42 protein-coding genes and 2 tRNA genes (2 of these 44 only partly in view) are annotated in these 57,671 nt (G+C 59.2%); 21 read left to right on the forward strand and 23 right to left on the reverse strand.

What is annotated here, in order from left to right:
* Nucleotides 1–1,024: the 3' portion of a hypothetical protein gene (locus J8C06_RS08870; protein WP_211428348.1), read on the forward strand. The gene continues 899 nt to the left of window position 1, outside the view; only the last 1,024 of its 1,923 coding nucleotides appear in the window; its start codon lies beyond the left edge, outside the window; the stop codon is at nucleotides 1,022–1,024.
* Here the strand turns inward: J8C06_RS08870 and J8C06_RS08875 are convergent.
* The 5 genes from J8C06_RS08875 to J8C06_RS08895 form a co-directional block, all read right to left on the reverse strand.
* A complete protein-coding gene (locus J8C06_RS08875) occupies nucleotides 998–1,723 on the reverse strand; it encodes an RNA polymerase sigma factor (RefSeq protein ID WP_211428349.1) in 726 nt (241 codons plus the stop codon). The genes J8C06_RS08870 and J8C06_RS08875 overlap by 27 nt on opposite strands.
* 211 nt (nucleotides 1,724–1,934) lie before the next feature.
* Nucleotides 1,935–4,817, reverse strand: a complete 2,883-nt coding sequence (locus J8C06_RS08880) for a M14 family zinc carboxypeptidase (protein WP_211428350.1) — start codon at nucleotides 4,815–4,817, stop codon at nucleotides 1,935–1,937.
* A gap of 80 nt (nucleotides 4,818–4,897) precedes the next feature.
* The gene (locus J8C06_RS08885; RefSeq protein WP_211428351.1) at nucleotides 4,898–6,040 is read right to left on the reverse strand and encodes an outer membrane protein assembly factor BamD; all 1,143 of its coding nucleotides are present in this window, start codon (nucleotides 6,038–6,040) and stop codon (nucleotides 4,898–4,900) included.
* Between the two features lie 130 nt (nucleotides 6,041–6,170).
* The gene (gene rpe / locus J8C06_RS08890; protein ID WP_211428352.1) at nucleotides 6,171–6,935 is read right to left on the reverse strand and encodes a ribulose-phosphate 3-epimerase; all 765 of its coding nucleotides are present in this window, start codon (nucleotides 6,933–6,935) and stop codon (nucleotides 6,171–6,173) included.
* A complete protein-coding gene (locus J8C06_RS08895; protein WP_211428353.1) occupies nucleotides 6,916–7,263 on the reverse strand; it encodes a PASTA domain-containing protein in 348 nt (115 codons plus the stop codon). Before J8C06_RS08895 ends, rpe begins: the two co-directional genes overlap by 20 nt.
* A gap of 92 nt (nucleotides 7,264–7,355) precedes the next feature.
* On the opposite strand from J8C06_RS08895, the gene J8C06_RS08900 reads away from it, so the two are divergent.
* Nucleotides 7,356–9,143, forward strand: a complete 1,788-nt coding sequence (locus tag J8C06_RS08900) for an ABC transporter ATP-binding protein (protein WP_211428354.1) — start codon at nucleotides 7,356–7,358, stop codon at nucleotides 9,141–9,143.
* A gap of 43 nt (nucleotides 9,144–9,186) precedes the next feature.
* Here J8C06_RS08900 and proS read toward each other — a convergent pair whose 3' ends face one another.
* Nucleotides 9,187–10,626 carry a proline--tRNA ligase gene (gene proS / locus J8C06_RS08905; protein WP_211428355.1) on the reverse strand — a complete coding sequence of 480 codons (1,440 nt, stop codon included), beginning with the start codon at nucleotides 10,624–10,626 and terminating at the stop codon, nucleotides 9,187–9,189.
* Nucleotides 10,627–10,861: 235 nt separating this feature from the next.
* Here proS and J8C06_RS08910 point away from each other — a divergent pair, with 235 nt between their 5' ends.
* The 3 genes from J8C06_RS08910 to guaB all read left to right on the forward strand — a co-directional run bounded on the left by J8C06_RS08910 (nucleotide 10,862) and on the right by guaB (nucleotide 15,190).
* Nucleotides 10,862–12,238 carry a hydroxysqualene dehydroxylase gene (locus tag J8C06_RS08910; RefSeq protein ID WP_211428356.1) on the forward strand — a complete coding sequence of 459 codons (1,377 nt, stop codon included), beginning with the start codon at nucleotides 10,862–10,864 and terminating at the stop codon, nucleotides 12,236–12,238.
* Nucleotides 12,216–13,418 carry an NAD(P)/FAD-dependent oxidoreductase gene (locus tag J8C06_RS08915; RefSeq protein WP_281423818.1) on the forward strand — a complete coding sequence of 401 codons (1,203 nt, stop codon included), beginning with the start codon at nucleotides 12,216–12,218 and terminating at the stop codon, nucleotides 13,416–13,418. The genes J8C06_RS08910 and J8C06_RS08915 overlap by 23 nt, the downstream gene beginning before the upstream one ends.
* A 293-nt stretch (nucleotides 13,419–13,711) precedes the next feature.
* Nucleotides 13,712–15,190 (forward strand): IMP dehydrogenase, encoded by a 1,479-nt coding sequence (guaB, locus tag J8C06_RS08920; protein ID WP_211428358.1) that lies wholly within the window; start codon nucleotides 13,712–13,714, stop codon nucleotides 15,188–15,190.
* Between the two features lie 101 nt (nucleotides 15,191–15,291).
* On the opposite strand, the gene ndk is transcribed toward guaB, so the two are convergent.
* From ndk to J8C06_RS08935, 3 genes are all read right to left on the reverse strand, one after another.
* Entirely contained in the window at nucleotides 15,292–15,711 is a 420-nt protein-coding gene (gene ndk, locus J8C06_RS08925; RefSeq protein WP_211428359.1) for a nucleoside-diphosphate kinase, read from the reverse strand.
* A gap of 127 nt (nucleotides 15,712–15,838) precedes the next feature.
* The gene (sucD, locus tag J8C06_RS08930; protein ID WP_211429875.1) at nucleotides 15,839–16,717 is read right to left on the reverse strand and encodes a succinate--CoA ligase subunit alpha; all 879 of its coding nucleotides are present in this window, start codon (nucleotides 16,715–16,717) and stop codon (nucleotides 15,839–15,841) included.
* Between the two features lie 61 nt (nucleotides 16,718–16,778).
* Nucleotides 16,779–17,915: an MlaD family protein gene (locus J8C06_RS08935; RefSeq protein WP_211428360.1), complete on the reverse strand. Its 1,137-nt coding sequence runs from the start codon at nucleotides 17,913–17,915 to the stop codon at nucleotides 16,779–16,781.
* A gap of 205 nt (nucleotides 17,916–18,120) precedes the next feature.
* Here J8C06_RS08935 and J8C06_RS08940 point away from each other — a divergent pair, with 205 nt between their 5' ends.
* On the forward strand, nucleotides 18,121–21,432 hold the full coding sequence (locus tag J8C06_RS08940) for a S41 family peptidase (protein WP_211428361.1): 3,312 nt from the start codon (nucleotides 18,121–18,123) through the stop codon (nucleotides 21,430–21,432).
* An 89-nt stretch (nucleotides 21,433–21,521) separates the two neighbouring features.
* Here J8C06_RS08940 and J8C06_RS08945 read toward each other — a convergent pair whose 3' ends face one another.
* A complete protein-coding gene (locus tag J8C06_RS08945; RefSeq protein ID WP_211428362.1) occupies nucleotides 21,522–21,734 on the reverse strand; it encodes a hypothetical protein in 213 nt (70 codons plus the stop codon).
* A 77-nt stretch (nucleotides 21,735–21,811) separates the two neighbouring features.
* Here J8C06_RS08945 and J8C06_RS08950 point away from each other — a divergent pair, with 77 nt between their 5' ends.
* The 4 genes from J8C06_RS08950 (at nucleotide 21,812) to J8C06_RS08965 (ending at nucleotide 27,390) form a co-directional block, all read left to right on the forward strand.
* On the forward strand, nucleotides 21,812–22,513 hold the full coding sequence (locus J8C06_RS08950; protein ID WP_211428363.1) for an SDR family NAD(P)-dependent oxidoreductase: 702 nt from the start codon (nucleotides 21,812–21,814) through the stop codon (nucleotides 22,511–22,513).
* A gap of 75 nt (nucleotides 22,514–22,588) precedes the next feature.
* Nucleotides 22,589–24,754 carry a WD40/YVTN/BNR-like repeat-containing protein gene (locus J8C06_RS08955; RefSeq protein WP_211428364.1) on the forward strand — a complete coding sequence of 722 codons (2,166 nt, stop codon included), beginning with the start codon at nucleotides 22,589–22,591 and terminating at the stop codon, nucleotides 24,752–24,754.
* A gap of 15 nt (nucleotides 24,755–24,769) precedes the next feature.
* Nucleotides 24,770–25,633 carry a bifunctional DNA-formamidopyrimidine glycosylase/DNA-(apurinic or apyrimidinic site) lyase gene (gene mutM, locus J8C06_RS08960; RefSeq protein WP_211428365.1) on the forward strand — a complete coding sequence of 288 codons (864 nt, stop codon included), beginning with the start codon at nucleotides 24,770–24,772 and terminating at the stop codon, nucleotides 25,631–25,633.
* An 89-nt stretch (nucleotides 25,634–25,722) separates the two neighbouring features.
* Nucleotides 25,723–27,390, forward strand: coding sequence for an HD domain-containing phosphohydrolase (locus tag J8C06_RS08965; RefSeq protein WP_211428366.1), 1,668 nt, complete (start codon nucleotides 25,723–25,725; stop codon nucleotides 27,388–27,390).
* Nucleotides 27,391–27,410: 20 nt separating this feature from the next.
* On the opposite strand, the gene J8C06_RS08970 is transcribed toward J8C06_RS08965, so the two are convergent.
* Nucleotides 27,411–28,460 (reverse strand): tetratricopeptide repeat protein, encoded by a 1,050-nt coding sequence (locus J8C06_RS08970; RefSeq protein WP_211428367.1) that lies wholly within the window; start codon nucleotides 28,458–28,460, stop codon nucleotides 27,411–27,413.
* Entirely contained in the window at nucleotides 28,432–29,226 is a 795-nt protein-coding gene (locus J8C06_RS08975) for an ABC transporter permease (protein ID WP_211428368.1), read from the reverse strand. The genes J8C06_RS08970 and J8C06_RS08975 overlap by 29 nt, the downstream gene beginning before the upstream one ends.
* Before the next feature lie 92 nt (nucleotides 29,227–29,318).
* Here J8C06_RS08975 and folP point away from each other — a divergent pair, with 92 nt between their 5' ends.
* On the forward strand, nucleotides 29,319–30,266 hold the full coding sequence (gene folP, locus J8C06_RS08980) for a dihydropteroate synthase (protein ID WP_211428369.1): 948 nt from the start codon (nucleotides 29,319–29,321) through the stop codon (nucleotides 30,264–30,266).
* Nucleotides 30,267–30,356: 90 nt separating this feature from the next.
* On the forward strand, nucleotides 30,357–31,268 hold the full coding sequence (locus J8C06_RS08985) for a Uma2 family endonuclease (protein ID WP_211428370.1): 912 nt from the start codon (nucleotides 30,357–30,359) through the stop codon (nucleotides 31,266–31,268).
* A gap of 81 nt (nucleotides 31,269–31,349) precedes the next feature.
* Here J8C06_RS08985 and rsfS read toward each other — a convergent pair whose 3' ends face one another.
* Genes rsfS through J8C06_RS09000 form a run of 3 tightly spaced genes read right to left on the reverse strand, consistent with a single transcriptional unit; the run spans nucleotide 31,350 to nucleotide 33,449 of the window.
* Entirely contained in the window at nucleotides 31,350–31,784 is a 435-nt protein-coding gene (rsfS, locus tag J8C06_RS08990; RefSeq protein ID WP_211428371.1) for a ribosome silencing factor, read from the reverse strand.
* Complete coding sequence (nadD, locus tag J8C06_RS08995) at nucleotides 31,781–32,539, reverse strand: nicotinate-nucleotide adenylyltransferase (RefSeq protein ID WP_211428372.1); 759 nt, start codon at nucleotides 32,537–32,539, stop codon at nucleotides 31,781–31,783. The genes rsfS and nadD overlap by 4 nt, the downstream gene beginning before the upstream one ends.
* Nucleotides 32,514–33,449 carry a tyrosine recombinase XerC gene (locus J8C06_RS09000; protein ID WP_211428373.1) on the reverse strand — a complete coding sequence of 312 codons (936 nt, stop codon included), beginning with the start codon at nucleotides 33,447–33,449 and terminating at the stop codon, nucleotides 32,514–32,516. Before J8C06_RS09000 ends, nadD begins: the two co-directional genes overlap by 26 nt.
* A gap of 118 nt (nucleotides 33,450–33,567) precedes the next feature.
* On the opposite strand from J8C06_RS09000, the gene bioF reads away from it, so the two are divergent.
* Nucleotides 33,568–34,746: an 8-amino-7-oxononanoate synthase gene (gene bioF / locus J8C06_RS09005; RefSeq protein WP_211428374.1), complete on the forward strand. Its 1,179-nt coding sequence runs from the start codon at nucleotides 33,568–33,570 to the stop codon at nucleotides 34,744–34,746.
* 82 nt (nucleotides 34,747–34,828) lie between these two features.
* On the opposite strand, the gene J8C06_RS09010 is transcribed toward bioF, so the two are convergent.
* Complete coding sequence (locus tag J8C06_RS09010) at nucleotides 34,829–36,082, reverse strand: ABC transporter permease (protein ID WP_211428375.1); 1,254 nt, start codon at nucleotides 36,080–36,082, stop codon at nucleotides 34,829–34,831.
* A 52-nt stretch (nucleotides 36,083–36,134) separates the two neighbouring features.
* Nucleotides 36,135–37,376, reverse strand: a complete 1,242-nt coding sequence (locus J8C06_RS09015) for an ABC transporter permease (protein WP_211428376.1) — start codon at nucleotides 37,374–37,376, stop codon at nucleotides 36,135–36,137.
* A 196-nt stretch (nucleotides 37,377–37,572) separates the two neighbouring features.
* On the opposite strand from J8C06_RS09015, the gene J8C06_RS09020 reads away from it, so the two are divergent.
* The gene (locus J8C06_RS09020) at nucleotides 37,573–38,190 is read left to right on the forward strand and encodes a hypothetical protein (protein ID WP_211428377.1); all 618 of its coding nucleotides are present in this window, start codon (nucleotides 37,573–37,575) and stop codon (nucleotides 38,188–38,190) included.
* A gap of 49 nt (nucleotides 38,191–38,239) precedes the next feature.
* Here J8C06_RS09020 and J8C06_RS09025 read toward each other — a convergent pair.
* Nucleotides 38,240–38,312 (reverse strand) — tRNA-Lys (locus J8C06_RS09025).
* A gap of 98 nt (nucleotides 38,313–38,410) precedes the next feature.
* On the opposite strand from J8C06_RS09025, the gene ileS reads away from it, so the two are divergent.
* Nucleotides 38,411–41,314: an isoleucine--tRNA ligase gene (ileS, locus tag J8C06_RS09030; protein ID WP_343216850.1), complete on the forward strand. Its 2,904-nt coding sequence runs from the start codon at nucleotides 38,411–38,413 to the stop codon at nucleotides 41,312–41,314.
* 138 nt (nucleotides 41,315–41,452) lie between these two features.
* Here ileS and J8C06_RS09035 read toward each other — a convergent pair whose 3' ends face one another.
* Both J8C06_RS09035 and J8C06_RS09040 read right to left on the reverse strand, forming a co-directional pair.
* A complete protein-coding gene (locus J8C06_RS09035) occupies nucleotides 41,453–42,841 on the reverse strand; it encodes a class II fumarate hydratase (protein WP_211428378.1) in 1,389 nt (462 codons plus the stop codon).
* Nucleotides 42,842–43,339: 498 nt separating this feature from the next.
* Nucleotides 43,340–43,416, reverse strand: a tRNA-Met gene (locus J8C06_RS09040).
* A 264-nt stretch (nucleotides 43,417–43,680) separates the two neighbouring features.
* Between J8C06_RS09040 and J8C06_RS09045 the strand changes: the two genes are divergently transcribed.
* The 3 genes from J8C06_RS09045 to zapE all read left to right on the forward strand — a co-directional run bounded on the left by J8C06_RS09045 (nucleotide 43,681) and on the right by zapE (nucleotide 47,094).
* Nucleotides 43,681–45,225: an ATP-binding response regulator gene (locus tag J8C06_RS09045; RefSeq protein WP_211428379.1), complete on the forward strand. Its 1,545-nt coding sequence runs from the start codon at nucleotides 43,681–43,683 to the stop codon at nucleotides 45,223–45,225.
* Between the two features lie 51 nt (nucleotides 45,226–45,276).
* Nucleotides 45,277–46,170 carry an NAD(+)/NADH kinase gene (locus J8C06_RS09050; RefSeq protein ID WP_211428380.1) on the forward strand — a complete coding sequence of 298 codons (894 nt, stop codon included), beginning with the start codon at nucleotides 45,277–45,279 and terminating at the stop codon, nucleotides 46,168–46,170.
* A 141-nt stretch (nucleotides 46,171–46,311) separates the two neighbouring features.
* Nucleotides 46,312–47,094, forward strand: a complete 783-nt coding sequence (zapE, locus tag J8C06_RS09055) for an AFG1/ZapE family ATPase (protein WP_211428381.1) — start codon at nucleotides 46,312–46,314, stop codon at nucleotides 47,092–47,094.
* Between the two features lie 33 nt (nucleotides 47,095–47,127).
* Here the strand turns inward: zapE and J8C06_RS09060 are convergent, their stop codons facing one another.
* Nucleotides 47,128–49,206 (reverse strand): ATP-dependent DNA helicase, encoded by a 2,079-nt coding sequence (locus tag J8C06_RS09060; RefSeq protein WP_246602020.1) that lies wholly within the window; start codon nucleotides 49,204–49,206, stop codon nucleotides 47,128–47,130.
* A gap of 150 nt (nucleotides 49,207–49,356) precedes the next feature.
* Between J8C06_RS09060 and recG the strand changes: the two genes are divergently transcribed.
* The 3 genes from recG to J8C06_RS09075 all read left to right on the forward strand — a co-directional run bounded on the left by recG (nucleotide 49,357) and on the right by J8C06_RS09075 (nucleotide 53,750).
* Complete coding sequence (gene recG / locus J8C06_RS09065; RefSeq protein WP_211428382.1) at nucleotides 49,357–51,549, forward strand: ATP-dependent DNA helicase RecG; 2,193 nt, start codon at nucleotides 49,357–49,359, stop codon at nucleotides 51,547–51,549.
* A gap of 14 nt (nucleotides 51,550–51,563) precedes the next feature.
* A complete protein-coding gene (dapF, locus tag J8C06_RS09070; RefSeq protein ID WP_211428383.1) occupies nucleotides 51,564–52,442 on the forward strand; it encodes a diaminopimelate epimerase in 879 nt (292 codons plus the stop codon).
* Nucleotides 52,443–52,556: 114 nt separating this feature from the next.
* Nucleotides 52,557–53,750 (forward strand): NAD(P)/FAD-dependent oxidoreductase, encoded by a 1,194-nt coding sequence (locus tag J8C06_RS09075; RefSeq protein WP_211428384.1) that lies wholly within the window; start codon nucleotides 52,557–52,559, stop codon nucleotides 53,748–53,750.
* Between the two features lie 148 nt (nucleotides 53,751–53,898).
* Here J8C06_RS09075 and J8C06_RS09080 read toward each other — a convergent pair whose 3' ends face one another.
* Both J8C06_RS09080 and J8C06_RS09085 read right to left on the reverse strand, forming a co-directional pair.
* Entirely contained in the window at nucleotides 53,899–57,108 is a 3,210-nt protein-coding gene (locus tag J8C06_RS09080; protein ID WP_211428385.1) for a TonB-dependent receptor, read from the reverse strand.
* 552 nt (nucleotides 57,109–57,660) lie between these two features.
* On the reverse strand, nucleotides 57,661–57,671 hold the 3' end of the coding sequence (locus J8C06_RS09085) for a TM1812 family CRISPR-associated protein (RefSeq protein ID WP_211428386.1). It continues 1,177 nt past the right edge of the window; 11 of the gene's 1,188 nt are visible here — the last part of the coding sequence; the start codon falls outside the window, past its right edge — the gene reads right to left on this strand; its stop codon occupies nucleotides 57,661–57,663.

Here is a 57,671-nt window from a genome sequence, read left to right on the forward strand (position 1 = left end):
GCTCCGCGTTCTGACGCTGTTTTTTGGCTTGCTGCTGGTGGCGGCCGCGCCGTGGTACGTCCGCAACCTCTGGCTGGTTCACAACCCGGTTTTTCCGATGCTCTACACGCTGTTTCCAACCCAAAGCACCGGGTGGGACGCCGACCGCGCCCGCCTGCATCTCGTATTTCTCCAGGGCTATGGCAGCGTGACGAAAGACTGGCTGGATTACGCCACGCTTCCCTGGCGCGTGTGTTGGTTGGCGCGCGCCGACGACATCCGGCGCTATGACGGTGAAATCGGCATCGTGTACTTGGTCGTCGTTCTGGCCCTTCCCTTTTGGCGACGCATGAACTTGCCGGTGCGCAGCCTGACGGGGTTCACGGTGTTCTTTTTTTGCCTGTGGGCGCTGTCGTCGCAACAGGTCCGCTTTTTGCTGCCGGTTCTCGCGCCAGCCGCGACGGTGAGCGCCTGGTTCGCGGTGGACTGGCTGGGTCCGGACGGACGGCTGCGCCAGACCGGGATACTGTGCCTTGGGCTGTTGATCGGGCTGAATACGCTGCGGACGGCGGAACTCGCCGTTCAGGGTCAGTCGGTCGCCACGGGGCTAGGGCGGCTGTCGGCAGAACATTATCTTCGGTGGTATCTGCCGGAATACGCCAGCTTTCGCTTTCTGGCGGAGCACACCCCACCCCAGGCGCGGGTCTGGCTGGTCAACACCGGCGCACGAACGTACTACCTCGAACGTCCGTTCGTCACCGACTATGCTTTTGAGGATTACACGTTGGCGCGGATGGTTCGCGCCGCCCGCGCGCCGGATGAACTCGCGCGCCAGGTTGCGCAACTCGATGTGGATTGGCTACTCATCGCGCCGGACATCGTGTTCGACCCGCGCACAACCCCCTTTGAAAACGACACCGAACGAGCGCGCTTTGCCGATTACCTTCGGCAGCATGCCACGCTCGTTCGGCAGGATGGGCGCTTGGCTCTGTTTCAGTTGCGCCATTCGGTGGCTTGGTCAGGCCGCCCGCGCTCCGGTGAGTAGTTCTTGCATCCGGGCGCGTGCCTTGTGCAGTTGCGACTTGGACGTTCCGGCGCTGATACCGAGCAAGCCACCGATTTCCTCATGCTCATAACCCTTGAGGTCGTGCAGGATAAAGACCGTTCGGTAACCGCGTGGCAACTTTTTCACGGCGGAGAGCAGCGCCAGCTTATCCACCAGTGGCGTCTGCGACTGGCGAATCATGACCGGTGTCACATCTTCGGGCATCTCGCCTTCTTCGGTGACACTCTCAACGCGATTCGATTTTTTGCGGAAGTGCATGAGCACCTGATTGACGGCAATGCGGTGAAGCCAAGTCGTGAATGCAGCCTCGCCCCGGAAGCTGTCGAGTTTGCGGAGAACTTGCATGAACACCTCATGCGCAAGGTCTTCGGCGTCATTTGGGTTGCCGGTCATCCGCAGACAGATGGCGTACACGCGCCGATAGTGCTGGCGGTAGAGCGCCTCAAAGGTTTCGGACGAAGCCACAACCGCCGGTTCGGCTTCCGTAGCCGGTGGCAACGTCTCCGGCAGAGCATCTTCAGAATCGAACCCTTCATCCAATCCGGGAATGCCCGGTTCGAGACCGAACTCGTGGGTTAGATGTGGAATTTCATCCAGGCTTGATGAAGTCAGAACGGTAGCGGGTGAAGGGGTAAAAGCGACTGAGAATAAAGTGTCTTCAGTAGTCAACTGGCACATGGTGGAACGCCTCCTATCGTGGAAGTGGCAATCACTGACTGCATATAAAGACAAGCTGCGTGCCAAAGTTCCCAGAAGACGGGCTAAAAAATGCCAACCCGCTTTTTTTCAGTGATTTAGGTCAACAAAAACGCGCTGCCGCGCCGCTGGCCAGGGCACCTGGCCAGCGGCGCGGCGGCGGTGATCACACGATTTCGTGTACAGGGTTGGTTCAGCGCAGCCCCGTGCTAAACGTAATCGTTGGGCCAAAGATCAGCCCGTTGAGAAAAATACGGCGCTGCGCCTGCCAAATGGCGCGGTAGTGCGGATCGTCCGCAAACAAGATGACATGGCCGGCGCCGAGCTGTTCCTCGATGACCGGTGCGGTGTTGCGCACAAAACGCTCCGTATTGCCTTTCCAAATAAAACCGGCGAGCGGGATGGGATTTTCAATGGTCAGTACGTTTGTGCCAGTCTTGGAAGGACGGAAGAACCGCTGACTGAGCAAGACTGGCATCTCCGCTTGCTCATGACTAAAGGTGAGGAAGTGTTCCCGGTTGACGACCGCTCGGAAAATAGCCCCTGGCAACGGCAGTGGCGCAGCCGACAGGGCTGTATCGGTTGGCGCTTGCTCCGCGCCTGAACCGACCTCGGCAGACTTTTTCTCATCTTTTGGGCTGGACTTTTTGCGACTCGGTTCGCCGTAGCGTGCCGCTGCACCGGTAGGTTCGTCCGTCGAGCCGGTATCTGACGTTTTTTTATCTGGCGTTTTTTCGCCGGCCGACGCGGTTTGTCCGTCTTTTCCGGCCTCGTCATCCGCGTCAATCAGGCGCGCGCTGGTCAGATCGGTCTCCTTGTGGGACGCGAAGGCGGCCGCGCCGCCCAAGCAAATCAGTGTCCCTCCTTCCTGACACCAGAGTTTGAGCCGCTCAAGCCCCTCTTTGCCAAAGGCTCGGCGGTAGGCTCCTGGCGAACCATCCGGCAGAATGAGGACGTTGAACTCGCCCAAACGGAGGTCCAGGAAGGTGTCCACCGTGATGGGTGTGAACTCCATGCCGATGTCATTGGCCAGCATGAACCACAGCGCCCCGTATGAGGTTTGGCTTACGCCTTCCTGGGCAATGACAGCCACACGGGGTGGACGCAGGGTGTAAATGCCCTCCGAACCAACGCCAGTGATACCGGTGTCGGTGTAGGCTGAATTGACGGCTTGCACTTCGACGCCACAGGCTGCCGCCAACGCGGCCAGCCGCGTGTGCAGCGTTTCAGGGTTTCGCTCAACGCGCAAAACAAAGCTGCCCCGCGGATACGTGCGCTCGCCGGCCCGCAGGGGACGAACGGCCGTTGCCAGCCGATACCCTTCCTGCAAAAGCTGAAGCGCCAGCTTGGCGGCGGCATCGGAGTCATAAGCAAACACATAGGCGGTTTTGGCCGGCGCCGGCGACTGGGGTGGTGAGACCACAACCGATGCCACCGGGGTGGCGCTCACGGCTGGACGGCTGCCGGACCAGTAGGCCGGAACATCCAGCGCCAACGGGAGCGACCAGGCCGTAATGTCGTAAAACTCGGTTTCTTCCTTGGGCGCGTTTGCGCCACGGTTCGCATTGCGGCGGACTTTTTCCAGTTGACGCTCGATAAACGCTCGATCTTGCTTCGTGTCGGGTTCAAGCAGTGACTTCGCCAGTCGTCCGCGTGGCTGGTCGAGCGACACGATGAGCGTTCCAGGCGGAAAGTCCCGCGTTGGCTGTACGCGCCCGGCGTAGTCATGAACGGCTTTCAGCGTGAAAGCCGCCGTGGCCGTTTGTACTTCCACGCCGTGGTATAGCAGGGTTTGGACCAGCCGCTTGCGGCGCGTCGGGTCGCCCTCCGGCGGGAATACCACGCACTGCAATGGGCCTTGCTTCCCCTCGGCGATGGATTGGACGAAAAACGCCCGGTAGTCGCGCAACCGCGCCACGCGATTGGCGGCCGCCGTCTGTAGCGTGGCAAACGATGCCGTCACATGCCGGGCAATCCCATCCCGCAACGTCAGGATGGTTTCGTCGTCCCGCCGCCAGTTGAGTCCCTTCCAGCCGCCGCCATCGGTTTCATAGGTCATGCCGGTTGCGCCGTTGAGCGACGACCAGCTATCCCAGTAGCCGGGATAAAACAGGTCAAACACGTCCCGGACGTAGTATTGCCACCCATAGCGGTCAAATGCCGCCGCATTGCCGCGGCCGAAAATATCCAGCCACTTGTCGGATTGCCCCCGGTCGAGGTTCGGGTTGATGGGCAATGCCGCCGGTGGGAAGAAGTAGTTGACCGTCTGCCCATGGTGGTCGGCGCACACCTGCGGATGCCACTCCAGAAAAGCCTGCATTGCCGACTGTGATTCGACCTGCGACGCCACGAGCAAGTCCCGATTGAGGTCGAACAAATAGTGATTCAACCGACCATAGATGCTCCACGGCTCGCGGTGCTCGATGGCAAACGGTTCTGGGCGACCGATGCCCACGGCATTGTACCAAGTGACAAACCGCTCATGCCCATCCGGGTTTTGGCAGGGATTGATGACCACCACGACTTGGTCGAGCAGGTCACGAATCATCGGGTTCTGGCTGGCAACCAAGTCATAGAGCACCTGGATCATGGCTTCAAACCCGGCCGATTCATTCCCGTGAATGCTGTAGGCGAGCCAGACGATAATCGGTAGGTCCTGAGTGAGCGACTCAGCCGCGGCGTCCGAGAGCTGGCGCGGGTCGGCGAGCTTGGCGGCGTTGGCTTTGATGGCATCCAGGCGCGCAATGTTTTTTGGCGCGCTGACAACCAGGGTGTAAAGCGTCCGGTGCTCGGACGTGCGCCCCCGTTCAAAGACCCGAAGACGGTCAGACTTGGCGGCGTAATCGCGCACGACCCGCTCGAAGTTCGCATAGTTCGTGTGAAAGTCCCCGATGTCATAACCAAAGGTCGTCCAGGGCGAAACAAAGTCCGGCGAATGGGGGCCAAACTGCCGGAAATCAAAATCCACGGCGGATGTCACCGGCGCGGGAGGCAACTGGGCAAAGGAAGGCGGCAGCGGCATGAGCAAAAAAATTAGGCAGAACAGAGCAACCAAGGGGGTTTTCAGAGGTTTCATGGTAAATCGGCGGGCACGCAGGCGTGCCATTGCGTAGATTTCCCTACGCAATGGCAACCAGAACATGGGTTGAACATTGGTTAGCGAGGCGGTTGAGCTTTTGATTTTTTGTTTTTCTTGGGGTCTGACACCTTTGGTGTCGGCTCAGAAACAGTTTTCGGTGCCGGGGTTGGTTGGGCTGCCGGCGGGGGCGTTGACGGTGACTGACCATCTGCGCGCTGACCATAGGTTTGAATTTGCTTGCCCTGGCTTGTCACTGTGGATTCCGGCGTTACGACATCGGTCCGCACGCCCAGGCTCACCAAAAGCTCCTCGACCTCTGGATCAATCGTGTCGTCTTTCTTGAGGATGATGCCCTCTTTCGTCACGCTGGCCGTCGGTCCGAAAATCTCTTCAAACTTGCGCTTGATAAAGCCTTTGCGGACAACCTGCTTGACTTCCGCGCCCTCAGCCGGGGCCGGCACTTCGACGCCAAACCGTTCCAAGTATTCCGCTGCCTTGTCGCGCCATTCGCTATTGGGGTATTCCCGGACAATACGGGCAAAGGACTTCGCCGCTTCTGGCGTGTCTTCCAGTTGCGTCAGCGAAATGCCGTGCAGGAAGAGGGTTTCATCCATATAGGTAAAATCCGGGTAACTCCGAATGATGCCTTCACAGCGTCCCTTCACGGCGACATATTTTTGCTGCTTGAAGTACAGACGGGCCACCCCCAGGCTGTGCATGCCAAGCTGCTCGCGGGTGAACTTGAGATACTCCTGCACCTGTGGCTGGAGCTTTGATTGCGGATACTCGCGGGTCAAGCGTAACAACTCACGCTCGGCGCGGCGGGCCTCCGAGTTATCGAGGTTGGCCGGCCCAATCTGGCGAACGTGAATCTGTGCAATCTTGAGCAAGACGTCATCGGCGAGCGGATGCTGCGGAAAAAATTGTAACCACTCACGGTACTCAACATCCGCTTGCGCGAGGCTGGACGATCCACCCTCACGGTAAAAAGAATCGGCAATCAGCAGTTTGGCCAACGGAAGCAGTGGACTACTGTCGTAGCTGCCGATCAAGGTGCTCAACAGCAGGCGGCCTTCTTCGTAGCGCCGTTTGCGCATCGCCCGCAGCCCCTCGGCGTAAAGCTCACGGTCACGCCCCTCACGGATTTCCTCTGTTGTCACCTTCTTCTTTGGGCTTCCACAGGCAAGCGAAGCAACGACGAATGTCGCTAGCGCCAGCATGACCCAACCACGCCTCAATGTTTGCTCAAGGAACCCTTGTTTAAGCAAGTTCAACGTCCTCCGCGAGTAAAACGCCTGAGATGGCTGTTGTGCCACAGCCATCTCGCCGCTAAGAATCCTTCACAAGAAACTAAACGGCAGCGTAGGGGGTGGCGTATCCAGCGCCCGTTGCCGCCGCCCGCAACTGCTGCACGGCTAGTCCCGGATCGGGCGCGCCAAAAATTGAAGAACCGGCGACGATCCACGTTGCTCCCTGCTCGACCAGTGCGCGGATGTTATGCCGTCCAATGCCGCCATCCACCTCGATGGCAACCTGCAACCCACGCGCATCAATCATTTGGCGTAAACGCGCGACCTTCGGTAGGCAAGCTTCGATAAAACGTTGCCCGCCAAAACCCGGATTGACTGTCATGAGCAAGACAAAATCAGTGAACGGCAGAATTTCATCGAGAAGCGCCAGGGACGTTCCCGGATTGAGAACGACACCAGGCCGCGCACCCAACGCCCGGATAGCATCGAGGGTTCGGTGCAAATGGTGAACAACTTCCACATGAACGGATATGGAATCGGCACCGGCCTCCCGGAAGTCCTTCAGAAAAGCATCTGGATTCGTCATCATCAAATGCACATCGAGCGGAAGGTGCGTTACCTTACGCAAGGCCGCAACGACCGGTGGCCCGATGGTCAAGTTGGGCACGTAGTGACCATCCATGACATCTACGTGAATCATGTCGGCGCCAGCCGCTTCGACCCGCCCAACTTCATCACCAAGCCGGGCAAAGTCGGCGGACAAAATGGAAGGCGCAATTTTGACTTCGGTTATGGGGTGCCCCGGCGCAAGCGGCTCGTTTGCGCCAGACAGAACATCAACAGGCTCATTGCGCGCGACTGACATTGATTTTCACCGGAAAAGGCTTGCGGACGATGCTGCCCGCCTTGGGGTTTTGACGGGTGACCGTCCCAATCGGTTCAGGGGCGTCAGGGACTTCGATGACAACCACCCGCAACCCACTTTTTTCCAACAACTCACGCGCCTCGCGCTCAGTCTTCCCAACCACATTCGGGACGGCAACCCGCTCTCCGCGTGTAAAGTAACAGGTAGCAATGTTACCCGCCACGAAGGCCAGGACAAGCAAAATCGCCACCGTCAATCGCCACAAGGCGCGCTTTAGCCATGAACCTATCGTGCGGTGCGGCTGCTGACCACTCACTACACTTGCCATGGGATGCGACTCTAGCACCCGCTTAGGAAAAGCAGCAACCAGTTCGTTAATTCATTTCTTCAGCCGTCATACTCGTTTTAGAGTCACGGGTTATGAAGGATTTGCTGCGACTTCTCAGCTATACGCGCCCCCACGCCGGGCGGATTGCCCTGGCGATCCTCGCGGCGGCTGGCGTTGGTCTTTTTGAAGCGGCCCGGACGGCACTCATCCAGCCTATTTTTGACGGCCTGGGCGGCGGCGCACTCCCCGGCGTGGTTGGCGGGGTTGCGCTTCCGCGCCTGAGCGCCTGGCTTCCCTCTGGCAGCGCGTACTGGATGGTCGTTCTCGGCCTGCTCATCGGTTTCAGCTTGCTGCGTGGCGCATTGGAGTTCATGGCTAATTTTCTACTGACCTCGGTTGGTCAACTGGTCATCGTCACACTGCGGACGGAGCTTTTCTCACATGCGCTCGACCAGTCGGCGGCCTTTTTCGACCGTCACCGCACAGCGGAACTCACCACCTGTCTCATAACGGATGTCGAAAAAGTTCAGTCTGGCGTGGCGCAGTATTTGGCCGATGCCCTACGCGAAAGCTTCACGCTGGTTGGCCTCCTGATCCTGGCGCTGATGCTTTCCTGGAAGCTCACGCTGCTGACGCTTGGGGTCGTGCCGCTCATTGCAGTCCTGACGGCCAAGCTTGGCGGGCGCTTACGCCAGTCGAGTCGGGCCACCCAACAGGCGCTTGAAGAGGTCCTGGCGCTGGCGCAGGAGGTGCTGGCCGGGTATCGCGTCGTCCAGGCGTACGGAGCGCAAACCCACGAGCGCAAACGCTTTCAGACGGCCGCCCAACGTCTCCGCCGCTTCAACCTCCGCACGGCACGCGCCCTCTTTCTGCCATCACCGTTACTTGACATTCTGGGCGTCATGGTGGGAGCAGGCGTCATTTTTTACACCCACCGACTGATTGCGACCGGCGAGCTAACGGCCGGAGCCTTCACGGCCACGCTCCTGGCCCTGGTACGTCTCTACGACCCCATTCGCAAACTCACCCAAACCTACCATGCTTATCAGCAGGTAACCGCTTCGGCGAATCGGTTGTTTGCCTTGCTCGATGAACCACCGACCGTGACCGACGCGCCCGACGCGCGCGGGACGGCAGCCTTTCACGAAACCTTGGCGTTTCAGCACGTTTCTTTCACCTATCCCCAGACGGCGACACCAGCGCTGGAAAGCGTGACCTTTACGGTGCGGCGGGGTGAAACGGTCGCCCTGGTGGGTACCAGCGGCGGCGGCAAAAGCACGGTGATGGCGCTTCTGCTGCGGTTCTATGACCCAACCCACGGCACGATTACCCTGGACGGTCTGGACATTCGCCAATTTCAACGTCACGCGCTCCGCCACCTGATGGCGTATGTGCCACAGGAAGCCATCCTGTTTGACGGCAGCTTTGCCGAAAACATTGCCTATGGTCGGCTGGATGCGACGCCCGCCGACATCGAACGGGCCGCCCGCGCCGCGCATGCGCATGATTTCATTGTCGAACGTGGCGGTTACGCAGCCCGCATTGGGGAAGCCGGCCGCGAGCTTTCGGGCGGGCAGCGCCAGCGTATCGCCATTGCGCGCGCCCTGTTACGCGATGCTCCAATACTACTGCTCGATGAAGCGACTTCGGCGCTCGATGCCGAATCAGAACACGCCGTACAAGCCGCGCTCGCCACGCTGATGCAGGGGCGCACCACGTTGGTCATTGCCCACCGGCTTGCCACGGTTCAACGGGCCGACCGCATTCTGGTCTTTGAGCGCGGACGCATTGTCCAGGTTGGCGACCATGCCACCCTGACGGCGGCCCAGGGCACGTATCGGCGGCTTTACGAACTGCAACTGCTGGCTCAAACCAGTTGAGAGCGCAGCGGCCGAGCGCCCCGGTCCATTTTCCGGCACATGCTCAGTATGCCCGCGCAAAAATAGCCTGGGCCTTGGCCGGACGCCCAGTCATGAAACAAGTTCCAGATTCGCCAGGTTGCTCCAGCGGGATGCAGCGCAATGTAGCCTTGGTTTCTTCCTTGATTTGGCGTTCGAGGTCAGCATCGCCATCCCACCAAACCCGCGCAAAACCGGTTTCGATGGCCTGCTTGAACGCCTCGTAGGTCGGCGCATCGTGGATGTTGGCGTCTCGGAAGGCTGTCGCTTTGGCGAGCAGCGCCGCCTGGATGTCGTCCAGCGTGGCCGCCACGGTAGTTGCAAGCCCCTCGCGCGCGACAAACGCCTTGCCTTCCTTGCCGGGGCGGTCGCGGCGCGCCAGCACCACCGTACCCTTGGCTACGTCCTTGGGGCCGACTTCGACCCGGAGCGGAACGCCGCGCATCTCCCAGTCGTTGAACTTGAACCCTGGAGTGAGGCCATCCCGCGTGTCGAGTTTGACCCGCAGACCAGCGGCGGCCAGTTCGCGACGCAAACCGTCCGCGGCTTCCAGGACGGCTGCCCGCTCGTCGTCGTTTTTGTGAATGGGAACGATGACGACCTGAAACGGCGCCAGCCGGGGTGGCAGCACCAGCCCCTGGTCGTCGCCATGCACCATGATGATCGCCCCGACAATCCGGGTGGACATGCCCCAGGAGGTCGTCCAGCAGAACTTGCGTTCCCCATCGCGGTCGAGAAACTGAATATCAAACGCCTTGGCAAAGTTTTGACCAAGGTTGTGTGACGTGCCGGCTTGCAAGGCTTTGCCGTCGCCCATCATGGCCTCGATGGAGTAGGTTCGATCCGCGCCGGCAAACCGCTCCGATTCGGACTTGATGCCCGGAATGACCGGCAGCGCGGCCTCGTTGACGGCAAAATCCGTATAGACATCAAGCATTTGGCGCGTTTCGGCCTCGGCTTCCTCAAAGGTGGCATGCGCGGTATGGCCTTCCTGCCAGAAAAATTCCAGCGTCCGCAAAAAGAGCTTCGTGCGCAGCTCCCACCGGACGACGCTACACCACTGATTGATCAGCACCGGCAGGTCGCGGTAGGACTGAATCCACTTGGCATAGGCATGCCCGATGACCGTTTCGGAGGTCGGACGCACGACGAGCGGCTCTTCGAGTTCCTTGTTGCCGCCAATCGTGACCACGGCAAGTTCCGGTGAAAAGCCTTCGACGTGCGATGCCTCACGTTCGAGAAAACTCTTCGGAATGAGCATTGGAAACGCGGCGTTGAGGTGTCCGGTGGCTTTGAAGCGGCGATCCAGCGCCGCCTGAATGTTTTCCCAGAGGGCCCAGCCGTAGGGCCGGACAATCATGCAGCCCCGGACGGGCGCGTAATCCGCAAGCTCCGCCCGAAGCACCAGTTGGTTGTACCACTCGTTGAAGTCTTCGGCGCGCGTTGGCAGCTTTTGTTCAGACATGGAGTAACCAGAAAGAAAAGAGTCATCGAGCCAAACTGGCCCGGCCAGCCCGTGTTTACCTTGCCGCTGCCGATAGGTCAACGGCACCAGGACCGTTCGTAAGTTTGCATTCAGGACTAGGGAAAACAGCTAGCGTAGTTGGCCATATTCCGCATATCGTCTATCTCACGCTTGGCGTTGTGGGGTGAAGGTCCTGCGCGTTCAACCGGATTGCACGAGCTTTGGTTGTTGCCTTATGAAAGTCATCGTTATTGGCGCTGGTTTGGCCGGACTGGCCTGCGCCGTCGAACTGGCCGACAACGGCTATGAGGTCGAGGTTCTGGAAAAACGCCCGGTGCTAGGTGGACGAGTGTCCTCGTGGCTTGACAAGGACGGCGACTGGGTCGAAACCGCCCCGCACGTCATTCGCGGTAGCTACAAGTCACTGATTGCCTTGATGGAACGAGTCGGGATTGCTGACCGCATCAAGTGGAAGAAACAACAATTGGTTTATGCGAGCAAGGGTGGAAAAATTTCCAACATCTCGTTCTCACCGTCGGCCGGCCCGGTTGAGATTCTGCGCTCGATGATTGGCAGCGATTTGCTCGGTTTCGGCGACAAGCTCAAGCTGCTTACCGGATTGCTACCGGCGTTTACTGGTGACAAGAACTTCATCGAAAATCAAGACATCAAGAACTTCAGCGACTGGGCCACCAACCTAGGCGTCAACCGGGAAGCCATCGGGCGCTTTTTTGATCCCTTGTCGCGGACCGTCAGCTTTCTCCGCCCGGATGAAGTTTCGGCCCGGGTCATCATTTTCCAGATGGCTTCCATTGCCCAAGGGTTGAACGCCACCCGCATTGGCTTTCTGGATGGCGATCCGTGCCAGCGCTTGTTCCAACCAATTCAGGCGTATCTCGAAAAGCGTGGCGCACGAATTCGCACCAATGCTCGATTGGCACGGATTGACTTCGCCAATGATGAGCCACGTGCCCTCGGCCTTGAGTTGACCAATGGCGACTACCTGACCGGCGACGTTTACGTTTCGGCCATGGAACTCCACGCGCTGCGCGAAGTTTTGCCCGGACAGGCCTGGAGTTTCCCCTTCTTCTCACGGCTCTGGCAGGTCGAAGAAATTCCGGTCATCACCGTGCAACTTCGTTTCGACCGCCAAGTGGTGACCATGGACAACGCGGTGTTTGCCATTGGCACGGTGATGTCGCTGGTCGTCAACCTTTCAGTGACGAGTCCGGGCTATGCCGATGACGTGTGCTTGATCGAAATGATTGTCGCTCCGGCCAAAGACATCTTCCACCTCGATGATGGCGAGATTGTCCGCCTGTGTCTCGATGACCTGACGGAGTTGTTTCCCGAAGTCGCGCAGGCCAACTTGGTCAAGAGCACCGTTGTGCGCATCCCGCAAGCCCTGTATCGCTGCGAACCAGGGGCGGAAAGTCGCCGGCCGACCCAAAAGACGCCAATTGAGAATTTTTACCTCTGTGGGGATTTTACCCACCACGGCTACACGCCGAGCATGGAAGGCGCGACCTTGTCCGGCTTTCGTGCCGCGCAAATGATTTTAGAAACGTACGGACGCAACCTACAGTGGCATGGTGGCACGCCACCAAGCTAAAACGCCAAGCCAACACAAGCTCAATAACAACGGTCTAAACTCACCCGAAGCGCCGACAGCGCACACTGTCGCACTCATCAGAATGGATGTCGCTATCATTGGAGCCGGACTGTCCGGACTGACAGCGGCCTACACGTTGGTTCAGCGCGGTTTCAACTGCGAGGTTCTGGAAAAGAGCCGCGCGTTGGGCGGGCGCATGGCCACCCGCCGCTACCTGGATGCCGTTTTCGACCACGGCGCGCAGTATTTCACCGTCAAACATCCGTCCTTTGCCGACTTTCTGCGGGAGGTTGGCGTAACGGATGCCATGCGCCCGCTCGCGGCACCGGTGGTCAGCTATCCTTTTCAGAACTTCGACGCCGCGCTGGCCGAAGCCGTTGACGAGGGGACACCTGGAAACGGGGCGTTTCCCTATCGCTATGTGTTTCAGTCCGGCATGACTACGCTGGCCAAGGCGATCGTTCAGCGGATCGGCGAGGACCGCATCATTCGGGAGTGTTTCGTCGAAGCCATCGCCTGGGATGGAGCAACGCGGCAATGGACGCTCCACACCCGTGGCGACAACACGACATTGGGCGGAACGCGCCAAGCCGATTGGGTTATTCTGGCCCTTCCGGCACCGCAAGCCGCGCAGCTCTTGTCCCGCAGTCACCCATTGCCAGCGCCATTTGCGGCGTTGCAGCTAGCCCTGGAAGGGATTGACTACCATCCGTGTCTTACCATTGTCTGGTCAACGTCAGCCCATGGAGCATACCCTGGCGCGGGAGCCTTTCGGGCCACGTCCGGTGACGCCGTCATTGGCTGGTTGATGTGGCTCGACCGCACAACGCCCCATCGCTTGCCGGCCGGGCAAAGCGTTGCGGTTGCCCAGTTGACCCCCAAAGCGAGTCGCGCTCTGCTCGACCAGCCCGAAGGAATGGTGCTTCAAACTCTGGCGTCTGCGCTGGATGCCGACTTACAGATGGACCTGCCGACGTTGCAGTGGGTGCAAGTCAAGCAGTGGCGCTATGCGAATCCAGCCACCATTCTGACTGACCAGAGCTGCCTAGCTGCCGTCGCTGATTTCAACCTCGATGCCTGCGGCGACTACCTGCTTGGCGGGCGTGTTGAGTCTGCCTTTTTGACCGGACTCGCGGTCGCTGATCGCCTCAGTGACCGAATCGGATTTCAGCGCCAATAGCTTCTTCACCAAAAAACAGCCTCTGTCGCATGGGTAACACCGCCGCCGCAATCATTCCGGCAGTCCCCAGTTGGAGACGGGTCCCAGGTAGAAACGCGCACAAGGAACAGTCCGAGTTCGTCCGCTCCCTTGTCCGGCGGTTGGTCCTGGGTTGCCTTGGCGGGTTGTTGGAAGTCCCGCTGGGGGTCTCCCATTGGCTTGGCAGAATGTTGGGCAAGCTTTTAGGATAGGCGCAGGTTTAGTCATCCTGTGGCGCGCTTTGCCTTCCCCGGTTCAACGGAAAGTGAGTACCCATGACCTATCGTGAAATCCAAGAAGCCCTGACCTTTGACGATGTTCTGCTTGTCCCGGCCAAAAGTGACGTTCTTCCGGCGGAGACTGACACCACAACCCATTTTTCCCGGCACATTCAGCTCAACATCCCGGTTGTAAGCGCGGCGATGGATACCGTGACCGAAGCCGCGATGGCCATCGCCCTTGCGCAGCAGGGCGGCATCGGCGTGATTCACAAGAACCTGTCCATCGAAGCCCAGCGTAGCGAAGTGGACAAGGTCAAGCGGTCTGAAAGTGGCATGATCGTTGACCCGGTCACGATGACACCCGATCGGCCCATTTCCGAGGCGCTCTCCATCATGGCGCGGTTTCATATCTCCGGTGTTCCGGTCGTGCGCCCGGAAGATGGACGATTGGTTGGGATTCTGACCAACCGCGACTTGCGTTTTGAAACCCGCCTGGAGTTGCCGATTGGCGAGGTGATGACCAAGGACAACCTGATTACCGTCCCGGTGGGGACGACCTTGCAGGAAGCGCGTGGCATCCTACAAAAACACCGCGTCGAAAAACTTCTCGTGGTGGATGACGAGTTTCGCCTCAAGGGTCTCATCACGGTCAAGGACATTCAGAAAGCCATTCGCTACCCGAATGCTACCAAAGACGACCTGGGACGCCTCCGCGCGGCGGCCGCGATTGGCGCAACCGGCGATTATCTGGAGCGAGCCGCGGAACTCGTCGCCGCCCGGGTGGATGCCCTCGTGGTTGACACGGCGCACGGTCATTCAACCCGGGTCATCCAGGCGGTGCGTGAAGTCAAGCGCCGTTTTCCCGAAGTTGACCTCGTGGCCGGCAATGTCGCCACCGGCGAGGCAGTACAGGAACTCATCGCCGCTGGTGTGGATGGCGTCAAAGTCGGCATCGGGCCGGGTTCGATCTGCACCACCCGCATCGTCGCCGGGATTGGCGTTCCACAAGTCACGGCCATTCTGGCCTGCGCGGAAGTGGCGCGGGCGGCAAATGTTCCGGTCATTGGCGACGGTGGCATCAAGTTTTCGGGCGATGTCACCAAGGCGCTGGCCGCCGGTGCCGATTCGGTCATGATCGGCTCGCTGTTTGCCGGCGTGGATGAAAGCCCCGGTGAGCTGATTTTGTATCAGGGGCGCAGCTTCAAAGCCTATCGTGGCATGGGGTCGCTCGCGGCGATGAAGCAAGGCAGCCGCGACCGCTACGCACAGGACATGGAAGCCGTCGAGTCCAAGCTGGTTCCCGAAGGCATCGAGGGGAAAGTTCCCTACAAAGGCTCCCTGGCGGCGCTCGTGACCCAGTTGGTCGGTGGGGTGCGCGCCGGGATGGGCTACACCGGTTGCCGAACCATTGCCGAGCTTCAGGCCAACGCCCGGTTTGTCAAGATTACCGCCGCCGGTTTGCGTGAAAGCCACGTCCACGATGTCATCATCACGAAGGAAGCCCCTAACTACCGGCTTGAAAGCCTGCCGTGAGGCGACACCAACCCAGTGGGGCTGTGTCGCCTTCAAACCTTGGCTTTGAATGAAAATGATGGAGCGGCGGCCCCGTTACGCGGGGGCTGGGTGGCTGCCGTTTACAGCAAGTCGCTCGTCGCAAAGAAGAAAGCGACTTCGGACACGGCGTTTTCCGGCGAGTCTGAGCCATGCGCCGCATTTTCGCCAACGTCCGTTCCAAAGTCGCCCCGAATGGTGCCTTTGGGGGCGTCTTTCGAGTTGGTTGGTCCCATGAGGTCGCGCCAGGCGCGGACGGCGTCTTCCTTTTCGAGCGCCATGACGACGACCGGCCCGGAACACATGAAATCCACGAGTTCACCAAAGAAAGACCGTTCGCGGTGAACGGCGTAAAAGCCTTCAGCTTGCTGCCGAGTCAAATGCATGAGGCGCATGCCGCGCAGCCGGAAGCCGGCGTCGGTAATGCGTTGGACGATGTGGCCGATATTGCCAGCGCGGGTGGCGTCCGGCTTGATGATGGCAAGCGTCGTTTCGAGCGACATGGTTCGATTCAACTCCCGAAAAACAAAATAGAGCCAGGGCAGGTTAGCGATGCCACACCTGCAACGGCAACTGGAATAAGCTGAAGCCGGGCCGTCGTGACGCTGGGTAGCTCACGCCGTATGGCCCTCACGCTGTATGGCCAATGACTTCGGCGACCTTGGCGCCCAAATCAGACGGACTTTCAACCACATGCATGCCGGCGGCGCGCATGGCGTCCATCTTTTCAACTGCCGTGCCTTTGCCGCCGGCAATAATGGCGCCGGCGTGTCCCATGCGGCGTCCGGGCGGGGCCGTTCGTCCGGCGACGAAGCCAATCACCGGCTTGGTCATGGCCTCTTTGACGAAAGCGGCGGCAGTTTCTTCGTCCGTGCCACCGATTTCACCAATCATAATGACGGCATCGGTGTCTGGATCGTCCTGGAAGAGCCGCAGCACGTCCACGAAGCGCAGGCCAATGATGGGGTCGCCCCCGATGCCTACGCAGGTGGATTGACCCAGGCCCAGTTGCGTGAGCTGGTGAACGGCTTCATAGGTCAGTGTTCCACTGCGCGAGACAACGCCGATCCGTCCGGGACGGTGAATGTGGGCGGGCATGATGCCTACCTTGCACTCGCCAGGCGTGATGACGCCCGGACAGTTCGGCCCGATCAGCCGGACACCATGCTTTTTGACGAAGTCGAAGGCGCGCATCATATCCACGGTGGGAATGCCTTCCGTGATGCAGACGATGAGCGCTACGCCGGCTTCGGTAGCTTCCATGATGGCGTCCGCGCCAAAGGCCGGCGGCACGTAGATGACGCTCACGTTCGCACCGGTGGCGTTGACCGCCTGCGACACCGTGTCGAAAACCGGAATGCCCTCGTGGGTTGTGCCGCCCTTGTTCGGCGTCACGCCGGCCACGATGTTCGTGCCGTAATCCTTCATTTGGCGGGCATGAAACGTCCCCTCACGTCCAGTAATGCCCTGCACCACCAAACGCGTTTCTTTGTTGACCAGGATACTCATAAGCAGCATAGCTCTGCCTGCCGCGTGAACCGGTCGCTCACGCAGCAGGTTGGAAAAGGACTCAGAACCTGAGTCGGATGTACTTGAAGGGCGAGGCGCGCACGTCATAGACCGTTTTGGTCAGTTCGGCCGTGAAGGTGGCCAACTCCCGCCGGAGGCGAGCATCGTGCAGAAACTTCCCGGCGCTGCCTTCGGCCTGGTTTAGCCGCGCTTGGAGGCGACTGACGCGGTCGCGCGTCGTCTGGAGTTGCTGACGCAAGGTTGCGTCGTTCTTGGTTAATCGTCCCAGCGCGCCTTGGTCAGCCACGCGCTGAAGCCCATCCAGGCGCGTCGTCAGGTCGCCATAGCGTGTCTGGAGTCGGGTGATACGTTCACGCCAAGCTGGATCACCAAGGAAGCGGCCCGCTGTCCCGTGTCCGGCGTCAAGATCAGCGCGAAGCTGGTTGGCAGCTTGTTGAAGCGCCGTCAGTCGAGGTTGCAACCGCCGACGGGTCACGGAGGCAAACCCCGGGCCGGTCTGGAGCGATTGTTGAAGTCCGGTCAGTTCAGCTTGAAAGGTGGCAATGGCGGCTTTGAGTTCTTCGCGCTTGAGCGCCGCGCCCAGTGTGCCTTCTCCGCGTTCGATGCGTTGCTGAACGGCTAGCAGGCGCTCGCGCATCCCAGCCAAGTTAGCGTTCACGTCGGCGCTGCGCAGGGCAATGGTGCGTGAGTCACCTTCGATTCGCCCGGCAATGAAATCACCCTCCGCCACCAGTGGCGCCGCAACGCTGCCGGGCACGATGTCAACGATGCGGTCGGCCAGCGTCCCGTCGCGCCGCAGAACCGCGACAGCATCGCGGTGAATGAGCTGCGCCGCGTTCAGTCCTGTCAGGCGACGGTCAATGCCAAGCGCCACTTGAACCTGTGGGGTGTCGCGCCGAACCGTCCGCTGAATATCCGCGAACGTGATCCGCTGCACCGCCCCAACCTTGACGCCGGATAAGCGAACTTCCGCGCCCGGTCGCAGACCATCCACATCGTGAAAGACCACATAGAGCGTAAAGCGATTACGTGCTTGGTAGGCTTGCCAAGCAACAGCGACCGCAACCACGGAAAGCGCCAACACAACCAGCCAAAACGTGCGCCGCTTGGCCGGTTCATAGCGTTCGGCGCTGCGCGCTGGGGCAATTTCTTCTTCGATGGGCGGAAGCGGCATCATGCGGTGAGCGCCAGGATGGGGTCAACCGTGCGGAGCAAAGCATAGTGCGCCGCGTGGGCCGAGGCAACCGCTTGGCTGATGACAAAACTTTTCTGGAACATATCAAGCGAAAAACAGTATAGCTGCGTGCAGTAAAACTGAAACCAACTGACTCGGCAGCGTTTGTCTTCCCCCACAACCTGCCGCTTACCTTTGGGACACTGTCATGCAATGTATCCTTCGCGCTTCCTGGCTACTGGTGGTTACGGTGGCCTTGTCAAGTCTTGGTTTGGCGCAAGACGGCACGCGCCCCTTGCTGGCTCGAACGCCGACCGCAAGTCGTACGCACATTGTGTTTTCCTTCGCTGGCGATCTATGGCGCGCACCGCGCGCAGGCGGCGAAGCGGTTCAACTCACCAACCATCCTGGGATTGAAGCCGAGCCGCTTTTTTCCCCAGACGGGAGCTTGATTGCGTTTACAGGTCAGTATGACGGCAATACAGATGTGTATGTCGTTCCGGTAACGGGCGGCATTCCGCAACGGCTGACCTACCATCCCGACCCAGACCGGGCCGTAGGCTGGACGCCCGATGGCAAGCGCGTGTTGTTTGCCAGCGCCCGACTCAGCGAGTCTGGCCGTACCCAACGATTGTTCACCGTTGACAAAAACGGCGGCCCGGCCGAGCCGCTGCCATTGCCAATGGCAACGTATGGGAGTTTTTCACCGGACGGCGCGAAGCTGGTTTACGAGCCGGTCCCACGCGCCTTTGCCGCCTGGAAGCGCTACCGCGGCGGCCGGGCGTCTTACCTGTGGATTGCCAACCTGGCGGATTCGAGCGTGACGAAAATTCCACGCGCCGACACCAATGACTTCAACCCGATGTGGGTTGGCAAGACCATCTACTTCCTCTCCGATCGGAACGGGCCGGTGACACTCTTTGCCTATGATCCAGCTTCCAACAAAGTGACGCCGGCCCTGAAACATGATGGGCTGGACATCAAATCGGCTTCCGTAGCGGTCGGCGGTGATGACGCCATCGTGTATGAGCAGTTTGGCGGCCTTCATGTGTTTGATGTGAAGAGCGGCAAGCATGCGCCCATCAAGATCACGCTCAATGGCGACATGGCCGGCGTGCGCCCACGCTTTGAAAAGGCCGGCTCACGAGTCACGGCTTCGGCAATTTCACCCACCGGCATGCGCGTTGCCTTTGAAGCGCGCGGGGACATCCTGACCGTGCCGGCCGAAAAAGGCGCGATCCGCAACCTCACGGCGACGCCCGGCGTGGCGGAACGCGATCCGGCCTGGTCGCCAGACGGGAAATGGGTGGCCTACTTTTCCGACGCCTCTGGCGAATATGAACTGCACCTGCGGGAGCAAACCGGGCTGGGTGAACTCAAGGTCATCAAGCTCGAACCATCGTTTTATTACTCGCCTACTTGGTCTCCCGACAGCAAAAAGATTGCCTTCACTGACAAACGGCTCAACTTCTGGCTGGTGGATGTCGAAAGTGGCACGCCGACCAAGTTTGACACGGCGCGGACCACGGGCGGGGCCGGCTTTCGTCTGCGTGGTGTGGAATGGTCGCCGGACAGCCAGTGGTTGGCCTACACCAAACCCATGCGCTCGGCCTACAGCGCCGCCTTTGTTTACAGCCTCGAAAGCAAGCAGGTGACGCAAATCACAGATGCCGCCAGCGACGTGACGAGTGTCTGCTTCGACCGCAATGGCAAGTATCTCTACTTGTTGTCGAGCACCAACATTGGCCCGGCGCTCAATGGCTTCGACATGTCGAGCTACGCGCACCGGAATGACACGGTTCGGTCGGTCCATGCCGCCGTGTTGCGCAAGACGGATCCATCGCCGGTTGCCCCGGAAAGCGATGACGAGAAGACTGCCGAAGATAAAAAGCCAGGCGACGGCGTCCCGCCAGGCAGCCCGCCAAACGGCATACCAGGGCGACCGGGTGACAAACCCAGGGAAGCGCCAAAGGTGGTGATTGATTTCGAGGGACTCAACCAACGCATCGTCGCGCTGCCGATTCCAGCCCGCGCCTTCGTCGGTTTCGACGCCGGCAAGCCCAACATCCTCTACATCTATGAGTCCACGTTTGGCGGAACGGGCATCCCCGGACTCATCGTTCACAAGTTTGACGTCGAAAAGCGCAAGCTCGAAAAAATCCTGGAAGGCATTTCTAGCTTCCAACCGACGGCGAATGGCGAAAAGTGCCTGTATCGGCAGGGTCAAAACTGGTTCATCGCATCCTTGATGGCACCGATCAAGCCAGGCGAGGGCAAACTTCGGACGGATGAAATGGAAGTTCGGGTTGAGCCGCGCCTGGAGTGGGCGCAGATGTACCGCGAGGTGTGGCGGCTGGAGCGCGACTTCTTCTACGATCCAACCCACCACGGCTTGAATCTCCAGGCAACGGCCCAGAAATATGAGCCGTATCTCAACGCCGTGATGCACCGGGCGGATTTGAACTACCTTTTTGATGAAATGCTCGGCGAGTTGAGCGTTGGACACCTCTACGTGCGTGGCGGCGATGTGCCGGAAGTCAAGCGCGTGCCGGGTGGTTTGCTTGGGGCGGATTACGTCGTTGAGAATGGTCGGTACCGGATCGCCAAGATTTATCAAGGCGAAAACTGGAACCCACAGCTCCGCGCCCCGCTGACCCAGCCAGGTGTCAATGTCAACGTGGGCGATTACATCCTGGCGGTCAACGGACAGGAGGTCGTCGCTACCGAGGACATTTACCGTTACTTTGAGGCAACCGCCGACAAGCAGGTAGTGCTCAAGGTCAGCCCAAGCCCGGACGGGTCCAATGCGCGGACGGTGACGGTCGTCCCGGTCGCCAGTGAAGCCAGTCTGCGCAACTTGGACTGGATTGAGACCAACAAACGGCGCGTCACCGAACTGAGCGGCGGCAAGCTGGCCTATCTCTGGCTGCCAGACACGGCAGCCGGTGGGTACACCAACTTCAACCGTTATTTCTTCTCGCAACTCGACAAGCAAGGGGCGGTCGTGGACGAACGCTTCAACGGCGGCGGACAAGCGGCGGACTACATCATTGATTACCTGCGCAAGCCGCTGCTGAGTTACTGGGCAGTGCGCGACGGCGAAGACTTCCGCACCCCATTTGGAACCATGCCCGGCCCAAAGGTGATGATCGTCAACGAATATGCCGGCTCCGGCGGTGACTTGATGCCTTGGATGTTTCGTCAACTGGGCATCGGCCAGTTGGTGGGCAAGCGCACTTGGGGGGGACTGGTCGGGATCGGCGGTTATCCGGTGCTGATGGATGGCGGAACCGTAACCGCTCCACACTTTGCCTTCTATTCGCCGGAAGGCAAGTGGGAAATCGAGAATCGGGGCGTAGCGCCGGACATCGAGGTTGACCTTGACCCGCAAGCGTGGCGCGCCGGACGCGATACCCAGCTCGAACGGGCGGTAGCGGTCGTCATGGAGGCACTGAGCAAAAATCCACCGCCGGCGAAGCCCAAGCGCCCGGACTACCCGAACTACCACCGCAAGAAGTAGCCCAGGGCGTTGGTGAACGGGTATTGGTGACACACTGGCTTGCCTGCGTGGTGGCATTCCCGCCGCGCAGGCAAGCACCGGCCGCGTTGTTATCCATGCCGCCAGAAGCGCGCCAGTCGCCATCCGCCGTAAAGCACGAGGACGACTCCCGCGCCAAAACGGAAGGTGAGGGTTCGAGGGGTGGTGGTTCCCCACTCGATGATGTACCACGCGCCCACCAGAATGAAAAACAACGGGAGAAGCCAGCCCCCAAGTGGACGACGAGGTTTCTTTTCTGGCGTCATCGGCGTAGCTTGTTCCACGGCAGCAAAGTTCCCACACCATGCCATAGCTTGACCGGCTTGCCAAAAGTGACGCCGGCACTAGGGAAAAACGTACGGTGGAGTTGACTGGAAGTGTCGCTTTGGTAACGGGAGGCGCGCGCCGCTTGGGGGCGGCCATGGCGTGCGCGCTGGCGGTACGGGGCGTCCAGGTCGCGCTCCATTGCCATGGGTCGCGGCCGGTAGCCGAAAACCTAGCGGCCGAGTTGCGCGCCACCGGGGCCACGGTTGAAGTTTTTTCAGCCGATCTGCGGCAAGCCCCGGCGGTGGACGCGCTCTTCGCGGCGGTCGAACGGCGGTTCGGCACGCTTCACATTCTGGTCAACAACGCTGCCGTGTTTGAGCGCCGTCCGGTGCTCGAACTCACTGATGCCGACTGGGAGCAGACGTTGGCCGTCAACCTGACCGCGCCCTTCTGGTGTGCGCGCCGGGCCGCGAAACTGATGCTGGCGCAGGGGCGCGGCAAGATCATCAACTTGGCTTGTGTTGGGGGCGTGCGTCCGTGGTCGGCCTACGTTCACTACAACGTCTCGAAAGCCGGCCTCATCATGCTGACCGAAGGTCTGGCCAAAGCCCTTGCGCCGGTCATCCAGGTCAATGCCATTGCGCCGGGGATTGTTGACCTGACCGGCGCTCGCCAGGGCGTCACGCCGGACGACATCACGCGGGCGTTGCTGTACTTGCTCGATACTGACGCGGTGACGGGCGAAACGCTGTTTGTGGATGCGGGCTACCGACTGGGTATCAAGCCCAACGTGTAGCTTGAGCCTGAGCGGCATGCTATAGTCACCTGACTTCGTGTAAAAACTTCGATGTCCTAACGTAAAAGAGAGAAAATGATGAAGTTGCTTTCTGTGGTGTTGATGCTCTGGGGCGTGCTTGTCGGGGCGGTTGCGCCAGCTTGCAGGGCGTTGGCCGCGGCGGAGACGCCGGCGCCGGGGTTGACATCTGAGCTTGCTGCGCAAACCGAATGGAAGGTCACCGGCCCCTTTGGAGGGACGGTGCGCGCCCTGGCGCAAGACCCAACCAATCCGAAGCGCATGTTCATTGGGACGGCAGACGGGCAAATCTACGCGACGACAGATGGGGCGCAGACTTGGCAGTGGCTACCGACCTTCAATCGCCCGCAGTACATCATCGAAAGCATCACGATTGACCCAACGGCAACCAACACGCTCTATGCCGCCGTTTGGGTGCTTGAAAATGACCGCGAAGGCGGCGTGTACAAATCCACCGATGGTGGTGAGACCTGGCGGGCTGTCCTGAAGCACGAATCCGTCCGGGCCTTTGCCCTTGCGCCAGGCAATGCCAGTGTCCTGGTGGCCGGTTCGCGCAGTGGAGCTTTCCGTTCCACGGATGGTGGGGAAACTTGGGCGCGGTTTTCTCCAACTGACCAGACCGGCATTCGGAATATCGAGTCCGTGGCAATTGATCCACGCAGTGCCGATACGGTGTATGTCGGCACGTGGTACTTGCCGTGGAAGACCGTGGACGGTGGGAATAACTGGACGTTCATCCACGGTGAGACCTCAAAGTTGATTGAAGATTCGGATATTTTCAGCATTGCGATTGACAACTTTGATCCAGACCGCGTCTATTGCAGCGCGTGCAGTGGCATCTACCGGAGCCTCGATGGCGGGCGTAACTGGACAAAGTTCAAGGGCATTCCTTCGAGCGCCCGTCGGACACACGTCATTTTCCCGCACCCAACCCGCGAGCGAGAAATCTTTGCCGGCACGACCGAAGGCCTCTGGCGTACCACGGATGGCGGGGAAACCTGGCGGCAGGTGCTGCCTTCGACAACGACGATCAACGAGATTCGCGTTCACCCCACGGCCCCCGACCGAGTCATCGTCGGCACGGAAAATAGTGGGGTTCTCATCAGCGAGGATGGCGGAACTACCTTTCGGCCCTTCAACCACGGATTTGTTGCGCGGCGCGTCTCCGGGCTGTTGGCAGACAGCATGCAGCGCGGACGGCTGTTTGCAAGCGTGATGTTCAACGGTGCCGAAGGTGGCGTCTATGTCTCAACCGATCTGGGCCAAACGTGGCAGCCGGCTTCGCAGGGGCTTGGCGCACGCGATGTGTATGGCCTCCATGCGCCCGTTGGTAACTCGCGCCGCCTCTATGCGGCAACGAACGATGGCGTCTTTTTCACGGAGAATGGCGGAAGCCTCTGGCAGCCGGCCAACCCGGCCGCAACCTGGAAGCCAACGCCGGTGGCACCAGGCGGCCGCCCACCTGCCCCGGTGACAACCGCGCCTAGCCCACGCCCGGCTGCCAAGAAACGCCAAGTGGCAGCGCGTCCGTCCACGCGCCGAACGGTCCTCCGGCAGCGGCTGAAAGGCCATGTTGTGGAGCTAGCCTCCACGGGAGAAGGCTGGCTCTATGCCGCTGCCTGGGATGGTCTTTTCCGAACGGATAATCCAGCCAAGGGCTGGGAAAAAATCAATCTAGGTGCTTATCGCGGACGGCTCTTCTCGATTGCCGTGTCGCCCCGCAACCCGGATGTCTTGCTTGCCGGGATTTCAGACGGTTTGCTGATGAGTTCAGACGGCGGCGTCACTTGGCAGCGGGCCGACCTACCGATGAAAGCCGTCAAGGATGCGACCTGTGTCCAGGAAATTGCCATTCACCCACGCCAGCCAGAAACCATCCTGGTCGGCACGCGCCGGACGGCCTACCTAAGCCGAGACGGTGGCAAATCCTGGGAACGACTCGCCCGCGGCATCGGTTTTGGCGATATTGCTGTCATTCGGTTCAACCCACGCAACGCCGACGAAGTCCTGATTGGTGATGCCCAGGGTGGGGGGCTATATCTTTCCGTCAATGGTGGGCAGCTTTTTCACCGCCTCGACCAGCGGGCCGTCTTGCCTGGACGCCGGATGTGGGCGGCGGCATTTGACCCCTTTACGACCGGGCGCGTCTATGCTGGCTCAGTGACGTCCGGGGTCATGATTGCCACGATCCCCGGCGTTGCGCCGCTGTCGGCCAGCCAGTAACCATCTTTCTTCGGCATGCCTGAGCTTCCTGAAGTGGAAGGCGTTGCGCGTGAGCTACGGCAACGCCTCAACCAGCGGCAGATTGTGCGCGTGGTGGTGACTCGCCCACGGCTTGTCGCGCCGCAGTCGGTGGAATCATTTGCCGAATGTTTGCGTGGCGCGTCCTTTGTTGACGTTGGCCGCCGGGGCAAACATTTGCTTCTGCACCTCGACAATGCACACACGTTGGTCATTCACTTACGGATGGCCGGGCGTTTTCTCTATGTTGCGCCGACCGCGCCCTTGCCCAAGTTCATCCATGCCAGATTTGAGCTTGATAATGACCGTTGGTTGGCATTCCAGGATCAGCGCCATTTTGCCATCATGCGCCTCGCGCCAACGGATAGCCTTCACCAGCTTAAGGAACTCCGCGACCTTGCCCCGGAGCCGCTCGGACCGGATTTCACTCGCGACTACCTACGGCGCACGCTCGCCGGTACGCAGCGCCCGATCAAGGAGGTCTTGCTTGACCAGACCCGCGTCGCCGGACTCGGCAATATCTATGCGGCGGAGGCACTTTTTGCGGTTGGTATCCATCCTCTGACGCCGGCCAACGCTATTCCCAAAGCGAAAGTTGATTACCTGTGGCAAGTCATCCGCATCTTACTTGAGTCAGCGATTGAGGCGGGCAGCACCATTGATGTGAACCCAGAAAACATCACCGGCCAGTATTTTGGCGCTGCCTTTGCCGAAGCCCTGCTGGTTTATGACCGGGAAGGCGAACCATGTGTGCGGTGTGAAACGCCCATTGCCCGAATCCGCCAAGCGCAACGCTCAACCTACTTTTGCCCCAAGTGCCAGCGTCCGCGTGCCAAGACCACACGACAAGCCCGAAGTTGATGTGCTAGGGTTTCGGAACTTATTTCTAACCCCCGAAGTTTTTTGATGGTCAGCAACGGAAACCGTTTTTGGAAAACAGGGTGCTTCGTATGGATCAGCAAACAACCAATGCGGCCTGGGGAACGCTCAAGTATCGAGACGCGGCTGGAAAAGAAGTCGTTCTGGCTTTGAATAAACCACTTTTTCGCATTGGGCGTCTCGCCGATAACGATTTGCAGTTGGACGACCCTTACGTGTCGCGCCTACACGTCGAGCTGCGGTTTGACGGCACGCAAGCAGTGCTGGTGGACCGAAGCAGCACCGGGGCAACCTACGTCAACGACCAACGGGTTTCAGAGTCTCGGTTACGAAATGCCGACCGGCTATCCCTCGGCCGCAAGATGGCTGGGGCGGAGATGATTTTTGAGTATGTCAATCAGGACGCGAAGCAGCCGGAAGGCAACGACCCCCACCAGGTGATGTCGGTGATTGACCACTCCCAGACGCGCTATCTCAATACCTCGCTGATTCGCGCCGCAAATCTAACCAACGCCGCGACCGTCAATCGCTTGAAGGCGCTTTACGAGATCACGAGCGCGATCCTGGCCGTTACAACCCGTGAGGAACTGGCCGAAAAGCTTCTGACGCTCCTGTTTGACTTGCTGCCGGCCGAGCGGGGTGTGATTTTACTGGCCGATCCCAAGGACAACAGCCTACGCCAGCAAGCAGCGCGGTTGCGGAATGGGGATGCCGCCCAGGTTTCGCCGAGTCAAACAATTGTGCATCGCGTCTATGAGGGCAACGTGGCTGAACTGTGCCTTGACGCCCGCAATGACGCCCGTTTCGCGAGTCAGCAAAGTATCATTTTTCAGTCTATCCGGTCGGTGATGTGCGCGCCCATCAGCTCGGCGACCCGGACGTGGGGCGTTTGCTACCTCGACAATCTGACGACCAAGAAAACGTTTGAAGATGAAGAGCTTGAATTTTTGATGGCGGTTTCGCGGCAGGCCGGGTTGGCGTTAGAAAACATTTACTTGCTGGAAGAGCAGAAAATTACTTTCCAGAGCTTCGTGACGACGCTAGCGGCTTCGATTGATGCCCGCGATGACCTGACCGCTGGCCATTCAGCGCGGGTAGCCCGCTATTCACGCTCGATTGCAAAGTATATGAATCTGTCCGAAGCCGAACGGCGACGGATTTACTACGCCGGATTGCTGCACGATTACGGTAAAATCGGGACGCGCGAGGCCATCCTGTGCAAGCCGGGCAAGTTGACGCCGGAAGAGTACGCGCACATGCGCGACCACGCCAAAAACACCTTTGACATTTTGTCAAAGATTCATTTCACGCGAGAGATGCAAGACCTGCCCCTCGTGGCAGCCGGGCATCACGAAAACCTGGATGGCAGTGGCTACCCGTTTGGCTTGAAAGGTGATGAGATCCCAATCGGAGCGCGGATCATTGCCGTGGCCGATTTTTTCGACGCGCTCACCCACAAGCGCCACTACCGAGAACCGATGCCGATTGAAGAGGTTCTCGAACTCATTGATGAAAGTACCGGATCAAAGTTTGACCCACGGGTGGTCGCCGCGCTCAAGCAGTTTGTCGTGAATGAGTTTCTACCCAACCAACGAAAGCGTGCTGAAGCCGAAGCGCGCCGCGCACAGTCTGTCCAGCAGGTAGGCGACATCACAGGCGAAGTGACCGCTCCCAGTGAAGATACGACGATGGCCGTAGCTCCCCCAAAGACGGTCTCTATGGACCCGGTTCTGCTCTGAGGTTGCGTCGAAAACGACCACTAGGGACAAGCTTCTTCCAGATCGCGCGCGACTCTGGACGCCGCGCCAAGTCCAATGCAGCCGCGCACTGGGTCATACCGGTAGGGTTCACCGCTTGGATCAAGCGGCAGGCGGTCATAGCGGCTGAAGCGCCGCGAGAATTCCTCGTGAAAAAGCGCTAGCGGCCGCCCAAGCGCATCGTAAGCCTCAGCGCGATGCTCGGCGATGAGCGGGAACACCTCGCTGAACGTGGCTGGGTTGCGTTGGTGAATTTCCCGAAAGCGAGCAATCATCCGGGTCATGAACTCACGCTCATCCAGCGATGTCAGTTGCTGGAGTCGCCACTCAGCGCCCAAGCGCGCACCCTCATGCTCGGCTTCATCACGGAGCTGCTGAAACAGTAAGTATGACGTCCGTCGGTCGCCGCCACGGGTTTTGGCCGCGCCGACCATGACGGCTGTCCAATCGCGATCCTTTGAACCCAACGCCAGCTCAGAAGCGCGTTGATAGGCCTCGGCGCACTCATCGTAGCGCTTGGCGCGCCAGCAGATGGCGCCGTAATCCGACCACATGCGGAATAGCGTTTTCTGGTCCTTCTGCGCAGCAATCCCTTTGCGCAACAGTGCCAGCGCCGCATCGTAATCGAACTCCGCCAGAAAAATGGCCCCGGTTCGATAAGCCGCTACGAAGTTCGGGTCAACGGTGGTTGTGATGTCAAGCATGGGCGCAAGGATCGGCATGTCATCCTTGGAGAGTCGTGAGAAATCCACGGCCCCCTCGCCGGTCAGCCCACCCGTCAGCTTTCGACCGAAATACTGCACGGTACGAATCCAGTAAAGGTCGGATACAACGCCGTCAAATCCAAATGACAAGCGTCGTACCGTTTCACCAGAGCGGATGTAAAGCGTTTCCTCAACCGCGCGACTGGACTGAAACGTCGCATCGAATCGGGCTTGCAGTGGGTAGAGACAGGTCAGCCCAACCAGGATGACGCCCCAGCACAGGTAAGCCCGGCGGCGTTCTTCGTTCGTTCTGGCTGAGCTATTTGAAGTTGCGTCGTTCAAAGACATAGATCGTCAGTGAGAGCAGAATACCGAGATAGACCACGCCATACAGGCAGGCAAGGCCAAGCTGTGCGCTGGTGATGGGGATGCCATGCGCCGTACGAGTAATGAAGTTGAAGTTGTTGAGGTTGGGGAGCAGGTAGTAAAGCCCCCAGAGAACGACCTGGGTCACACGCAGCGACGGATAGGTTTCAACGTTGAGGACATCGGCGAACAGCTTGAGATCAGGCGTGAAGTTACACACCAAGTAGCTTACGATGCTAAAGAGCGTTGCCAGCGCCGGTGTCGTAAACGATGAAAAAAGCAGCGCCAGCGCCGTTGCCAACAGCAGTTCGACGTAGAGCAAGAACGCCGCCGGGATAATACCAAATGGCGATGGGTCGGTTGGCCGTCGCACGTAAAACAGCGCCACAATCAAGGCCACAAGCATGACTGCGCAATTGACCAACAGCGTGAGCGATAAACCAAAAAACTTCCCAAGAATGAACTCGTAGCGATGCAGAGGTTTTGACAAGATGGTGTAAATCGTGCGCCGTTCGATTTCTTTGTAAACCAGCCCGGTGCCGATGAAGACGGCAATGAGATAGCCAAACAGCAGGAGCGTGCTCAGGCCGAGGTCCACCATCGCCTTGCGTTCCTGATTGATGGAAAGCTCGCCGATAAGAAGTGAGGCGGCGATGAGGATGAGCACCGCCACAACCAAGTTATAAAGAACCTTGTCGCGTACCGATTCGCGGAAAGTATTGAGTGCGACGATTGAAATCTGTTTCACTCTGCCCCCCTGCCCTAAGCCGCCAGGAACTCTTTATCTACGTTCTATAGTTAGGCGTAAATTATTCGCATGCATAGAACAACGGCAAGCCGATGACCCACAAGATTCAGGAACAACTGGTCGTTACAGACCGTCAACCATTCAACTGGCGGCTGCGTGATGGCGAACTGGCGCTGGGCACAACCACGCGCTTGATGGGGATTCTCAACGTCACGCCGGATTCATTCTCGGATGGAGGGCATTATGCGAGCCACGAAGCTGCCGTAAACCACGCCCGGGAGATGGTCGAGCTTGGCGCGGACATCATTGATGTCGGCGGCGAATCCACGCGCCCCGGTGCTCAACCCATAGACGAAAAGGATGAAATGGCGCGCGTCCTGCCGGTGATTGAGGCCCTGGCCGGGACGATTGCCGTTCCACTTTCGATTGATACCTACAAGGCTTCGGTAGCGGATGCAGCGCTCAAGGCTGGCGCTTCGATTGTCAATGACATTTCAGGCTTTCGTTTTGATGCGCGCATGCCCGAAGTCATTGCGCGTCACAGCGCTGGGGTGGTGATCATGCACAGTCGCGGTCGGCCCGGTGAGCTTCACGGACTTTCGCCAGTGCTTGACATCTTCGCCGATGTTGAAGCCAGCTTCCGCCGTAGCCTCGTTGTCGCCCAAACGGCCGGTATCAACCCGAACTGCATCGTGTTCGACCCAGGGCTGGGATTTGGCAAGACGCTGGACGACAACCTGTTCCTGCTTGGCGGGTTGCCGCGCCTATCCAGGCTTGGCCGTCCATTATTGGTTGGGCCCTCGCGTAAGTCATTCATTGGCGTCGTCACGCAACGACCTGAGCCATCCACGCGCTTACTCGGAAGCGCCGTCAGCGTAGCGTTGGCAGCCGCCGGGGGGGCGCATATTGTTCGCGTTCATGATGTCGCCGCGATGCGAGAAAGTCTTGCCTTGGTGGATGCCATCCGCCAAGCAACCCACGCGACCAAAGATCGCTTGGCGGGTTTCGAAAAAAGTGATTCGGGCGAGTCGGTCGCTTGAAGTTTCTCGGCAAAGGAATCAGCAAACTTTGCTACGCTTGGCAGGGCGCGGCTGAAAGCCAATACTTCGACTGCGAAAGGAGCCCCGACCATGTCCGCCTCATACGAGTTGGCGTTGCCGACCATGGATGACCTCCCCAGCGAGTTTGAAGGAGAGGAAGCCTTGCCTGACGAGTTTCACGCTTTCCTGGCTTACCTGCTCATCGAGACCTTCCGTCCCCCCAAGTTCCTCCCCGACCGCTACTTCTCGGCACTGGACATGTATCTCTACTACCAGGCGCAGCCGACCTTGCACGGCTTGCGTCCCGACTGGTTTGGCGTCGTGGATGTGCCGCTGCTGCGCGAGGGGCGGCAGCGGACAAGCTTCGTGGTGTGGGAGGAAAAGGCCACGCCGCTCATCATCGTGGAGGCACTTTCGCCCGGCACGACGCGGAATGACCTTGGCCGGGGGGCGTTGCCGGCGCAGGACGGCCCGACGAAGTGGGAGGTGTATGAGCGGCATTTGAAAGTACCGTACTACGTGACGGTGAATCACCATCGGCGGCCGGCGGAGGTGCGATTTTTCCGGCACGACGGGGTTGGGTTGCGGGAGGTGACGAGTGGGGAGGGGCGGCTGTGGCTGCCGGAAGCCGGGTTGGGGATCGGGGTTTGGCGCGGGCGGTTCAAGCGGCTGGAGGGGGACTGGGTGAGGTTTTACGACGCGGAAGGGCGGTGGCTTGCCACGGACGAGGAGCGGGCGGAGGCGGAGCAGGCAGCAAAGGAACGTGAGCGAGCGGAGAAAGAGCTGGCTTGGCAGCAAGCTGAACAAGAGCGCGCCGAGAAAGAACATGAGCGCACTGAGAAAGAACATGAGCGTGCCGAGAAAGAGGCGGCTTGGCGGCAAGCCGAGCAGGAGCGATTGGCGAAGGAAGCGGCCCTGGCGCGCGAGCAACAAGAACGCGCGGAGAAAGAACGCCTGGCGGCGAAGCTGCGCGCCCTAGGACTGGACCCAGACGCAGTGTGATTCAAAAGCGGTGAGGTGGGTCGTGCCGTCCTCGATGGATGTCATGCTTCCTGCAGAGGGAACGGTCAGGTAAGGGTGTGACTACATAACCGGCAATGGCGCATCCTCACGGATAACAAGCTTGCCAGCGTCACTCCACAGGCGCTCCAGTCCATAAAATTCCCGTTGCTCAGGCGTGAAGACATGGACGATAACATCCCCGTAGTCCATCAAAACCCACTCGCCATCGGCGTAGCCCTCGATGTGCCGTGGATAAACCTTGAGCGTTGCCAGTTGCTTTTCGACTTCATCGGCCAATGCCTGTACGTGGCGCGACGACGTGCCGGTGGCAATCACAAAGTAATCGGCAAAGGACGTCAGCTCGCTAATATCAAGCACAATTGGCGCGACGCCTTTTTTTTCCTGCAAGGCATGCAAGGTCTTCCACACGCGGCGGTCTTCAACGTTGGGTGGAGTGCGCTCGGTTTGGCTGGCGACGTTATGCGCTAGCGAAGTCGGTGAAGTGTCGTTCGTCATCGAGTGTGGTGTCCGTTTGAATAAAGTCCATATACATGAATATACCGCTCAACCAGCGGCGGAACGAAGCGCGCAATCGAGCGCCCTTCGCTCACGGCCTGGCGAATGTCGGTGGCCGAGACATCCAGGGCAAACAAATCTGTCAGAAAGACATGCATGCCAGCGTCGAGGTTGCTGGTGACGGCTTGCTGGCTTGCGCGGCCGCCACGCAAGTCAATGACGCGCCGCGTGCCGTAGCGTTCGGCCAGGGTCGCCAGATCACCAACTTCGTACTTCGGACGGGTCATGACAATCAGATGGCAACTATCCAGCAGGGTTTCATAGCGTTCCCACTTGGGCAGGCTCACGAATGAGTCCGCGCCCATCATGAAAAACAAATGTGCGTCTGGGCCATAGGACTTCCGAAACGTCGCCACCGTGTCGGCCGTGTAAGGTCGCTCCGGGGCAAAGATTTCGACCATCGAAACGCGGGCAATGTCCATTTGGAGCGTCGCCAGCACCGTCATCGCATAACGGTGGTAGGCTGACGTCACACGGTCGAAGTCCTTGTGCGGGGGGCTGTAGGTCGGAATGAACAACAGTTCATTGAAGTTGAAAATAGCTGCCAAACTTTCCGCCAGCCGTAAGTGCCCGTAATGAATCGGATCAAATGTTCCGCCCAGCAAGCCGACCCGCCGGCGCGGTGTGGCAGTCGGCACGGGGGCGCTGGTGAGTGGTGTCGTCCGCGGCTTAGGCTTTTGGGTGCGCCCGGTCATAAACTTCCATGAGGCGATCGGTTGAAACGTGTAAGTACTGCTGCGTCGTCGTCAACCGGGCGTGGCCGAGCAACTCCTGGATAGCACGCAGGTCGGCCCCCGCTCCGAGCAGGTGCGTGGCAAACGAGTGGCGCAGACTGTGCGGGCTGATGTGGTGCAGGTCGCTGCACTGGCGAATGTACTTATCAATCAGCCGACCAACGGAGCGGGTGGTGAGCCGTGTTCCCTGGTAGTTGAAAAACACGCAGTTGGGTTCACGCTTATCCTCTGGGGCGTGCGCGAGGAGTTGCCCACGGACGCCTAAGTAAAGTTCCAGCGCCTTGGAGGCATATTCGCCGAACGGGACGATGCGCTCTTTGCGTCCCTTGCCGCGAACCCTGACGCACTGGTTTTTGAAATCAATGTCTTCGAGGTTCATCCCGACCAACTCCGAAACGCGCACGCCGGTGGCGTAGAGCATCTCCAAAATGGCTCGGTCGCGCTTGCCCAGAACGGTTTCCAGGTCGGGCATCTCGACAAACCGCATGGCCTCTTCGACAGTAAGGTGATTCGGTAGCTTTTTCTCTAAACGGGGTGATGCCACCAGTTGGGCCGGATTGAGTTCAAGCACCCCCTCCCGGCAGAGATGGCGGAAAAAAGCCCGGAGGGTGGCTAGTTTGCGCGCGATTGACGTTTTCTTTTTCCGCTTGTCATACAGCGTGGTCAGATACTCGCGAATGGTGATGTTATCAATGTCGTGAATATCAACCGCGCGCCGAGTACCTTGCGCATCTGGTGGACACAAGAAGTCATGAAACTGTTCCAAATCCCCAAGGTAGCACCGCAAGGTGTGCGCCGAGGCGTTCCGCTCGTACATCAGAAATTTTTTGAAGTCCTCGATGTAGTCGGCCAACGTTGGCACATCCGGCATCCGGCTTTCAGCTCCTCCCTATCCATTTTCCCAAGTCGTTTTGCTATTGTGCGTGACTGATGGCGTGCTCGGCAATGGCGACTGCCTTGCCCTGCTACCCAGATGGCTATCATGCATCATGTCCCTGCTTGCGCTTCAAACTGAACTTGCAGATGAACTGGAAACCATCCGGGCGTCTGGCCGCTGGCGTGAGTTGAGGGCAGCTCAGTCGCCACCAACGGTAACCTTTGTGCGCGAGGATCGGACGTGGCTCAACTTTTCCAGCAACGACTATCTCGGTTTAGCGACCCATCCGCGTCTCATTGCTGCGGCACAGACCGCTACAGCCGCCTGGGGGGTTGGGGCGACGGCCAGCCGCCTGATTTGCGGCACACTGACCCTGCACAGTGCGTTGGAAACTGCCCTGGTGGATTTCAAGGTCGGTGGTCAGCCGGGCTACCGGGCGCTGCTGTTCAACAGCGGCTATCACGCTAACCTAGCATTGTTGGCCACTTTAGCTGGTGCCGGGGATGTGATTTTTTCCGACGCGCTCAATCATGCCAGCTTGATCGATGGCTGCCGCTTGAGCCGTGCTACCGTCGTCGTCTATCGGCACAACGATGTGGATGACCTGCGCGCCAAACTTGCCGAGCATCCACGAGCACGCCGTAAGCTCATTGTCACCGAAGCCGTGTTTTCAATGGACGGTGACGTTGCGCCACTCGATGAGTTGCTTGCGCTGGCAGAAGCCTTTGGGGCCTGGGTGGTGCTTGACGAAGCCCATGCCACGGGCGTACTAGGCCCGCATGGGCGCGGTCTGGCGGCTACGGTTGCATCAGCCGATCATCCACTCATCACCATGGGAACACTAAGCAAGGCGCTTGGAAGCTTTGGCGCGTTTGTCGTCGCGCCCGAAGTGGTTATTGAGCTACTCACGAATCGGGCGCGGCCGTTTATCTTCACCACGGCCCTCCCCCCAGCCCCAGTTGCCGCCGCGCTGGAAGCCGTCTGCTTGCTACAGGAAAGCGATCAGTTGGTCCGTATGCTGCGCGCCAATATCGTTGAGATGGCGACAGCGCTTGGTCTCCCGCCGACGTGGCCGACGCCGATCTTCCCGGTTGTGCTGGGCAGCGAACAAGCCGTGATGTACGCCATGCAAACACTCCAGGACGCGGGTTTCTATGTGGTTGGCATCCGTCCGCCAACCGTCCCGCCCGGCGCTTCCCGCCTGCGGTTAACGGTTACGGCTGCCCATACCGAAGCCCAAATTGGGGCTGTGGCCAAGGCCATCCGCGCTATTTGCCGACCGCCAGCGTGAAGTCACCAGCCTGAACCCAGTCCACTCGCTTGCCGCTTGGTTCCATTCTTAGCCTCCGCCAGAGCAGCACCGGTTCCGTGGGTCACTCATAGCGGAGGGCTTCAGCCGGATCGAGGTAAGCCGCTTTGATGGCCGGAATGAGTCCAGAGATGAGGCCGATGCTGACCGAGATAACAAATCCCACCATAACCCAGAACATTGAAACGCTGGACGGTAGGACTGGAACCGTGGCATTGAGAAGTGCACTGATGGTGATGCCGGCCACAATACCAATACAACCACCGAGTCCCGTGAGTGACATGGCTTCAATGAGAAACTGCATGATGATGTCACGTCGGCGCGCACCCAGAGCACGGCGCGTACCGATTTCTTTCGTCCGCTCCGTAACGGAGACCAGCATGATGTTCAAGACACCAATGCCCCCAACGAGGAGGGCCATGCCGGAGATTGGGACGACAATGGCGGCCAGCACGAGCGTAATTTTCCCAAAACCTTCTTTCTCAGCCGTTGGGGTTGAAAGATGAAAGTCATCGGCCTTGTAAAATGGAACGTTACGTCGCTTGCGTAACAGCCGCGTGATGTCATCCACCATGCGGTCAAGCTGTCCATCCTTGGCCTTGGCGACAATAATGTAGTTCTTGTTCCGCGGATAAAGTCGCCGAAAGGTCGCATGTGGAATGATGGCGCAGTTGTCTTCCCAGTTTGCGCCGGGAAACATGCCGCGCGCCGGACTTTTTTCAAGAACGCCAACCACCCGGAAGATTTGCCCGTTGATGGTTAACTCTTTTCCAACGGCTTCCGTCGTCCCGAAGAGTGTCTCCGCCGTGTCGTAGCCGATGACGGCGACCGGCACGCCATGTCGGCTCTCAACATCAGTGTAGTAGCGCCCGGTGAGCATCTGCATGTTGCGGGCTTCGAGAAATGCCGGGTCTCCGCCGCGCAGAACGGGACTATTCGCCTGGCGGTCACGGTATTTCAAAATAGGTGGATCAGGACCACCAGGCCACTTACCCAGCGAGGCGGTGGCGGCCGCCACGCTTGGCAACTCGGCAATTGCGAGCCCATCTTCATACGTCAAGTCTTTCCGTTGACGTTCTTCAAAGGTGGGGTCGCGTGGGCCGCCAAAGTCAAACTTGGAGACAAAAACGGTGTTTGTCCCGAAGCGTTCAACCATGGCGGCAAAGCTTGCTTCAAGTCCGGTGACCACCGACGACACCAAAATGACGGAGGTCGTTCCGATGATGACCCCTAGGATCGTCAGAAGTGACCGAAACTTGCGGGCTGCAATCGTCGCAAAGGCCTGCCCAATACTTTCTCGAACACTGTAAAACCACATGGTGAATGTTCTTCCTTACCGGGAAGTTGGCTTAGGGTTGGGGCAGATTGCTTTACTCGTTACGCAGGGCAACGATCGGGTCCAGGTTGGCGGCCCGGTAGGCCGGGTAGATACCGAAAATCAGCCCAACCCCAGTTGAAACGACCAGTGCCAGAACAACTGCCCAGATGGGCATGGCAAATGGCAGCCCAAACTGCCCGGCAATAACCAGTCCAACCCAGGCAATCGCCAATCCCAAGACGCCGCCTGTGCCGGACAAAAGTGAGGATTCAACCAGAAACTGCGACAGAATATCCCATCGCCGAGCGCCCAAGCTTTTGCGGATGCCGATTTCACGGGTTCGCTCAGTGACGGCCACCATCATGATGTTCATGATGACGATGCCGCCCACCACCAGCGAAATGGAGACGACGCCGAGTGCCACAACGGCAATCATTCCAGTCAGGTTGCGCCACAGGTCCTTGAGCGCATCCGCACCAATGAAGGCAAAGTCATCCCGCTGCTCCGGTCGCAAGTGATGGCGTGCGCGCATAATGCCGCGGACTTGATCTTCAAGGGCCTCAAGCGTAACGCCTGGCTTAGGTTGTAGGACAATAGCCAGTGATTGGCGGGGCCCAAACATCCGCAAGTGGACTGATGGTGGCACAACGATGAAGGTGTCACGGTCATTTCCTAAAAATGAACCGAGTTCCTTCGAGACCCCAATGATACGGAACGGCTCGCCCAGAATGCGTATTTCACGTCCAACCGGGTTGGCGCCGCCAAAGAGTTTCTCACGGATTTTGTAGCCGACGAAAACGACGTTGGCACGGTTTTCGTCGTCGCTTTCAACAATGAACCGTCCATCTTCGACCGAGATGTTACCTGCTCCCATCGCCGGGATGGTTGGCGAATAACCAATGACCGAAACATTGGTCAGTTCTGTCCCGCCCTGCCGCAGGTAGGGGATAGACTGGTCCAGCCGGATGCCCATTTCCTGGGCCAGATTCGCTCGTTCGCGCAAGTCACGGTAGTCGTCTAGCGTGATGATTTTGTTTTTCTGGACGCGGAGCCATTCATCGAGCCCAAGGACGATGCCATACCGGTCGAGAATGATCGTATTGGCACCGAATTCGTCCTCCATGGTCTGGGCGACATAGATGTTCATCCCTTCAATCACGGCGGCCACTGCCACGACCGTCATGACGCCAAAAACGACGCCGAGAAGCGTCAAAAAACTTCGTAACTTGTGGGCACGCAAGGCTTCGACGGCCAGCCGAACCGCCTCACGAAAGGGCATCGCGCCAGTGGACATCAGAAACCTCGGTGCGCTAGGAGATGAGCCATGCGTATCGCCAATGCGAAACGTTGGCGAAGGGCGGTGAGTTCCGGCAAATATTTGGGCAAGGCAGATTCCTGCCAGGCGTTGCGCATCGTCTGTGATTCGGCGTACAAGCAAAGAATCAGTAACCCAGGTTTCCAGCCTGGCTTGTGGCGAGGAACAGCTCGGCATGGTCATCCGTTCGCATCGGCGACTGTTGGTAGTGTGGCTGGCCTGGTTCAGCCTTGGGTTTTGCAATGGCTGCCAACCGGCATCGCCCCCAGCGCCAACGATTGATCTATTTAGTCTGATGGAGCGGTTTTGGCCCCAGTTCGATGGTTCACGCGAACGGGCCGGACAGCCGCCACTCACGCGGCAAGATGCCGAGCGACTGCTGTCCGACGCGCGCGTCGAGCGCCGTTGGCAAGTCGAAGGCGAGCAAGAGGTTCTGACCGCCGTCCTGCCGGTCACCTTTGGGAAAGGCAGCGGCCGCTGCCGGGTCACGGTGACGTCTCGGCTCGGGCAGTCAACCGTTCACAGTGTGATATTTCAGTTGTCAGACCTTACCGACCCGAACCTCGCCGATGACGAAAACCACGTGATTGACGCTTTTGTGAAACAGTACGGCGACCCGGCCGACGTGGATGCCACGGACATTGACCTTGTGTGGCGGTTATCCCAAGGGGCGCTGGTGTTGCTGGCCGCTGAAGCTGATGACCCGACCACAACCTTTGCGTTGCGCCCCCTCACCGACCTCCCGACCGACGACCCGCTAGGCAATGGTGGTGAACTGCGAGATCACGACTAAGACAAAACACGGCAGGGTAGCACCTGCCGTGTTTTGTCTCCGAAAAGAATGAGCCGTGCAGGACTCGAACCTGCGACCCACTGGTTAAAAGCCAGTTGCTCTACCGACTGAGCTAACGGCCCGCGCGCAACAATGCAAGCGGCTAAGGTACGGAAATGTCGCCGCACTGTCAATGCGGGCTTGCCTGAGCGCATTGCTCAATGAGCAGACGTTCCGCATAATGCGCGAACGCTCGAATACGTTTTCATGTTTGCTCGATGCCCATAGCTTGCCGATGACTTTTGATCTCAAAAAGACCGTCAACTTACCTTCCAAAGACTTGCCCATGAAGGGCAATCTGGCCCAAACCGAACCCCAGCGGCTCAAACGCTGGCTTGAAGCTGACGTGTACGGGAAGCTGCGTCAGGCGCGGGCTGGTCGTCCGGTCTTCCGCTTGCACGATGGTCCACCCTATGCCAATGGACGCATCCACATGGGGACGGCCTTCAACAAGATTCTCAAGGACTTCATTGTGAAGTCGCGCGCCATGATGGGTTTCGATACGGCATACATCCCCGGCTATGACTGTCACGGACTGCCGATTGAAACCAAGGTTGTCAAAGAACTTGAAGGTAAGTTGGCCGCCAAGGGAGTTGCCCTGACGCCGCTCATCATCCGGCGTGAGGCTCGGTCCTTCGCTGAGCACCACATCAACCAGATGAATCGTGATTTTCAGCGCCTGGGTATCCTGGGCGACTGGAACAACGCCTACCGCACGATGAGTTACGACTATGAAGCCGACATCCTGCGAACCTTGGCGGCTTTTGTGCGGCAGGGCAGTGTCTATCGCGGTTTACGTCCGGTGCACTGGTCGCTTGGCGCGCAGTCGGCGCTGGCCGAGGCCGAACTCGAATATAAGGATGTCGTTGACCCTTCGATCTACGTCGCTTTTCCGCTCGTAACCGATCCGGCGGCAATCGCGCCTGAACTGGCCGGACGTGACGCCGCCGTTGTCATCTGGACGACCACGCCGTGGACACTCCCGGCCAACCTTGGGATCAGTTTCGGCCCGGATTTCGACTACGTGGCGGTGGAAATTCCGACGGCGGCCGACGGCGACGAAACCAGCCGCGCCAAGACCTATATCGTTGCCGCCAAGCTTTTGCCCGACTTGGCGCAGAAGTTTGGGTGGACACACCTGCGGACACTGGCGACCTTCAAGGGCGCGGCGCTGGACGGCAAGTCTGCCCGCCATCCCTGGCTGGACCGGGAATCCAGACTCATGGTGGGCGAACACGTCACGCTCGAAGCCGGAACCGGAGCCGTCCACACTGCCCCAGGTCACGGCATGGAGGATTTCGTCATCGGCAAGCGTTATGGCCTGGAGCCATACTGTCCGGTGGATCAGCGCGGCGTGTACACCGATGAGGTGGCGCATTTCGCCGGACAACAGGTCTTTGACGCCAACCCAGGCATTATCGAGCTGCTCCGCCAGCGCGGCAAACTGGTTTTTGTCGAGGATTATCCCCACAGTTACCCGCACTGCTGGCGTACCAAAACACCGACGATCTTCCGCGCAACACCCCAGTGGTTCATCTCGATGGATGCCGCCAACCTGCGCCACCGTGCCATTACCGAAATTGCCCGGGTGCAGTGGCTTCCGCCCTGGGGCGAGGAACGCATGCGCAACATGTTCATCAACCGCGGCGACTGGTGCATTTCACGCCAACGTGCCTGGGGCGTGCCAATTGCTGCCTTGCGTTGTCAGTCCTGTGGAACGGTTCACGCCACGGCGGACTTCATGGAGCGCGTGGCGGAGGTCTTTGCTCAGGAAGGCGCGGATGCCTGGTACGTGCGGCCGGCGACGGATTTCATCCCACCTGGTTTTGCCTGTGAACACTGCGGCGCCACTGACTTTGAAAAAGAGATGGATATTCTCGACGTGTGGCTGGATTCGGGCGTGAGTTGGCAGACCATGGAACGCGCCGGACTGGCAACACCCGATGAGCCGGCCGCGGATGTGTACATCGAGGGTTCGGATCAGTATCGCGGCTGGTTTAATTCTTCGCTTGTCGTCAGTTTGGGGTTGCGCGGTCATGCGCCTTACCGTGCTGTCATTACCCACGGCTACGTTCTCGACAAGGACCGCGAGAAAATGTCGAAAAGCCAGGGCAATGTCATCGAGCCGCAGTCGCTCATCGAAACCGGTGGCGCTGACCTGTTGCGCCTATGGACGGCGAGCGTGGATTACACGGACGACGCGCCCATTTCGGAAGAGATTTTGGCCCGGATTGGCGACGCTTACCGCAAGCTGCGCAACACGCTCTGCTACCTCGTCAATAACCTTTCGGACTTCGATCCCAAAACCGACGCCGTTCCGTTTGCCGAGCTGTTTGAGATCGACCGCTGGGCGCTGGTTGAAACCAACGAACTCACGCGGCGCGTCCGCACCGCTTATGAGCAATATGCCTTTCAGGCAGCTTACACGGCGCTTCTGAACTTTTGCACGACCCAGCTCTCAAGCATTTACTTCGATGTTCTCAAGGATCGGCTCTACACCTACGCTCCCAAGTCCTATGAGCGGCGCGCAGCACAGACGGCGCTTCACGACATTGCCAGTTCGCTCATTCGATTGCTCGCGCCAATGCTGGCGTTCACGGCCGACGAAGCCTGGGAGAAGCTGACGCGCAACCAAGTCGGCTCGGTTCACTTGGCCGAGTTCCCGGCTTACGATCCAGAGCGTGCGCAGCCGGAACTCCGGGCGCGCTGGGAAACCTTGCTGGGCGTGCGCTCGGCGGCGCTCAAGGAACTCGAACAGGCGCGGGCCGCTGGCGACCTAGGGTCTTCGCTTGAAGCCCAGGTGAACTTGCGGGCCGGTGGCCGCCTGTACGAGGTCTTGGCGGACTACGGCGCGGAAGCCCTCTCATTGTTGTTGATTGTGTCGCGGGTCACGCTGGAACAAATGGATGCCGATGGCTTGTCAGTTCAGGTACGGCCCGCGCCCGGTGTCAAATGCGAGCGGTGCTGGCATTACGAAACCACGGTTGGCGAGGACCCAGCCTTTCCAACCATCTGCCATCGGTGCGTCCGTAACGTGCGTGCGGGCTGGTATCCGTCTGGTCGTTCCGACGGCACGACCGCCTAGCCCCCGCGACGGCATCTTCGCGCCCGAGCCAGTGCGGCACAGAGGATGGCGCGCGGCCATCCTCAATCGTTTCCTTCCCTTTAGCCGGTAGCTCAGAAAGTGGCGTTTGCCAAGACCACCAGAGACAAGAGGCCGCCGCTACTGCCGGATGCCGCCTTCGGTCAGCGCCCGTGGGTCGAGCAAGCGGTCCAGTTCTTCCGGGGCAAGGTCGGTCATTTCCGCCGCAACATCCTTGACCGTGCGATCTTCGGCATAGGCACGTTTGGCAATTTTGGCGCCGAGTTCGTAACCGATCACCGGGTTGAGCGCCGTGACCAGGATGGGGTTGCGTCCAACTTGGGCGGCCAGTCGTTCCTCATTGACGGTGAAGTTGGCAATGGCCTTGTCGGCCAACAAACGCGCCGCATTGGCTAATAAGGTCAAGCTTTGCAGGATGTTGTAGGCAATGACCGGCAGCATGACATTGAGTTGAAAGTTGCCTGACTGTCCGGCGATGGTGATGGTGGTGTCATTGCCGATAACCTGGGCGCACACCATGGCCATGGCTTCGGGGATAACCGGGTTGACTTTTCCCGGCATGATGCTTGAGCCGGGTTGAAGGTCCTGGAGCCGAATTTCGGCAAGTCCGGCTTGGGGCCCGCTATTCATCCAGCGCAAATCGTTGGCGATTTTCATCAAACTGACGGCCACGGTCTTGACCTGGCCGCTGAGTTCGACGATGGCATCCTGGGAACTCAGGGATTCAAAAAAGCTGTCATTGGGGCGGAAGGGCAGACCCGTTCGCTCGGAAAGCCGTGCCGCGAAGCGGGCGGCAAACTCCGGGTGGGCGTTGATGCCCGTGCCCACGGCCGTACCGCCTTGCGCCAGTTTGGCCAGCCGGGGCAGAGCGCATTCGATGCGCTCAATCCCGTGGGCGATCTGCCAGGCCCAGCCGGTGAGTTCCTGGGCCAAGGTGATGGGCATGGCATCCATCAGGTGGGTGCGCCCGGTTTTGACGACGTGAGAGACGGTTTCGGCCTTGGCAACAAGTGCGGCGTGCAGGTGGCGCAGCGCGGGAAGCAAATCATGCGTGGCCGCCAAGTATGCGCTGACGTGGATAGCGGTTGGGATGGCGTCGTTACTGCTCTGTCCCATGTTGACGTGATCATTGGGATGGACGCGCCCGCCAAGGCGCTCACCGGCAAGCGAGGCAATGACCTCGTTGGCGTTCATGTTGGTGCTTGTCCCGGAGCCGGTTTGAAAAATGTCGAGTGGAAAATGCTCGTCGTGGTGGCCACCGGCGACTTCGAGCGCGGCACTGGCAATTGCTTCTGCCAGCGCCGGGGCAAGCAACCCCAAGTCTTGATTGGCGCTGGCGGCAGCCCATTTCACGAGCGCCAACGCTTCGATGAAGCGCCGTGGAAAGCGAATCCCGCTGATGGGAAAGTTTTCGACAGCGCGCTGTGTCTGGGCGCTGTAACGGGCGGTTGCCGGAACCCGAACCTCGCCCATGCTGTCACGTTCAATCCGAAATTGCTCGTCGGTCACGATAGGACTCCTTATGCTAGAAGGTGACTTTTCGTACATTGCCGCCTAAGTATGCGCGTTGCCAGCCGCAGCTTTCAATGTCCGTCGCGGTAGGGCTAAACGTGGGCGAGAACTTGGTTCACGCTTCGTCTTTGGCATCAGTTGACCGACGCAGGGTGTCTTCTGTCTTGCTTGATGGGGTCGTGCGCGACATCATGAGTGCTCACGATGGGCGGACGACTCAAAGGCAAACAGGATCAACGGTTCACTTTTCCCATTGCCGGCAGTTCAGGTTGTGTTGGGTGACAGCCGTGAAGTGCTCTGGCAGTTCCCGGCGGCGAGTGTTTAGTGTTGCATTACCTCGCCACCCTACTGGGGATTGCGCGATGATGATCATCCATCACAAATCGGCGCTGAGGATTCTCCAGAGCCGTCAGCATAGGCTACTGACGACATTCAAGCGTGGTATTTCCAAAGAAACGCGCGTTTGGGTATTGGAACGTGATGGACATGCCAGCTTGGTAGCGGCGTCCGGGATCGAACCGGAGACCTACGGGTTATGAATCCGTCGCTCTAACCATCTGAGCTACGCCGCCACAAGACTTTCGCAAGTTTAGCCGCTTATACAGCCAAGTGCTTTTAGAATGCTTCAGAAGCTTGTCCTAGGTAACGATAAATTGCAAGCGTGAAGCGCAAGCCATGCCTTGACAAGTGGTGTGGCTGGTTCCTAGCCTGTCAGCCAAATCGCCAAGTAGCTTGTCAAGTGCTGGCAAACTCGTTCAGGGATCACTCGCTAGGCGTTTCTACACGGGTGGGAGCGTCGGCCCAAGCGTATCAGGTGCCTTCAAAAAGAAAACGCCATGCCCGAACGAATCCTCATCGCGTCAGATGACAACCTGCTTGGTGCGATGGTTGGCGCATTGCTGACGAGCAGCGGCTATGAAATTGAGTTGGTGAATACCGGTGATGAGGCGCAGCAGCGTTTGGCGGCTTATCCATTCGACGCCCTCATTCTGGATATTGCCCTGCGTCATCAGAACTGCCTCGATTTGACGCGGTGGGTACGTGGACAGTCGGCGCTCCGGAACTTGCCGGTGATTGTCCTGAGTCCAATGGCAACCCGCGATGACGATGTCCCGTCGGTATTGCACGCCGGCGCCGATGAGGCACTTGCGGTTCCATTCCGTCACCAGGAACTCATTCTCAAGCTCCGGCGTATGCTGGAACGCCAACGCTGGGCGATTGAGCGTCAGCAGATGGTGGCCAACCTGTCGGCCGTGGCGGATGGGATTGAACGGTTCATTCGCCCAACTGGCGAGCAATCGCTGCCGGAGTTCTCAGACCTGGCCGACCTCGAGGAACAAGCCAAGTGGCAGGACGTGATGTCCTCCTTGAGCACTGCCATTCAATCCCTTCAGGACGCCTCCAACAACGAGGAAACCCAAATCCTGCGGCGGGCGCTGGAACAAATTTCGCTGGCGCTGAAACGGGCGGGGCGCTACGTCCAGGTACGGACGCAAGCGCAGTCACTGCGCGACGCCAATGAAAAACTGCGTGAACTGGAGCGGCTGCGGGCTGAGTTCACCAATGCCATTGTCCATGATATTCGCTCTCCGCTGGGAACGATTGTTTCCACGATGGAGTTAATCGAGCAAGAGTTGAGTGGGCCACGTCCCAAGAAGTCTGACATCCTGCCACTAGTGACCGGCGCGCGCGCAGTTGCCGAGAAGCTGATTGCGCTCGTGTCAGAACTCCTGGATTTCTCAAAACTTGAAGCCGGCAAGATGAATCTGGCGCTTGAGCGGCTTGAAGTCGCCAAGGTGATTGAGCAGGTCGGCGAGGAGTTTGAGCCGGCGATCCGCCGCAAATCCATCAAGTTCAGTTATGGTTGCGAGGATCATCTGCCGGCCATCGTCGGGGATGCCGGTAAGTTGCATCGGGCACTGTCGAACTTGATGTCCAACGCCGTCAAGTTTACCCCGGATGGCGGGCAAATCTGGCTCGAGGCGCGCCTGATGGAAGGCACGCAGGTGGACGCTGGCGTCCCCTACATTGTCTTTAGCGTCGTGGATTCGGGTGAGGGCATTCCCGCTCAAGACCTGCCCTACCTCTTTGATGCGTATTATCAAGCGGCCAGTCGCAGCCGAGACCTCGGAACCGGTCTTGGACTGGCCATCGTCAAACGAATCGCGGCGGCGCATGGCGGCAATGTGTCGGTGCGGAGCCAGGTCGGCGTCGGGACGGCTTTTTCGATTGTCCTGCCGCTGGCACCGCCGGCGGATGGTCAGCCAGCGACTGCGCCGCCACCGTTACCGGCGGCCGCGCCTGGGGTCGTCACCGACCTATCGGAAGTGCTGGCAACGCCAGCCAACAACTCACTGCCGACGCTTTCATCCCCAAACTAGCTCACCTGTCGCAAGGGCGCGTCACGCTGTGGATGCCTGGCGCATAGAAACATGTCTCAAGCCATGGTTGCCTTTGAAACGGTCGGACTGATCGTCAAACCGCATCTGACGGACATCACAGCGTACCTCACGGCACTAGCCGAGTGGTTTGTCGGGCGTGGGTGTCGGGTCGTTGGGGAGACGCCGTCCGCCCATCTGCTCCCCCCAACCGTGACAGTCCTTCCTTCGAGTGATTTGGCGGCGCAGGTAGGGCTGGTTGTGGTGATTGGGGGCGATGGCACGATGATCTATGCCGCGCGCTTGCTCGGAGCGCGGGATGTTCCGGTTCTGGGCGTCAACTATGGCTACCTTGGGTATCTCACGGAATATACGCCGGAGACGGTCTATGAGGCTTTGGAACGTATCTTTGCCGGAGACATCCACACGGATGTGCGGATGAAGCTGGAAGCCACCGTTGAACGCCAGGGGGAACCGCGACTCACGGCCCAGGCCGTCAATGATTGCGTGGTCACAAAGAGCATGCTGGCACGGCTCGTGCCGATTGAATGTCGCATTGGTGGGCAGTTTGTTTCGATTTTCCACGCCGATGGACTCATCATTGCCACGCCAACCGGCTCGACGGCCTACTCACTTTCCGCCGGGGGCCCAATCGTGCATCCGACCATGCAGGCGATTGTCATCACGCCGATTTGTCCGCATACGCTGACCAACCGGCCGCTGGTGGTTCCCGATACCAGTGAAATCGAGCTGCGCCTGACAACGGAGCGCGGGCCGTTCAATGTGGAGGATGTCTTTCTGACTTTCGATGGGCAGACCGGTTGCGCCGTCGAACCAGAAGACCGTGTTTTGATTCGCAAGAGCGCTTCGGTGTTGAAGCTAATTGAACCGGCCGGCAAGGACTACTTCCGGCTTCTGCGCGATAAACTCAAGTGGGGCAATGGGTAAAAGCTGGGCTTCACCAGCCCGCTTGCTTTTTTTGGCCGCCCGTGGAAACTCAGATGAAGCATCTTTGCTAGGTTGACTTTTTCCCTTGCGCCGCACCCCTTTGAATTCGCTCTTTTGGATCGGCGCCCGGCTTTTGCGACGATGTCGCTTGTTGATCCACTTCCTCGACCGCCGCTCATCGCTGACCAGTCGCCTGACGTGTGTCCGGTCTGCCAAGGGACTGGTTTTGAGTATGACCCGGTTGGACGCCGCTCGCGGCGGTGCGTCAAGTGTCGCGTTGGCGTGGATAACCTCATTGATCGCGCGCGCATTCCCAATCGTTACCGCGAAAGCAGCTTTGACAACTTCCACCTCAACCCAAATGACGAACGGCAGCGGCCGCTGGTCAATGCGGTACTGGCCTGCCGGCGCTATGTCAAGGATTATCCGGTCGAACGGGGGCTTGGGCTGATGTTCCTTGGTCCGTGCGGTGTTGGGAAAACACACCTTGCGGTCGCAACGGCCAACGCGCTGATGAAACAAAAGCGTGTGCCCTGTTTGTTTTATGACTTCCGCGACCTGCTCAAAACAATCCAAGAAACATACAACCCGCAGACGCAAACCACGGAACTGACCGTGCTGCGCCCGGTCTATGATACCGACGTCCTGGTTCTCGATGAGCTAGGGGCGGGCAAAGCGACGGAGTGGGTACGTGACACCATCACCCACATTCTCAACACCCGCTACAACGAACAGAAAACCACCATTATCACATCCAATTACTTGGATCATCCGACTGAGCGTTACGAGGAAACCCTCGAAGAACGCATCGGTATTCGGTTGCGTTCCCGGCTCTACGAAATGTGCAAAACAATTCAGATGTCGGGGGATGACTACCGCCAGACTTACTTCAGCAAGCGTCTCTGGATGCAGTCCCAGTCCTAGGCGGACCAAGCGCATTATCTTTTTTTGAGACGCCTAAATCTCTGAAACGGCTTCGGTAAACCAGCGCGCCAAGGTTTGGCGGTCGTGGATGATGGGGAGCTGGGATGGTAGGCTGCTCAGGATAACTTGTCCGTACCATTTCCGTATCCGCCCGTCGAGCAAGCAGAGTATGCCCCGGTCGGTGCTGCTCCGAATGAGGCGTCCCAGCCCCTGTTTGAGCGCAAGAATAGCCTGTGGCAGGCTGTAGGTCTGGAAGGCATTGCCCCCCTCCGCTTCAATGTGACAACACCGGGCTTCAATGACTGGATCGGAGGGAACTGGAAACGGCAACCGGTCCACAATGACGCAGGAAAGCGCCTCGCCCACGACATCCACACCCTGCCAAAAGCTGGCAGCTCCAAAGAGAACTGCGCCTGGCGTTCGCCGAAAATGCTCTATCAATGTTGATTTGGGGGCATCGCCCTGGAGCAGACAGGGAAAGTTCACCTGCGCGCGCGTGCCATCGTAAAGCCGTCGCATGTGGCTCAGGCTCGTGCAGAGCACGAAGGCGCGCCCTTGGGTAATGGCAAGCAGGGCGATAATTTCAGCCACGGCCGCGTCGGTGAAATCCGGTGCAGTGGGGTCAGGCAAGTCCGGCGGCAAGTAGAGCCTGGCCTGCCGGCTGTAATCAAACGGAGAGTCAATCAGGAGTTCATCGCTGCGGTCGAGGCCGAGCCGGGACCGAATGAAATCAAACGACCCCTGGCTGGCAAGCGTCGCGGAAGTCAGGATCACCGATTCGAGCTGGCCAAACAACTGCTCCCGCAGCACACCGGCAACATCAATCGGGGTTGCCTGCAAGAAAAGCCCCCGTCCGCGTCGTTCCCACCAGTAAACGTAGTTTGGGTTGTCACCGCAGACGATATGCAGCAGTTCGCTCCGAAGTCCCCGCGCGCGCTCCTCCAAGCGACGCAGCGCCGGGAGGTTATCGGCAGCCAACACCGCTCCGCCGTGGGTGGCCTGGAGCACATCCGCCAAGGCTTCGAGGGCATCCGCCAGTGCCGTCAGGCCCGAAGCTTCCTGGTGGGCCGTCCCGTCACTATCTCCTTCCAATGACCGGCCAACCACCGGTGAGCAGTCGAACTCATCCACCGGGTCGGTAAAGGCGGTTGGGGAGAGTCGTCCGCGTCCATCGAAAACACCGTGCCTAGTCCGACAAATGCGCTGGGCGAACTGCCAGAAATGGTCGGCGCTCTGACGTACGGCGCGGCACGTCCGGCGAATGGCTTCTGCCAGGCCATCGTCAGGAATGAAGGCTTGTTCAACGTCCCGGAGCAAATCCGCAAACCGGTAGTTGCTAATCTGAAGGCTGAAATAGCTGGCGGCGGTGTCTTCGATCTCGTGGGCTTCGTCAAAAATGACGCGCGTATGGTCGGGTAAAAACGCCCCGTATGAACCATGCCGGGCGGCAAGGTCGGCAAAAAACAAGTGATGATTGACGATGACGAGGTCGGCTTCGCGGGCGCGTTGGCGGGCGCGGGTAACGAAGCAGTCATCATACTTGGGGCACTTCTGCCCTAGGCAATTTTCAGTCCGGGCATCGAGTTCGCCCCAGAGTGTCAAGTTTTCCGGCAGTGCCGTTAGCTCGGCCCGGTCGCCCGTCGGCGTGGTTTGAGACCATTGCCGGATAGCGTCGAAGTGGTGGATGTCACCCAGCCCGGGCAGGCGGCCGCTGTCTTCAAAATGCTCAAGCCGGTGCAGGCAAAGATAGTTACTCCGCCCCTTGAGCATCGCTGCACGTATTTGCCGCCCCAGCGCCTGCTCCAGACGCGGAATGTCCTGCTGGAGAATTTGCTCCTGAAGGTTTTTGGTCGCCGTCGAGATGATCACCAGCTCGTTCTGTAAAATCGCCGGAACGAGATAAGCCAGCGTTTTGCCGGTTCCGGTTCCGGCTTCGACGCACAGGTGTCCGCCCCGGCGCAGCACGTCGTAAACCGCCCGTGCCATCTCCAACTGTCCGGGACGAAACTCGAAGCTTGGCTGGGTCTGGGCAAAGCGACCGCTGGGGCCAAAGACTTCTTCAAGCGCCATTTCAGTTCGTGACAGTTCGGCGGGCATCTCATGCTGTTTCATGGCGCATTTCATGGCTCACTCGGCTAGAACGACGCGACCGATCACGCAACACCGGCGGCGTCAACTGAATCGTAAGTGAATCAAATAAGCTAAACTTGCTCACAAGCTTGCGAGGCCGTTAGGGCTTGACCGAGATCGGGAGAACATACCATGTCCGCTCACTTGTCGCTGGCAACGCCGCTGGTTGAGCTTTCGGCCTACTTGCGCGGCATTGGCTCGACGACAGCCGGCAAACTGGCCACCGAATTGGCGACCGCACTTGGAAAAGTTTCTCCCACGTCTGTGACGGTTGAGGATTTACTTCTTTATCTGCCTTTTCGATATGAAGACCGCTCGCACTTGCCGCGGATTCGTGACTTGGTGGACGGTCAGGCCGCTTCGGTCATTGTCGAAGTACGTGCGCCATCGAGTTACCCGATTCGGACGAAAAACGGCAAACGCCTCACCTTGTTTGAGTTCACAGGAACTGATGAAACCGGACGGATTCGCGCCTACTGGTGGAATCAGCCCTACTTGTGCCAAGTCTTTGCCGCTGAACAACGGGTCATCCTGTATGGCGAGTGGAAGTTTTCCAATCGCCAGCAGTGCTACCAAGTTGAAAATCCAGACTACGAAATCTTGAATGAAGAATCTGACGAAGACGTGCCAGAGATGATTCATGTCGGCCGCTGCGTGCCGATGTACCGCAAGCTTGGCGCGTTTCGGGCGCGGACTCTGCGCCGGCTCATGTTCAGGTTGCTCGGCGCACTGGAGGATGTCCCGGATGACAGTCTCCCCGACGAATTGCGCGTCGGGATCGGTTTAGGCGCGCCGCTGCCCTCCAAATTGGAGGCGTTGCGTGAGGTGCACTTTCCCAGCGCGGCCAGGCACTTGGGTGCCATCGAAGCCCGCCGGTCGCCGGCCCATGCGCGGTTGGCGCTGGAGGAATTTTTCTATCTGACATTAGCGCTCGGTGACCGTCGCCAGCGCCGTGAGCAATCGAGCAAGAAGGCGACGATGCAGATCACGAATGCCATTCGGGAGCGCGTCCGCCAAGCCCTGCCATTTGCCATGACGCAGGCGCAAAAGCGCGTCATTCGAGAAATTGTCACCGATTTGACCGGCGACCGCCCGATGTCCCGTCTATTACAAGGCGATGTCGGATCAGGTAAAACCATCATTGCCCTTCAGGCGCTCATCATTGCCGTCGAGAATGGTTGGCAGGCGGCGCTCATGGCGCCAACTGAAATTTTGGTGGAACAGCATGCGCGCTCCCTGACGCGCTGGCTGGCGGGAACGCCCTATCGCGTCGCCGCGCTAACCGGACGCCTGAAGGCCGCCGAAAAGAAGGCGATCCGCCAGGCGCTGGCCGCGCATGAGCTGGATATCGTCATTGGCACCCAAGCGCTGATCCAGGATGAAACCAGCTTTGCCCGCCTTGGCTTGGTCGTGATTGATGAACAGCATCGGTTTGGCGTGATGCAGCGTGAAAAGCTGGTCACCCAGGGGGCGGCGTCCGAGGCTATCACCCCGGATGTGCTGGTCATGACGGCAACGCCGATCCCACGCAGCTTGGCCATGACCATCTATGGTGACCTGGATGTTTCCATCATTGACGAGCTACCTCCGGGCCGAAAGCCGGTTGTAACAGCCATCCGCACCGATGATCGGCGTGAGCGCGTCTATGATTTCATTCGTCAGGAGTGCGCCGCTGGACGCCAAGCTTACATCGTTTATCCGCTGGTCGAGGAATCTGAAAAGCTGGACGTTGCCGCAGCAACGGCGGCGGCTGAGTACCTACAACGCGAAGTCTTCCCTTCACTTGGGGTCGGCTTACTTCATGGCAAGCTCAAATCAGAAGAAAAGGAAGCCATCATGCAGCGGCTCGTCGCCGGCGATGTGCAGATACTGGTCACGACGACGGTGATTGAAGTTGGGATTGATGTGCCGAATGCGTCGGTCATGGTCATCGAGAACCCGGAGCGATTCGGGCTGGCGCAACTGCATCAACTGCGCGGCCGGGTTGGGCGGGGAGCTGCGAAGTCGTACTGTGTTTTGATGGTTTCAAACGATCTTGCACTTGACGCGCTGGAGCGGCTGAATTTTTTCGCCCAGACAGCAGACGGCTTTGCCATTGCTGAAAAGGACCTTCTGTGGCGTGGTCCAGGCGAGATGTTAGGCATCCGTCAGTCCGGCGTGCCGATGTTTCGGGTTGGCGATATTGTCCGTGACGCCGACTGGCTGACAATGGCGCGGCAGGCGGCGCTGCGCCGGCTACAGGAACAGCCCAAGTCGGCGCAAACCCTGGCCTGGCTGGAACAGGCCCGACGTTGGTTTCCGCTGGCAGCCGGCGGCGTCCACTAGAAAGGAGTCCGGCATTGCTTGTCCTGCATAAGCTCCACGGCCTGGGCAATGATTTCCTGATTTTTGACGGACACCAACCAGGCGCGTCAATCATGTTTGACGACCCGCAGCGGCACGCGCCGGCGGTTTGTGACCGACACTGCGGCGTCGGAGCCGATGGCGTGATTGCGGTCAAAAAAACTGACGCCGATGCTGCCGATTACAGCATGACGCTCTGGAATGCCGACGGGTCACGGGCTGAGATGTCCGGTAATGGGTTGCGCTGTGTGGCGGCCTTTGTCCGGCGCGTCATGGGCTGGGAGTCGGACACCTTGCGCGTCTTGACGGAGGCCGGCATTCGTACCGTGACCTTCCTGGCATCGGCCGGACAAGAAACCACCTGTGCTATCCGTATGGGCAAGCCGATCTTTACTCCAGAGCAAATTCCCATGTGCCTGGATGCCCCGCGGCAACCGCCCTTAGTCAATGTTGCGCTGGCGCTTGGTGATGAAGTGGTAACTGCAACCGTGCTGTCCATGGGCAATCCACACTGTACGGTTTTTGTCGAAGATGTGCAGGCCGTGCCGCTTGCCCAGCTCGGTCCACGACTTGAACGGCACCCGGCCTTTCCGCAGCGAACGAACGTTGAGTTTGCTGCGGTTCGGGATCGCCACAACCTGGACGTTGTCTTTTGGGAACGGGGAGTTGGGCGGACGGCGGCGTCTGGAACCGGGGCGTGTGCAGCAGCGGTGGCGGCGATGCTCAACGGCTTGGTGGAACGAACGGTCACGATCCATGCCGAACGTGGGACGCTCACCGTCACCTGGGATGCCGTTACCGATGAGGTGATACTTACGGGAAGCGCGCACTATGTTGCCCGCGTGGACTGGACCGGTGGTGAACCTGAAACGTAGCCACGGGCGCATCACCACCAGAAGGGCTGGCGCTTGCTCAAATTCGTTCCGTAGATTAGTGATAGCGCCAGCACCCCCGCATTGGCGCCTGAATTTTCGTGCCTGAGTTTTCGCATGCGTTTGAGGGTTGCCATTATTGGTGCCGGCCCGGCCGGATCGGTCCTGTCGGCTAAACTCGCCGTGGCCGGAGCCGACGTACGGTTGTATGACCTGCACGGCGGCGCGTGGGAAAAACCCTGTGGTGGGGGCGTCACGGCCAAGGCACTCCGCCAGTTTGACTTTCTTCTTGACCAGGGTGAACGTTTCCCACGCCAGGCGATTCAGGAAATCGAAATCGTCTCATCTGGCGGAAGAAGCGTGACCTTCCCGCTGGACGACGCCCCATTTTGCATTTTCTCACGGCAAAACCTGAACGGACTGCTGCTTGAACGCGCGACGTCGGCCGGCGCGGATTTCATTCCGCGCCGGGTGACCGGTCTCCGGCGCGAGGTGCACACCTGGCGTGTGGAAGCCGGTCACGACCGCTGGAATGCTGATTTCGTCGTTGGCGCGGACGGTTGCACCAGCTTTGTGCGGCGGACGCTGGGACGCCGGCTTCCAGATGCCGACCAGGCGATGTGCTGTGGATATTACGTTCCGGCGGCGGGTGTCCCACGGGCGGTTGTCGCTTTTCCGAAACGTTTTACGGGGTACGTCTGGGCGTTTCCGCGTCCAGACCATATTTCGTATGGGATTATCAATCAGTGCGGCGAGTATCCGCTACCAAAGCTGTGGGAAGAACTCGATGCGTTTGTGCGTTGGCATCGGCAAGGTGAACTGCCGCGTGACCGCATCAGGTATGCCGCGCGGGTTCCGATGTTGCGCCGTAGCTCCTGGAAAACAAATCGAGTCGTTGGCACCGGTTGGGCGTTGATCGGCGATGCCGCCGGTTTTGTGGACCCGATCACGGGCGAAGGCATTTTTTACGCCCTGCACTCGGCAGACTTGTTGGCCCAAGCGCTGGTGGCAGAGGCTCCGGGGAGTTACGAGTGGCGGTGGCGAAAGGCGTTCGAGGCTGATTTGACCGAGGCATCGCGTCGCCTGCCGAAGTTCTACCGTGGCTCGATGTTTGGCGCGTCGGTCATTGACCGGGTGCTTCAGCTTTCGACGGTTCACGGCGGCGTAGTCAACATCATGCAGCAGGCCCTAGCAGGTGATGTGGATTATGTGACGCTCAAGGGGCGTATCTTGCGGAGTTTTGTCGCGCCATCCGCCTGGCGTGCGCCCAAGCTAACGGCCCGGTCGGTTGGTTATCCGCAAGCGGCTTGACCTGAGTCGCTAACTTGGCAGCGCTGCTGCCCTAGTCACGGTTGCCGGCCCGAGGCACAGCGACGATTGGCAGTCCCACCGGTGCCACGTAAAAAAATAGGGGATGGCTTGCGCCATCCCCTGAGCATCACCGCCAACGGGCCGCTGGTTAGAAGCGGAACCGCCCGCTGAGGGTCAGCGTCCGGCGTCCCCAGTTGTTGAGATTACGCCCAAAGTCCGGGCTGTTCATGTTGTTGACCGGGATGCCGTAAAAGTCTTGGTTGAAGACATTGAAGTAGTCAGCGCGCAGCTCGAACGAGTAACGCTCGAGCAGCTTGATCCGCTTGAGCAGGCTCAGGTTGGTATTGTTGAAGTCGGTGCCACGGAGTGAGTTGCGGGGTGCCGTGCCGTTGCCAACCGTGTTGATGAGCGGGAAGCCAGTCGCACCGACGACCGGCACGAAGTATTGACCGGTCGTGCGTGGGTTGCTGAAGGTCCGCATGTTGCGGGTCACCGGATCGAGCGTGAATGTCCCGTTCGGATTGAAGTTTGGACGATCTCCCGCGACGCCATTACCGTTGGTGTCAACCCCCGTGAGAATGGTAAAGGGCTGCCCAGACTGGCGCTCAACCACGCCTGAAATCTGCCATCCACCAAAGAGATACTCGGTCCAGCGTGGTGCATTCTTGAGCCACGGAATCTCGTACACGAAGTTGACGGCGATGCGGTGCGGGCGGTCAAAGGCTGACACGGAGCGCTCGCCGCGCCGAATGTTCGTGAAATCTTGTGGCACCTGTGGGCTTGGCCCGGCAATGGCCGCCACACCAAGCGACTCATCGTTGTCACTGATGAGCTTGCTGAAGGTGTAGGCCAAGCCAAACTGCAAGCCATAGCTGAAGCGCTTGCGCAGGTCAATGTATCCGGCGTTGTAGGTGGCGCGCGCCGTGGTGGAAATCAGGATGCGTGCGCCCCAAGCCGGATTGAGCCGGCGGGCTTGAACGCCTGGAACCGGACGACCGGCCTGCGCGTCAGCAATTTGGGCCGGCGTGAGTGTGGCAAAGTTGGTGTGGATCTGATTGATGCCATTAAATGAGCGGCTGCCGCTGTAGCCCACCTCGAGGACGAAGTCGCGGAAGAACTGCCGCTGGAAATTGAAGCTATAGTACTCGCTCCGCGGGTTCTGCGCATTTTCGGGCGTGTTGACGTAGGTCGCCAGTGGGTTGAAAACCGGTTGTCCGGTGACCGGCAACAACCGCGGATACTGGTCAAGGATGTTGTTCTGCTGACCAACAACTACCCGCGGGAAGTTGCTTGCGTTGACCGTGAGGATGTTGAAAAACAGCACGTCGTACGACATCCCATAGCCACCCCGGAAAACCGTCCGATCATTGCCGAGCATGGTGGCAATAAAGCCATCACCTTCGACCCGTGGATTCCAGGCAAAGCCAAGCCGGGGCGCGACATTGTTGTTGTCGCGCCGGGTTGGACCTGGCACGCCCACGGACAGACTCTGGGCGTCACGTGCGCCGAAGAAACCAAACGGCACGTCGTTGGTTTCATAACGGATACCCAGATTGAGCGTGAGCGATGGCGTCACGCGCCAGTCATCCTGAAAGAAGTAAAACTGTGACACTTGGCGGGCGTCAAAGCTCGCCGTCTGGAGCGCTTGTTGGAACTGAAACACATTGTTGTTGAGAAAATCGGCCAGGTTGTTGAAGGTGAAGGTCCCCTTCGAGTCGAAGGCCGCTCGGTTGTCGAGTTGGACATAGCGAATGTCAAAGCCTGCCTTCAGCGTGTGGTTGCCAAGTTGCTTGGTGAGCAGGTTTTGGAACTGGAAGCTGTTTTGGATTCTTCCCTGCGGGAAGTTGGCAAGTCCGCCAATGGTAAACGCCCCCCCGATGTTCGTGGTCGGGGTCGTAGGATCGTTTTCTGGGAACTGCAAGTCCCGCCGAATGAACCCAAACCGAAACTCGTTGAGCAGCGTCGGCGAGAAGGTATGAATGTCGCTGACGATAACGTTTTGGTCACGGATCGACTGCGCACCGGCAAAGCGTGAGCCAAACTGCAAGTTGCTGACGACGTTAGGTTGTTGACTGTCGGTGAAAATGTAGCGTCCGGTCAGCCGATTGGAGGCGCTAAACTGGTGGTCACCGCGGACAATAAAGTTGTATTCATCCGCCGGCTGCGTGATGGGCAACTGGACAATGCCCGTCTGAATCGGCACACCGTTGATGTTGATGGTCGAGAGATTCGTAAAGCGCGGGTTGAGCGCGTAAACGTCCTGCAGAAACCGGATGGAGTCGAGGATGGATTGGCGACTGGCCGCGGTCTGGGCCGGTGTCGTCGAGGTTGCGGGACGCAGCGGCACGGTGCTGAGCGCGGCAAAGCCTGTCTGCGTCGGAATGCGGGTCTGCGGTCCGAGCAACTGCCCTGTGCGCGTCAAGTTCGCCTGAAAGAAGCCATAAAAAAAGGTCTTGTCGCGGATAATACGTCCACCGAAATCACCGCCGACCTGGTTTGTGTTGAACCGTGGCTGGCTGGTCAAGCCCCGCTGCTTCTCCAGGTTGTTGAGCGTATTGAGTCCACTGCCGAGGTAGTAGATGAACGCCTGTCCGTGAAACTCGTTGGTTCCAGACTTGGTGATGACGTTGATCTGTCCACCGCTGTTGCGCCCAAACTCGGCGTTGTATGGGTTGGTTTGAATCTGGTATTCCTGAATGGCTTCCGGCGCGAGTCCGATGGTTGGAATCGTCACGGAGGCGTCATTGTTGTCCGCACCGTCAATGGTGAAATTGTTGTTGCGGGCGCGCTGTCCATTGACGCTGATGCCGCTCGACCCTGGCGCCCGGAAGGCATTGGGTGACAACACAGCGAGGTTATTGATGTCGCGTCCGGCGGCGAGCGGGAGTTCAACTGCGCGGCGCGAGTCGAAGGTGGCGCCAATCGTCGGCGTATTGCGGTTGAGGGCCACGATGCTGTCGGCGCTCACCGTCACGGTATCGGACTGCTCGCCGACCTCAAGGGTGACATTCAATCCGGTGTCGGTTGCCGAAGACATCCGAATGTCTGTGTATTCAATGGTTTTGAAACCGTCTTTCTCAACGACGACCCGGTAGATGCCGGGGTCGAGCGCCGGCACGCGATAGGCCCCGGAATCATTGGTGGTCGTTTCACGGGACTGGTTGGTAGCTTGGTTGGTAACGGTGACCCGCGCACCAACGATGGATGCGCCGGTTGGGTCGGTAACGGTTCCAGTCATCGCGCTGCGCGTGAGCTGTCCCCAGCTCAACGCGGGTGAACCGACAACCCACAGCAAGCTTAGGCAAAGCGCTAAACTCACGTGGCGAAAGCGGCTCAATCGTGGCAAAAAATTCGACATACGAACGTTCCTCTAAATTGGATCGAGCTAGCCTCCCAAGGTAATTTGCTTGAGAGGGTCTCACCGTGAGGTGGCAAGTTTTATGCCAGACTTCTTGGGGAACTAGGCGCAAAAGCTGGGTAAATACTTGTTTTTTTATATTTGTGCTGACTATGTCGTTCGCCTTGAAGGGAGCGCAGAAAGGAAATCCAATGCGGTTTTCTAAGGGGAAATCCATTTTCCTGAAGATTTCTAACCAAAAACCTGGGCAGGTTGTGTTTGGACGGATTAGCCTCCGCATTGTCACCCGGTGCTTGGGGAAGCTTGTGCCGCGTCTGAAACACACAAAGACAAGTGGTCTTCACCGCTCCCCCAGCGTCGTCACTGAGCGCGTTGAATAGACTCATCTTTGACCGGTCGCGTCGGGTTGATTAGGAAGGCTTAGGTCTATAACTGCTCAAGCTTCAGGGCAGGCTAGTGCCAAGATGGAGCGCACACCACCTTACCACGCCGTTCTGTTGACTCGGCGGTGTTGTGCCGCATGAGTACAGGGCACAGGAGTCACCCTGATCGTCACGCTGGAT

The organism is Chloracidobacterium validum (genome assembly GCF_018304825.1).
Taxonomy (GTDB): Bacteria; Acidobacteriota; Blastocatellia; order Chloracidobacteriales; family Chloracidobacteriaceae; genus Chloracidobacterium; species Chloracidobacterium validum.

Coding starts and splice junctions, on each gene's coding strand:
- J8C06_RS08875 (WP_211428349.1), bottom strand. CDS start 1,723: ATGTGCCAGTTGACTACTGAAGACACTTTATTCTCAGTCGCTTTTACC.
- J8C06_RS08880 (WP_211428350.1), bottom strand. CDS start 4,817: ATGAAACCTCTGAAAACCCCCTTGGTTGCTCTGTTCTGCCTAATTTTT.
- J8C06_RS08885 (WP_211428351.1), bottom strand. CDS start 6,040: ATGCTGGCGCTAGCGACATTCGTCGTTGCTTCGCTTGCCTGTGGAAGC.
- rpe (WP_211428352.1), bottom strand. CDS start 6,935: ATGTCAGTCGCGCGCAATGAGCCTGTTGATGTTCTGTCTGGCGCAAAC.
- J8C06_RS08895 (WP_211428353.1), bottom strand. CDS start 7,263: ATGGCAAGTGTAGTGAGTGGTCAGCAGCCGCACCGCACGATAGGTTCA.
- J8C06_RS08900 (WP_211428354.1), top strand. CDS start 7,356: ATGAAGGATTTGCTGCGACTTCTCAGCTATACGCGCCCCCACGCCGGG.
- proS (WP_211428355.1), bottom strand. CDS start 10,626: ATGTCTGAACAAAAGCTGCCAACGCGCGCCGAAGACTTCAACGAGTGG.
- J8C06_RS08910 (WP_211428356.1), top strand. CDS start 10,862: ATGAAAGTCATCGTTATTGGCGCTGGTTTGGCCGGACTGGCCTGCGCC.
- J8C06_RS08915 (WP_281423818.1), top strand. CDS start 12,216: ATGGTGGCACGCCACCAAGCTAAAACGCCAAGCCAACACAAGCTCAAT.
- guaB (WP_211428358.1), top strand. CDS start 13,712: ATGACCTATCGTGAAATCCAAGAAGCCCTGACCTTTGACGATGTTCTG.
- ndk (WP_211428359.1), bottom strand. CDS start 15,711: ATGTCGCTCGAAACGACGCTTGCCATCATCAAGCCGGACGCCACCCGC.
- sucD (WP_211429875.1), bottom strand. CDS start 16,717: ATGAGTATCCTGGTCAACAAAGAAACGCGTTTGGTGGTGCAGGGCATT.
- J8C06_RS08935 (WP_211428360.1), bottom strand. CDS start 17,915: ATGATGCCGCTTCCGCCCATCGAAGAAGAAATTGCCCCAGCGCGCAGC.
- J8C06_RS08940 (WP_211428361.1), top strand. CDS start 18,121: ATGCAATGTATCCTTCGCGCTTCCTGGCTACTGGTGGTTACGGTGGCC.
- J8C06_RS08955 (WP_211428364.1), top strand. CDS start 22,589: ATGATGAAGTTGCTTTCTGTGGTGTTGATGCTCTGGGGCGTGCTTGTC.
- mutM (WP_211428365.1), top strand. CDS start 24,770: ATGCCTGAGCTTCCTGAAGTGGAAGGCGTTGCGCGTGAGCTACGGCAA.
- J8C06_RS08965 (WP_211428366.1), top strand. CDS start 25,723: ATGGATCAGCAAACAACCAATGCGGCCTGGGGAACGCTCAAGTATCGA.
- J8C06_RS08970 (WP_211428367.1), bottom strand. CDS start 28,460: ATGTCTTTGAACGACGCAACTTCAAATAGCTCAGCCAGAACGAACGAA.
- folP (WP_211428369.1), top strand. CDS start 29,319: ATGACCCACAAGATTCAGGAACAACTGGTCGTTACAGACCGTCAACCA.
- J8C06_RS08985 (WP_211428370.1), top strand. CDS start 30,357: ATGTCCGCCTCATACGAGTTGGCGTTGCCGACCATGGATGACCTCCCC.
- rsfS (WP_211428371.1), bottom strand. CDS start 31,784: ATGACGAACGACACTTCACCGACTTCGCTAGCGCATAACGTCGCCAGC.
- nadD (WP_211428372.1), bottom strand. CDS start 32,539: ATGACCGGGCGCACCCAAAAGCCTAAGCCGCGGACGACACCACTCACC.
- J8C06_RS09000 (WP_211428373.1), bottom strand. CDS start 33,449: ATGCCGGATGTGCCAACGTTGGCCGACTACATCGAGGACTTCAAAAAA.
- bioF (WP_211428374.1), top strand. CDS start 33,568: ATGTCCCTGCTTGCGCTTCAAACTGAACTTGCAGATGAACTGGAAACC.
- J8C06_RS09010 (WP_211428375.1), bottom strand. CDS start 36,082: ATGTGGTTTTACAGTGTTCGAGAAAGTATTGGGCAGGCCTTTGCGACG.
- J8C06_RS09015 (WP_211428376.1), bottom strand. CDS start 37,376: ATGTCCACTGGCGCGATGCCCTTTCGTGAGGCGGTTCGGCTGGCCGTC.
- J8C06_RS09020 (WP_211428377.1), top strand. CDS start 37,573: ATGGTCATCCGTTCGCATCGGCGACTGTTGGTAGTGTGGCTGGCCTGG.
- ileS (WP_343216850.1), top strand. CDS start 38,411: ATGCGCGAACGCTCGAATACGTTTTCATGTTTGCTCGATGCCCATAGC.
- J8C06_RS09045 (WP_211428379.1), top strand. CDS start 43,681: ATGCCCGAACGAATCCTCATCGCGTCAGATGACAACCTGCTTGGTGCG.
- J8C06_RS09050 (WP_211428380.1), top strand. CDS start 45,277: ATGTCTCAAGCCATGGTTGCCTTTGAAACGGTCGGACTGATCGTCAAA.
- zapE (WP_211428381.1), top strand. CDS start 46,312: ATGTCGCTTGTTGATCCACTTCCTCGACCGCCGCTCATCGCTGACCAG.
- J8C06_RS09060 (WP_246602020.1), bottom strand. CDS start 49,206: ATGAAACAGCATGAGATGCCCGCCGAACTGTCACGAACTGAAATGGCG.
- recG (WP_211428382.1), top strand. CDS start 49,357: ATGTCCGCTCACTTGTCGCTGGCAACGCCGCTGGTTGAGCTTTCGGCC.
- J8C06_RS09075 (WP_211428384.1), top strand. CDS start 52,557: ATGCGTTTGAGGGTTGCCATTATTGGTGCCGGCCCGGCCGGATCGGTC.
- J8C06_RS09080 (WP_211428385.1), bottom strand. CDS start 57,108: ATGTCGAATTTTTTGCCACGATTGAGCCGCTTTCGCCACGTGAGTTTA.